A 55,162-nucleotide genomic window follows, 5' to 3' on the forward strand; every position below is an offset into this window, starting at 1 on the left:
GGAGATCTTTATCGAGGAGGCTGAGGACTTGCTCACCAATATGGAGTTGGCGCTCCATCGTTGGGAGGAAGTCGAAGGCTCGAATGAGGCCGTTGATGATCTGCTGCGCTGCCTGCATACCTTGAAAGGTGGTGCTCGTCTAGCAGGCCAGTTCGCACTGGGTGACCAAGCCCACTTGCTTGAACAGGAGCTGGGGGACGCCAGCCCATTAAACGGGCCCGTTGCCTCGGACCGTATTGTTGAGTTGAAAGGTAAGGCCCATGACGGCTTGGCTGATCTAGGGGCACGAATTGCGGACCTGCGTGAACATTTCACCGCAGCGCCCATGCCTGCATTGGCTGTAGCGATTGAACCTGAACCAGTGAGCGAGCCCGAGCAACCTCTGGAGGTGCTTGCCCCTGTCATGGCCGCCGCACCGCAAGAGTCCAATGATCAAGTTCAGGTGCTGCCTTTCGTACAACGGGCGCAGGAAGCGGCGCGCAAAGACAGTAACCGTCGAGCTCCTCAGGAATTGGTACGCGTTCCGGCTGATCTGCTCGAAAACCTGGTTAATCTGGCCGGTGAGACTTCCATTTTCCGAGGTCGTGTCGAGCAGCAGGTTAGTGATATCGGTGCCACGCTCAGTGAGATGGAAGCAACCATTGAGCGGGTCCGCGATCAGCTACGTCGCCTAGATACCGAAACGCAGGCCCAGATCCTCAGCCGTCACCAGGATGAGCATGAGCGTGCGGGCTATGAAGAGTTCGATCCATTGGAAATGGACCGATATTCGCAACTGCAACAGCTGTCCCGCTCCTTGTTCGAGTCGGCGTCTGACTTGCTCGATCTGAAAAACACACTGGCATCCCGTAACCGTGATGCGGAGACCCTGCTATTACAGCAGGCTCGCGTCAACACGGAACTTCAGGAGGGCCTAATGCGTACGCGCATGGTGCCTTTCGACCGTATGGTTCCACGTCTGCGCCGCGTTGTTCGGCAGGTGGCGGGTGAGCTGGGAAAGCAGGTTGAGTTTGAGGTAAACAACCCCGAAGGCGAAATGGATCGCAATGTGCTGGAGCGTATTGTCGCTCCGCTCGAGCACATGCTGCGTAACGCGGTAGACCATGGTATCGAAAACAGTGAAGCACGTAAGGAAACAGGCAAGCCCGAAACGGGCAATATCCACCTCTCCTTGAGTCGTGAGGGCGGTGATATTCTGCTGACGCTTTCTGACGATGGCCGTGGTATCGATTTGTCTGCGGTACGTCGCAAAGCCATAGAGCGCGGCCTGATGGATGAGGGCAGTGAGCTTTCCGAGCAGGAAGTCATGCAGTTCATCCTGGAGTCGGGCTTCTCCACCGCTGCACAGGTGACTCAGATTTCCGGACGCGGCGTTGGTATGGACGTGGTCCACTCCGAGGTTAAACAATTGGGTGGAACCATGGGTATTCACTCGGTTGCAGGAGAGGGAACGACCTTTTCGATCCGTTTGCCCTTTACGGTGTCGGTCAACCGGGCACTGATGGTGCACTCTGGCGAGGACCTGTATGCAGTTCCGCTGAACACAATCGAAGGTATCGTTCGTGTGTCGGCGACGGAGCTGGAAGCTTACTATCAGGCCGGTGCTCGTTCCTTCGAGTATGCAGGCCAGACGTATGAGCTGAAATACTTGGGTGAGCTGCTGGAAAATGGGCAACGGCCTAAACTGATCAACCAGCCGCTTCCCTTGCCGGTTATTTTGGTGCGCTCGAATGACCATGCCGTGGCTATACAGATCGACAGCCTGGCCGGTTCGCGAGAGATCGTAGTAAAGAGCCTAGGCCCACAGTTTACCGGCGTGCATGGTATCTCTGGCGCTACGATTCTAGGGGATGGTCGAGTAGTCGTGATTCTTGACCTGCTGGCCTTGATTCGCAGCCGCTATGCTCGTGCCGTTGGCGCGCCGGCCGACCTGTCTATTGCGATAGACTATGCCGTGGAGACCGAAGTTGAGCGGCCGACACTGGTTATGGTGGTTGACGACTCGGTTACGGTTCGCAAGGTGACTAGCCGTCTGCTTGAACGGAGCGGGATGGACGTGATTACCGCTAAGGATGGCGTGGATGCGATTGCTCTACTTCAGGAGCGCAAGCCCGATATCCTGTTGCTTGATATCGAGATGCCGCGGATGGATGGCTTCGAGGTGGCTTCACTCGTGCGTCACGATGAGCATCTCAAGGACCTGCCTATCATCATGATTACGTCACGCACAGGCGAGAAGCACCGTGATCGTGCTTTCACTATTGGCGTAAATCATTACCTAGGCAAGCCGTACCAGGAAAATGAGCTTCTCAATCACATCCAACAGTTGGTCAAGGTAAATGACTGAGAAAGCAATAGTTCGAGTTGCCATTCTGGCTGATACCTCGTTGCAACGGTATGTGTTGCAACAGGTATTGGCTGGCAACGGCTATCAGGTGGTATTCAACAGCGATCCGACGCGCCTTGATGTGGAAGCCTTGCGAGCCTGTGAGACGGATCTTTGGCTGGTGGATCTGGCTGAGTCGGAAGACTCCAACGTGCTGGAGGATCTGCTTGAACATACCTCTACGCCCGTTCTCTTTGGAGAAGGCCAGGCACCTGAGTTCAGCTCGGATCTTTTCCCGCGCTGGGAGCGCCGCCTTATTACTAAGCTGAAGCATTTGGTGGGTGATACGACCGAGGCAGTTGGTCCGAGCCTTCAGGCGCTTCTGGCTGATACCGAGCGTCCGGAGCGACTGAGTTTGCCAGCGTCTCTGGCTTCAACACCCTTGCAGATGGGGGAGTCTGCCAAAGAGGTATGGCTGTTGGCCGCATCGCTGGGCGGACCGGATGCAGTAAAGGCTTTTCTTGACGCTTTGCCAGGCGGACTGCCGATTGGCTTTCTTTATGCGCAGCATATCGATGCCAATTTCGAGGCGACACTTCCAATGGCGGTAGGTCGCCACAGTCAATGGCATGTACAAATTGCGCAGCCGGGACTTGAGGTCAGGTGTGGTGAGGTCATAGTCGTTCCAACACAGAACGAGCTGAGCTTTCGTAATGATTCCAAGCTGGATGTCCTGAGCCGCAAATGGCCGGAGCCCTATACGCCTTCGGTCGACCAGATGATGCTCAATCTGGCTCAACATTTCGGTTCGCGTTGCGGCATGATCATTTTTAGTGGCATGGGTAATGATGGTAGCAGCTCGGCAGCCTATATGCGCCGAAGAGGTGCGGAGATATGGACTCAAAGCGCCGACAGTTGTAGTTGCGCCAGTATGCCAGAGACACTTCGAGAGGCAGGATTCTCTTCGTTCACGAGTGATCCGCGGGGGCTGGCCGAAGCGCTGGTCAACCGCCTAGCCAAGCAGCATGCTCATTGAAAGGAGTTCCTATGAGCCAAACACCAGCACTCACAAGCACACCTGAAAACCTGACAGGACTGCTGCTTTCTCTTACGGACCGCACGCTTTTGCTGCCTAACGTTGCTGTGGCTGAGTTGATACCGTATCGACCGGTTGCCAAGCTGGCCGATCAGCCTGACTGGTGTTTGGGGCAGGTAGCGTGGCGAGACCTTCGGCTCCCGCTGCTCAGCTTCGAAGCCGCCTCGGGAGCGCCGTTGCAGTTTGACCGTAACAGTACGTCAGCCCGGGTCGCGATCATCAATGCCTTGGGAGGGCGTGCTCATGTGCGTTTCCTGGCCATCCTCGTGCAAGGTATTCCACGTTCCATGAGAGTTACACCTGACCTTGAGTCGGCTGATGTTCCTCTGGATCCTCTGGAGCTGGCAGCTGTGAAGCATCAGGGTAGTGTAGTGAAGATTCCCGATCTGATTGCGCTGGAAGAAAAGCTGGCTGAAATCGGAGTGATCTAATCAGAAAGCCCGGTTGAGACCAGGCTTTCTAACCTTCTAGAAGTCTCCCCAGAGCTGCTGTGCTACAGCCAGCGCCACAACCGGCGCTGTTTCAGTCCTGAGTACACGCGGTCCCAGACGTGCAGAAACAAAACCGGCCTTTTGGGACTCTGCCACCTCGTTATCAGTAAGACCACCTTCTGGGCCTATCAGAAAGGCGAGACTAGAGGGTGGCGTGTGGCTGGTAAGCGGCTCCGCAACGGGATGAAGTACAAGCTTCAAATCGGCCTCGACCTTTCCAAGCCACTCGGCTAGCGTGACGGGGGCATGGATGATAGGGAGGGTTGAACGTCCGCACTGCTCACAGGCGCTAATGGCGACCTGCTTCCAATGTAGAAGACGCTTGTCGGCTCGCTCATCTTTCAGGCGCACCTCGCAGCGCTCCGTCATGACAGGAGTGATTTCGGCAGCGCCCAGTTCTGTCGCTTTTTGTATAGCCCAATCCATTCTTTCCCCTCGGGAAAGACCTTGCCCTAAATGGACACGAAGCGTTGATTCCTCCATTCCGGAAAAGCGCTCCTGTATGTCCACGTGCGCCGATTTTTTCCCGATCTCGGTTAGCACTCCCTTGTATTCATAGCCAGACCCATCGAATAGCTGTACGGCTGTACCCGAGGTAAGACGTAATACACGTCCCATATAATGAGCCTGTGCTTCAGGGAGGATCTGTTGCCCGAGTGAAAGGGGAAGGTCGACGTAAAAGCGAGATAGGCGCATTGGCATTCACAGGTTTAGAAAGCAGTCGCTGCCTATTATTACTAACCCATGAGCTGAAGGCACGGCTTGATTCAATTAGGTAAGTAGGACCTAGCCACTGAACGCGAACAAGTTATGAGCAACACTGTTGCGCCTTGATCGTTTCGGATCAAGGCGCAAGCGACAGATCAAACCGACTGTTTTGCTGCCAATGGCAGCTGGGCGAAGCGGACGCCTGCCAGACCATGAGTGATCAGCGAGCGGATGTTAGCGTGATCAGCACCTTCAGGAGTCGCAATAACGCTACGGTAATGCTCCCCAAAGGCCAACAGGGCTTCCTGTGTCTCGAAGCTCTCTAGCAGCGCAAGGCCTAGAGTTTTGCAGGAGCCTTCATTTTGGCCAGCTGCGTTTTCTACCGAACCATTTACAAAGGCTTGAGGCGTGTAATCATAGTGCTCTGCAATGAAAGCCAAAGTATCGGCGAACAGATGCTCATCACTACGAAGCCGAGCGCGAAAGGTCTCGAGGGGAGTCATGGCTTGGCACTCTCCTTGAAAGCAGCAGCCTGTTCAGGTGTGGCTTCCTTCTGGTAACGCGATTTCCACTCGGCATATGGCATTCCATAGACGGCTTCACGTGCATCGTCCATGCTCAGTTCCACGCCCTTTTCATCTGCCGCCGCCTTATACCATTTCGATAGGCAGTTCCGGCAAAAGCCTGACAGGTTCATCAGGTCGATGTTTTGTACATCGGTACGCTTGCGCAAATGTTCTACTAGTGTACGAAAGGCCGCAGCCTCCAGCTCAATGCGCTCTTGTTCGGTCATGGATCGATTCCTCCAAAAATGAATGCCTGGGACAATTAGGCATTCTTTGAATGACGCAGGTGGCGGCCACCATTGGCCGTAACCGTACTGCCTGTTGTATAGGTGGACTGCAATAGATAGGTCACAGCCTCGATGATCGGCGCTGCTCCAGGCTCATACGGAAGTAGAGCCTTTTTCAGCGTAGCCTCCTGATAATCAGCACTGCTGCCTTCTTTGAAAATGAGGAGGCCGGGAGCAATGGTATTCACTCTGACAGTAGGTGCGAGCTTTTCAGCGAACGACAGGGTCATGTTACTCAACCCCGCCTTGGTCGCTGCATAGGCGATGTGATTCTTGCTGCCCCGGGAGGCACTGTCGTCACAAATGTGAATGATATCGGCGCGCGTACCGGCAAGCAGGAGCGGCTCCAGAGCCAGGTTCAGGTGATACGGCGCTTCGAGATGCACCTGATACATGGTCTGGAAATGATGAAGCGAGTCGTCCAGCCAAAGCGATGCATTATGAATGATGCCGCGCAGGCTTTTGGCATAAGTGAGTACATAGTCGATAAACCGTTGCCTGTCTTCAACGGAGGTCAGGTCTACCTGAACAGGGTAAACATTTTCCAGCGTCACCAGCTCGCCAGGATCGTTGCGGTACGTGGCTACGATCTCATACCCCTGACTGCTCAATGTCTTGGTCAAGGCAAGGCCGACTCGTTTATTGGCGCCCGTGATAATTAGCGGGGCAGCAAACGTGTGATGCATGGCATGGGGCTCCGACAGACGAAAGGGCTGTCTGCTAGAGATTCGATACTCTGCAGACAGCTTTCGATTATCGCAAACCCTTCACCATCGTGACATCATGAATGACGGGTCGTAGCAGGCCGGAGTGTTCTCCGGCGAGCCTGCGAGGCATCACTGTTGAGCCAGCCGGAAAGCAGGCGAGTTACCCAGGGGATAAAGAAGCACACCATGATAGGGGTCAGGATCAGGGTGCTGAGCAATATTCTGGGTACCAGTGGCAAGCCAGCCAACCTGTCGCCTAACAAGGCATTGAATAGCAGCGATACGGGAAAGAACGCAAGCCAGACAGCTATGCTTTGCTTCCAGCGAGGGGGTGTGCGGCGGGCATCGCCAAACCAGGTATCAAGACCCTGTGCACGCAGCTCCTGCGGTTGCTCGAAGAGATCCTTGCCCCGCTCAAGCCAGTGCTGACGCGTCGAGGAGTACTCCCACGCACTTAATGTCTGCTCATTGGAAAAACGAAACACGATCTGGACTTCATTATCGCCTGGCGGTGGGGAGAGGACGCCCGATCCAAGATAGCCTTCATAGCAGGTCGCCAAGCGCTCACCTTCGCGGAGCCATTCGAGAAAATTATCGTAACAGCCATCGGCGACACGGCGAGCCACCATCAGGGTGACGGGATGCATCATAGAACTCTCCACATGCAACTATCCGGATAGGACGGTCTGATCACACAGCGCCGGGTAGGCACTGCGGTCGAGAACAGGAAGCGACTCGTTTTGGAGTGCTTCGATCGCCTGAGTATCAGGCTGTGCAAGCATATACAAGGTTCATTCCATTTGCGTTAAATGCCGATGAGCGCTGGCTAGACCTAAGTAGTAGGCGTCATGTCAGTGCAAGAAGCGCTGTGTGTGAACCAAAGGGCAGCATGGTAAGGTTAGGCATACCAGTGATTAAGGAGGTGTCATGAAGGTCGCCATTTTATGTGGCTCTGTTTACGGCACGGCTGAGGAGGTCGCCAGGCACGCCAAGCAGATTCTGGAGGCAGGTGGGCATGAGGTCTGGCTCAATTTGCGTGGAGGACTGGACGATTTGCTGGCTTTCGATGCCGATGCGTTTCTTGCCGTGACATCGACAACCGGAATGGGAGAGCTGCCGGACAACGTACAGCCGCTTTACTATGCGCTGCGCGATACGCTTCCGGATTGGCGGGGCAGGCCCGCAGCCGTGATCGGTTTGGGGGACGCCAGCTACGGCGATACTTACTGTGGTGGTGGCATGCAAATGCAGGAGCTATTTGCCGAGCTTGGACTGCAGGAAGTGCTGCCTATATTAAAGCTCGATGCCAGTGAAACCGTTACTCCCGAAACAGACGCGGAGCCGTGGCTGGACCGTTTGATAACGGCCTTGATCCCCTGAGGGGAACGGCAGTCTGCTAGGTCATCAGGCGCTTATGGCTTAATGACTATGTTGTCATGGCAGACTCTAACTCAAGATATTCAGACTCAAGTATCCAGTTTGCCGAATTGCTCCAGGCTGACTTCCTGCATGAGATCGAGCCAGGCTCTTGCCGCCCGGGAAAGGTATGCACCACGCCGCCAGATAAAGGAGACGTCCCACCGAAGGTCAGGTTGGGTCAGAGGAATGCGTACGACATCGGGACGTATCAGCTTTTGAGCCACGATTCGGGGTAGGAGGACAACACCTTGTCCTGCGGCTGCTAGTGCTATCAGAAAGTCTGCCTGTCCACTTCTGCCGCCTTCTTGGGGCGTAAAGCCCGCTTCGCGGCACGCCTGTAACAGTCGATCGTTCAAGGTATAGCTCTGCTGATATAGCAAGAAGGGCGTAGCGGCCAGCTCCGCTAATGCCAATCGGGGCCTATTGGCCAATGGATGAACACATGACAGCACGGCATCCAAAGACTCATTGCAAAAAGGTTGATAATCAAAAGAAGGATCATTAGGGGTAAGACAGCCACCAATCTCTATATCACCCTTGATGACCAGCTCTTCCATGAGCTTGCTGCCACCTTCCACCAAGTGAACCGTAATTTGCGGATAGCGCTTACGGTAGTGGGAAAAGGGTGCTGCAAACAATGTTTCTGCACCCAGAATGGGCAGCCCAACGCGCAGTTGTCCTTGACCCAGGCGGGCTAGATCATCCAGCTCCGTCAGCATTTCGCGGTGTTGGCGCAATATGTGCTCAGCATGTTTGAGCACAACATGTCCTGCATCGGTCAATTGTAGGGCGGGGCCCGTCCGATCCAGCAGACGCAACCCCAGACTTTGCTCCAGATGGGCAATCTGCTTGCTGACGGTCGATTGAGTCGCGTGAAGCACGCGTGTACTGGCGGTAAAACCGCCCTGGCGTACAACTTCGATAAACACGCGGAGTTGTTTGAATTCCATTTTGGAATGGCTCTGATTCTAATAATTCGCTTCTGGGATAGTAAGGCCGGGCGTATCCTTGGAGCCAGTTAAACGTAATGGATGTCTTATGGTTCCCCGTTACATGCGGACGCTGGTTGAGTTGGCTGTGTTGTTAGGTATCTGGTGGCTAGGCGGATGGCTTGGGCAGTATTTCGGTTTGCCTATCCCGGCAGGTGTTCTAGGTCTGGCGATCCTTCTGCTGTCTCTTGCGCTGCGAGTGATAAAGCCAGAGTGGCTTGAAAGCGGTGCCCGTGTGCTGGTCGGTGAGATGCTGCTGTTTTTCATCCCAGCGCTGATGAGTCTGCTTGATTATGGGCCTCTAGTCCGGGAAGAGGGCATCCGTATTCTTATGGCGGTGTGCTTCAGCACGCTTCTGGTCATGATCAGTACCGCTTTGACGGTGGAATGGATGTTTCGTCGCAGGAGCCGCCAGGATGCTTGATTGGACTGGCGTGTTCTGGCTGCTTCTGACGTTGGGTGGGTATATCCTGAGCCGGATGATTTACAAGCGCATCAAGTGGTATGTGCTGGCCCCTATTGTCTTTGTGCCGACTATTCTTTACCTGATTGCCATTCCGACAGGCACGAGCTATGCGCAGTATTCCCACTACACCGGTTGGCTGATCGGCCTGCTTGGGCCGGCTACCGTCGCGTTTGCCGTACCGATCTGGCAGCAGCGTCGACTTCTGGTCCGTTATTGGCGAGCACTTATGGCCGGCATTGTAGTAGGCAGCTTTGTGTCAATCTTTAGCTCTTGGGCATTGGCCCATTTGCTGGCTCTGGAAGCGCCTGTCACGTTATCCCTGCTGCCACGCTCGATTACGACACCGTTTGCTATGCCTATGTCCAAGGATCTGGGGGGCGTACCTGAACTGACCGCTGCTTTCGTATTGGTCACAGGTGTTTTTGGCGCTGTGGTAGGCAGTCTTCTTTTGCGCTTTCTTCCGTTGCGCTCTGCTCTGGCGCGAGGTGCGATGTTTGGCGTAGGTGCCCATGGTGCCGGTACAAGCCGCGCTTACGAAGTAGGCATTGAGGAGGGGACAGTGGCCGGACTGACGATGGTACTGACCGGCTTGTTCAATCTGCTGGGCGCCCAGCTGCTGATCTGGGTGCTTTGATGGAGGGGGTGCATCCTTGCACCGCGTTCATCCTTAAACCTTGAAATGAGATACCAAGGTATTCAGCTCAACAGCCAGGCGCGACAGCTCCTGGCTGGCTGCCGTGGTATCACGAGCACCTTCCGAACTCTGGACTGACAAATCCCGAATATTGACCAGATTGTGGTCCACTTCGCGGGCTACCTGTGCCTGCTCTTCGGCTGCGCTGGCAATGACCAGGTTGCGCTCGTTAATCTCGCTGATGGCGCGGGTGATTTCTTCCAGAGCTTCGCCGGCACGACGAGCCACTTCCAGCGTAGAACCTGCTCGGGTCGTGCTGGACTCCATTGAGTTCACGGCCTGCTCAGTGCCATTCTGGATACTCATAATCATTTGCTCAATTTCACGAGTCGACTCTTGGGTACGATGCGCCAGAGCTCGTACCTCGTCGGCGACGACAGCGAAGCCGCGACCTGCCTCTCCCGCACGGGCCGCTTCAATAGCGGCGTTGAGTGCTAGCAGGTTGGTCTGGTCAGCCAGGCCACGAATCACATCAAGCACCTTGCCAATATCGCGTGATTGACTGGCAAGTTCACCGACCAGACATGCGGTCGTCTGAACCTCCGAGGTCATGTGCTCAATGGACGAAACGGTCTCCAGTACGCGACCCTGACCTTCCTGAGCCGCACTGGCAGAGTGCTTGGAGGCTTCGGACGTTGTCATGGCATTGCGAGCCACTTCTTCTACCGCCGAGCTCATTTCTGTTACGGCCGTTGCAGCCATCTGGATTTCGTCATTTTGGCGATTCAGACCACGAGCACTCTCGTCAGTGATGCTGCTAAGCTCTTCGGAGGCGGCAGCCAGCTGGCTTGATGAGCTTGAGATACGCTCGAGCGTATGACGCAGCCTTTCCTGCATGGTGCGCATAGCCATTAAAAGGCGAGCAGGCTCATCGTTTCCAGTAACCTGAATATGCTTGGTCAGGTCACCGCTGGCAATCTCTTCAGCGGCACGCAGAGCCTGATCAACCGGTTGCACGATGCTGCGGGTCAGCAGCCAGGCCAGGAGTACGGTCAGTAATGCAACGATGACCAACAAAGTAATAGCGGTAGCGACAGAGGTGGAATAGCTCTGGGCGGCATTCTGATTCATTTCCTTTGTTGCGTCAGTATTGTACTGAATGAGCTTGGCCAGAATAGCGTTAATGGCATCAGAGTTTTTAAGTAATTCTTCGTTCAGAACGATCTTGAGTTCATCAAGCTGGTTAGCCGAAGAAAGCTCCAACATACGATTTTTCAACTGAAGGTAATCACTCCAGAGCTTTCGAAATTCGCTGTATAAAGCACGTGTAGTATCTGATGAGATTAACCTTTCATAGTTAGCGCTAGCTGTTTCGACTTGACTAGTGCGCTGGTCAAACAGTGCCAACGTCTTTTGTAGATTCTCTGGCTCACGGTTGATAAGCAAACGGTATGAAAGGACGCGTAGGCGCAGGGTTAATGATGTAATGTCATCAAGGCTCGTTACGCTAGGAAGTACGTTCTGCTCAAAAGTAACACTGTTCTGGCGTATATCACGCATCTGATAGAGCGAGAAAATGCCTAGAAAAAGAGTGAGTACAGCTATGAACGCAAACCCCAGGAAAGCACGAGGTGCGATATTTAAGTTACGAAGGGTCATTGCTTAGGTCCTGCTAAGTACAGCGTAAAGGAGGTTGCTTGACTATCGGCTGTGCTTGGCAGGACTTGATACCCGCCTGGCTGGAGATAGAAGGTTCTGACTGTTAAGGCATGTTTCCACACCTATTAATGAAGACGGCGGCGACTATCACTTAGCGCGGCCAGGCGACGGCTCAGGTGCAATTGCTCGGCTGGGTCATCGCTTAACAATAGGGCATGCTCAAGGTCATAACGCTGGGCCTGAGGGCAGTCCAGTCGGCTATACAGTTCTGCACGGGCTAGATGATCCGAGACGCTGGGCGGCCCTACTTCCAGTACCCGCTGCGCATCTTTCAGGGCTGCCAATAGTTGGTTATCAAATTCATGCAACTGACGAAGGTTTCGAGACAGTCTCTGGAGTAGTTCGCGAGGCTGAGCAGTGCGTAGGTGCTGCGCTTGCAGCTGGGCATGTGGACCAAACTGATAGGCGAGCAGTCCGCGACAGTCTTTGGAGTAAAGCCGTCTTCCACTGGTAGGATCAAGCAGGTGATCCGCCTCAGGGACACGTAGCAGGAAATGGCCTGGAAAGTTGACGCCAACCAGAGGAATGTCCAGTCTGCGGGCCAGCTCCATCGCAATCAGTGATAAGGAAAGTGGCTGTCCCCTTCGGCGAGCCAGCACCTTATGCAGCAGCGCTGCCTGAGGCTTCAGCGGCCAGTCATCGGCATGAAAACCCAGCTCGATCATCCGGCGTACGAGCTGCTGCGCGCGCTCGGCGGACGAGCCTTGATGATCAATAGCTGCCTCGACAGAAGGGATGAGATCCGTCAGAAGATGCTGAGCCATTTCAGGCTGAAAGGTCAGGTCATGTTCGGCGGCTATCCAGAGTGCTGCCTCAAATACAGCAGGTGGCTCACGGTTGAGCGCATCCAGGCAGGCTTGGCGCGGTAACTCCATCGCAATCTCCCAAACCCCATGCCACAGCAGGGTAAGCGCAGACAAACACCATCCAGATCATAAGAGATATGGACTTTATTATGTTTGACAAGTTTAGACCGCTTCTCGAGTGATGCACCGCTCTGCTCAGGCAAGCAGAACGGCCAAGGAGGAAAGTCTATTTACCCAACGGGGTGAAAAGCGCTTCGATATCCGCTTCCGACATTCGCCAGTCGGCTGTGTTCTCCTCAAGAATCCCTGCGGCAATGCGAGATTTCTCATGCTGCAATTGCTGGATTTTCTCTTCCAGGGTGCCTCTTGCAATGAGCTTGTACACAAAAACCGGCTTATCTTGCCCTATGCGATAGGCACGGTCTGTGGCCTGGCTCTCCGCCGCCGGGTTCCACCAGGCGTCGAAGTGAATCACCGTGTCGGCCGCAGTCAGGTTGAGTCCCGTACCGCCTGCTTTAAGGCTCAACAGGAAAACCGGGGCCTCACCGGACTGAAACTGTTCGACAGGCGTACGGCGATCCTGGGTTTCACCGGTAAGGGTGACATAGTCGATCCTTTTTTCATCCAGTGCCTGCTGGATCAGCGCCAGCATGGAAGTGAACTGCGAAAACAGCAGGACACGACTGCCATTGGCCAATAGGCCTTCGAGCAGTTCCAGCAAGCCGAGTAGCTTTCCAGATGACTTGGCGGATGTTTCGTTGCCGTTGACCAGTCGGATATCGCAGCAGACTTGGCGGAGTTTCAGCAGTGCATCAAGAACAATAACCTGGCTTCTGGCCAAGCCTTTCTTGGAGATTTCGTTACGGACCTTCTCATCAAGTGCAACACGTACCGTTTCATAAAGATCGCGCTGTGGCTGAGTTAGCTCGACCAACTGGACAATTTCCGTCTTGGGTGGCAGCTCGCTGGCTACTCGCTGTTTGGTACGACGCAGAATGAAAGGCTTTACTCGTCCCTTTAATTGGGCCAGGCGTTGGGTATCGCCATTTTTTTCGATCGGCGTTCGGTAGTCGCGCTTGAAGTCTTTTATATCGCCTAACCAGCCTGGCATTAGGAAGTGGAACTGAGACCAAAGCTCACCCAGATGATTTTCCAGCGGGGTGCCCGTCAGGCATAGACGGTGTCGCGTATTGAGTCCCCGCGCCGCTTGCGCCGCTTTGGTTGCCGCATTCTTAATGGATTGTGCTTCATCCAATACCAGAAGATGAAAGGAGAAGCTGGCCAACTGCTCGGCATCGCGCGGTAGCAGGGCGTAGGTAGTCAGGATGATATCGTGCTCAGGTATCCGCTCGAACAGGTTACGCCGTTGAGTACCGTGGAGGGCCAGTACTTTCAGCTCAGGTGTGAACTTGGCTGCTTCGTCCTGCCAGTTGGGTATCAGGCTGGTAGGCATGACGATCATGGCAGGGCTGGTCAACCGGCCAGCCGTTTTCTCGACCAGGATATGAGCCAGGGTTTGCAAGGTCTTACCAAGACCCATGTCATCGGCCAGGATCCCGCCCACATCCAGCTCGCGAAGTGCCTGCAACCAAGCCAGGCCATCGCGCTGATACGGTCTTAACTCGGCACGCAGGCTTTCCGGGACGTGCGGTGGCGAAGCTGAGTAATGGCGTAGTCGATGGGCGAAGTTTCTGAGCTGCTCACCGCCCTGCCATCTCAGTGGGATATTTTCTTCAAGTTCAGCCAGCCGTGCGGCGTCCAGATGAGACAGGCGTATCTGCTTGGTATTAGCAGGTAACGAATGCCCATGCAGTTCCATGAGTGCGGCAAGCAAGGGCTTTAGTCTACCTAGAGACAGGGCGATACGTGCGGGGCGTCCTTGCTTGCGTGCAGCAGGGCTTTCCACGCGGAGCAGCAGGCGCTCATCGTCAGAGCGTCTGGCCAGTGCTCCTGGTTCAAATAATTGGGGGTCCCGCCGGATAAGATCGATCAGGATAGGCAGCAGACTGACGCGCCGCCCTTGTACGACGATGCCGAGCTCCAGATCAAACCATTCATGATCAGGCGCCTCCTCGATTTCGCCGTACCAATTCTCCACTTCGGTCAGCTCAAAGGCGAATTCTGGACGCATATCTATCTGCCAGCCCGCTTCACGCAGCTGCGGAAGTGTGACTTCGATAAAGCGCAGCCAACTGGAGTCATCAGGCATTTCAAACATCTCGCCCGCATCTTCGGGCAAGGCTGCGCTTCGCCGTGTCGCTACTCGGAGGCCTGCGTCCTGTAAGACTTGTCGTAGGCGCTGCTCGGCTTCACTGTGGCGTGTTGGCAGCGTTGCCGCGCTACTACGACCCGGTACAGGCTTGCCGAACACTTTTTTGCCGTCGTAAAGAAACGCCAGGGCAGCCCTGTGGCGGGTGACGGGGCGCATGCGTGCGGTTTGCCGATCATAGTCAACCTGTGTGTGGCTACCCAATACCAACAATGGCTTGGGCGGCTTGACCAGATTGATGGCTGTCTCGGCCGCTTCGCGGCGTGGAGGAGGGCTGCCGGCCCGCTGAAGGCGCTCCAGCTCGAACAGCACGGCAGCAGTATGCTTGCAGTTTCTGCCAGCACCACATGTGCATCGGCCATCAACAAACCAACCTCTTGGACCAGGCTTGAGCGTGATGGATTGGCGGTAATCCAATCCTGAAGGACTGCTGCATATGGCATAGACTAGCCCATCGGCGGCTGACCGGACCGTGGCGTAACCTTCTTGAGCATAGCGCCGGCCACGCTCATAGTTGCGCTCGGTAAAGGAGCCTTTCCAGTCTTGCCAGTGCAGATGGTCGAAACGTAGACGCATATGAAGCCTGTAACACGAAGCACAAACGGGTAATTGTGCCACAGACCGAAAGCGTCCCGTACTGAAGTCGCTCAGGTTGCTCAAATAGATATCACTTAATTACCACAGCATGGCTTATCTAAAGAGTCTGCTGTTAAGCGCTGGTTTCAGATTGGCTTGATTAAACCCTTCCATACTTCAGGATTAACCAAATCCTGTGGCCGATTGCCGCTTAAGGCGGCTGTCAGATTGGAGACGGCGCGCTCTGCCATGGCATACCGTGTTTCGTGAGTCGCTGAACCGATATGCGGTAAGGTGACGACATTCTTCAGCGAGAACAGGGGCGATGACGAAAGCGGTTCCTGCTCAAAAACATCCAGGCCTGCGCCGCGAATTTGCTGGTTGGAAAGCGCCTCGATTAGAGCCGCTTCATCAACCACTGGCCCGCGTGCAATATTGATCAAAATACCGCTGGGCTTCATGAGCCTTAGTTCACGTGCGCTGATCATCTGGCGGGTGGAATCTGTCAGAGGGACTACCAGGCAAACAAAATCGGATTCCTGAAGCAGAGCTTCAAGGTCTTGATACTCTGCCTTGAATTCTTTCTCCAGCTCGGGCTTGCGGCTGCCTGCATGATAAAGAATCCGCATGTCGAAGCCGAAGTGGCCGCGCTTTGCAATGGCTGCACCTATGCGGCCCATACCTACGATTCCCAGCGTCTTTCCATAAACGTCCGTACCGAAATGCTCTTCCGTTATGCCTTTTGTCCATTGCCCTGCCTTGGTGTAGGCATCCAGCTCAGGCAGGCGGCGAGCGGTGCTCATCAGCAGAGCAAATCCAAGGTCTGCTGTGGTCTGGGTCAGTACATCGGGGGTGTTGGTCAGTAGAATGCCCTGCTCGGACAGGTAGGGCACGTCATAGCTGTCATATCCAACCGAAACGCTGGAAATTACTTCCAGGTTTTCTGCATGTTGCAACTCATGGCGGCCTAGTGTCTTGCTGGCACCAATCAGGCCGTGTGCGTGAAGGAGGGCATGCTGGAACTGCTCATCGACATTGCCCTGAGTATCAATGACGGTAACGTTAAAGGCTTCGCTCAACTGTTGAACCAGTGGGGCGGGAAGACGATTATAGATAACGACATTCTTTCTCACGGGCAACGGATCTCCATTAGGGTCTGGTTTCTTTAGACTAGACCAGCAGCGACATATTGAGGGCGTATCGAATAATCCATCAGGAAGCGCTCAAGTTGCTCTTGCTCCGGTTGCTCATTGAACTCCGCACCCAATGCCTCGCGGTGGATTCCAGTTGACGCCAGCCATAAGCAATCAATGTTGGCCGAAACTGCACCCGGTACGTCGGTGACTAATGAGTCACCCACAAACAGCAGCTTGGTGGCGCCCAAGGTTGCCAGTTCTCGTTGAGCACAAAGAAACGCATAGGGATCAGGCTTTCCGTACCAGCGCACACTTCCGCCCAGCGAAGCGAAGTAGTCGGCCAGCTTACCGGCGGCGTAGTAGGGTAGGCCGCCAGAGACTACTGTGCGATCAGGGTTGGCGCAGAGAAACGGTAAATGCGTGAAGTCCTTGAGCGGGGCCTGACGAAGCGCCAGCTCATCCTGAGGGAAGCTCCCTACACCCAGGATGAGGAATGCCTGTTGGATGTCGGTTACGAATCGGCTGCGTATGTGCTCGGGCCAGCCAGTCTGACCTTCGCCAGGTCCGGTCAGATAGATACCGCCCTGTGCCAGCGCTGGTTCCTGGCTAATGGCGTCGATGGCCAGCTGCCCTGAGGTCGTTATACCGGCAAATTGCTCTCGAGCGATACCCAGTTCAACCAGGTGATCCGTCATGGAGGCGGCATCACGGGATGCGTTGCTCAGGAACCAGACAGGTTTGCCTTCGGTTGCACGCCGTGCCAGCCAGTTCTGCGCACCAGGAAAGGCGTCGTAGCCGTCGATCAGTACCCCCCATAGGTCGAGAATAAATCCATCGTACTGATCGCATACAGCATCCAGATCAGAGTGGGAGACAAGGAGAGGAAGGGGCGTGGATGGCGTCATGGAAAATCACGTCCTGATAAGGTTGCAAGAGCTGAAAGGATCCAGGGTACCTGCTTTAGCGATTGAGATCACTTCGGCCTAGAAAGCACAACACCGGCGCTTGGCCGGTGTTGTTGAATCTGGAGACAAGAGGACTCTTGCTTTTATTTTTTCTCTTGGCTCAGCTCAGAGCGATTAACGCGCTACAACGTTAGTGCTCTTGGTCTGTGGTGCGTCGACGCGACCGTAAACGTCTTCGTAGCGAACGATATCGTCTTCGCCCAGGTAGCCACCTGATTGTACTTCGATGATTTCCAGCGGTACCTTGCCAGGATTGGCCAAGCGATGTACAGACGTCATCGGCAAGTAAGTGGACTGGTTTTCGGTCAGCAGGAAGGTCTTGTCATCGCATGTGACCTGCGCTGTGCCAGAGACCACGATCCAGTGCTCGGCACGGTGGTGGTGCATCTGCAAAGACAGCTGAGCGCCTGGTTTGACAGTGATGCGCTTGACCTGGAAGCGCTGACCCATGTCGACGGAATCGTAAGAGCCCCAAGGACGGAACACTTCCAGATGGCTCTTGACCTCTTGGCGGCCTTGCGCTTCGAGCTTATTGACCACCTTCTTGACGTCTTGGACCTTGTTCTTGTGTGCGATCATGACCGCATCTTTAGTCTCTACAACCACGACATCTTCGATACCGATCAAGGAGACCAGCTTGTTGGTGCTGTGAACGAGGCAGTTACGTGCTTCGTGCAGAACCACGTCACCTTTGGTAACGTTGCCATCGCTATCCTTGTCATGCACATCCCAGATGGCTGACCAGGAGCCTACATCGTTCCAACCGGCAGACATTGGCACCACACAAGCGCGAGTAGTCTTTTCCATGACAGCATAGTCAATGGAGTTATCCGGGCAGACGGCAAACGAGTTGCGGTCGATAATGATGTGATCGCCATCGACCTGGCTGCGCTCAAGCGCAAGCAGACAGGTATCGTAAATATCAGGATCGTGCAGTTTCAGCTCTTCCAAGAAGCGGCTGGCGCGGAAGATGAACATGCCGCTGTTCCAGTAGTAATCCCCAGATTCTACGTATTGGGTCGCGCGAATGGCGTCTGGCTTCTCTACGAAGCGCTCGACGCGATTGACCCCTTCAGGCAGGTTGGCTGAGTGGGTTGCCTTGATATAGCCGTAGCCGGTTTCCGGGCGCAGTGCAGGAATGCCGAACAGCACCATTTCGCCTTTTTCAGCGGCTTCGGTGGCCGAATTCAAGGATGCTTTAAACGCATCGATATCTTCGATAACATGGTCTGCTGGCAGAACCAGCATCAGTTCATCTTTGCCATCGGCCAGCAGCTTCATGGCAGCAATCGCTACGGCAGGAGCCGTATTGCGACCAAACGGTTCCATGATCAAGGACTGAGGCTGGCACTTAACAGCCTTGAGCTGCTCCTCAACAATATAACGGTGTTCGATATTGCAAACAATCAAGGGCTGCTGCATGCGTTCTTCGCAGGCCAGTCTTGATATGGTTTCTTGGAACAAGGTCTTTTCGCTAGCCAAAGCCAGGAACTGCTTTGGATACATTTTTCGAGATAGCGGCCAGAGTCGTGAACCGCTTCCCCCGGAAAGAATCACTGGAATCATGGCATTCTCCTTCAGCGCTCGCTGAGTTGTAGGTCGCAGTCCCTTCGGGCGGGACGAAGCGTCCGTGCTTCTAGTTCCTGCTTGAGCAGGGTTATGAAATAAAAAATAAAAGCCAGGCTAATTAGTTAGCTTTTTTAGTTACAAATTAATTACAGCTTATAGGCAGTACATCATCCCCAGGCTAATAAGCATTGAATTGCTCCACCCAAAGGATGATCGGTACCGCTGATTAGAATGATAATTTAGGAAGATGGCTCGAATGATTCCTTTGTGCCATCAAGGTCTTCATTGACATAGTGCTCTTAAAAAAGTTCATTAAAGCCTAAGCACTCCAAAATGCCAGGGCAGGAATCAACTGTAGTAACGCTAGTTCCTCTGAGACTTCTTTTCTGTGAATCGTTCACCGGAAAAAGTGGCTTCTTTTCTTTTTGTGATCTGGGTCAAGCCACGAAGGAGAAAAGCAGCCCTTGTTTAGAGCTGCAAGAGAGGAGGTACGGCTAGGCGTGAGAGGCAGCGAAGATCTTTACAGGGGTACCTGTATAAGCCGCAGGAATTTTTGTTCCAGGCTCAATGGTCGCAATGACTACGTAGGTGGCGCCAGCTGCCTCAAGCGTTAAGGAGGTAATGATCCCTGACCTTGGCTGTTGCTCATCGAACAGATAAAAGTCGACTGACGAGCCTGGCAGAACAAGGCGATACTCATCGAATTCAAACCGCCCTTCGATAAGTGGTACTGTTCCGCTTTCTTTTATAAGCCCGGCGGCTCCTCTGCTTAGCCGTTTCTGGGCAAATGCCGAGTCGATCATATGACTGACGGTAACGTCATCATTAAAGCGATAAGCCTCAATCAGATATTGAAGCGCAGAAAGTTCTCTGGGGGCGAGATTATAAAAGGCACAACCTACCCGACCTGTATCCCGGTCAACTGATTTGATTTCAAATGCTACGTCAATAGCAAGACTGAGGGAGTTGATTGAAAAAAGCAGTTTGCCCTTGAGGTTATCGCCAGTACGGGCGGTAATCGATTTTGAGATAAAGCTAAATCCGCCTATGGAAAGCTCAAGCAATTGATGCTCCATGCCTTCACGGTGGGCGCCTTGATACCGGATCCTGGCTGGTAGCTGAACGCGTAGGTGTTGCCTTTGTGTAGAACTGGTGTCGGGTGCGCTCATTGGATCCATCTCCATTGTAAAATTTTCATCTGCTTTAACAAAAGCAGGCAGGCGAAACTAAGCATGATTAATAGGAAAGGCTTATATGAAGAAATTATCTGTTCATTTAAACAATATTGTCTCGCAGGAAGATCAATTTTTCCTGAGTAGAAGATTGCTCACTAAAAACATACCCTTCAACATCAAATGACTTTAAATCAGCAAGGTCTCGCAACCGATTTTTTATAATGTAACGCGTCATGAGTCCGCGGGCTTTCTTTGCATAGAAACTGATGATCTTGTATTGACCGCCTTTAAGATCCCGAAACTCGATATCGATAACGCGGCCCTTGAGCTGTGCACGTTTGACGGAGCCGAAATATTCGTTCGAGGCCAGGTTGATGAGAATGTCGTCGCCCTGATTTTCCAACGCATCATTTAATCGCTGTGTGATGTGCGTGTCCCAGAAGGCGTAAAGGTCCTTGCCGCGTGGGTTGACCAACTTGGTTCCCATCTCCAGCCGGTAGGGCTGCATAAGGTCCAGAGGACGCAAGATGCCATAAAGGCCGGACAGCATGCGCACATGTGTCTGGGCAAAGTCAAAGTCAGCGTCGTCGAAATCCTCAGCCGCTAAGCCGGTATAGACGTCACCCTTGAAGGCCAGTAGAGCCTGTTTGGCGTTTTCAGGCGTAAAGTCTGGAGACCAGCTGGCAAAGCGTGCAGCGTTAAGGCCGGCGATCTTGTCTGAAACTCCCATGAGTTTTGCAATATCGGCAGGCGAAAGCGTAACGAGCTGATTGATCAACGCTTGAGCGTCGTCGAGGCATTCAGGCTGTGTATAGCGCCGAGTGGCTGGCGGTGTTTCGTAGTCAAGGGTTTTGGCGGGTGAAATCACCATCAGCATGGTATGGAGCTCCTTTCGATTAACGGCTCATTGTAGGCCGTGCACAAAACGTAGCTCCAGTTGGAAAAAGCTATATGGCATATGAAGGTAGGAAGCTCTGTAAACAGCGGGCAAAAACTTTAGTACCAGATCGGCAGCGTTGCCAGCGGTATTAGCCAATAAGAAAAAAATGGTGTCCAGTTAGAAAAAAGGGGTTTTGCCTGCTCAAAGATTAAGGTATTACCAAGAGGTCCGCTGCACGAACGGGGTTGCCCTTGAGTTGCAGGCTTGGTCCTGAAGCCCCGAGGTGTGGTGGCACCTTTCGCTGCGGAGCGCCGTATCGGCCTCCGTCGACTGGCCACAAGAGTCCCGTTGGGATTCTCGATGAGGTGAACGAGTATGGATGATCATGGACGCTCCCGCCCCACCCAGCCCACCCTCTATGTGCTCGACACCAACGTACTGATTCACGATCCTAATGCACTACTGAACTTCGAAGAACATCACGTTGCTATTCCGATGACGGTGTTGGAGGAGCTCGATAAGTTAAAAACCGGGAAACATAGCGTGGCTGCCGAATGCCGTCAGGCGATTCGGCTGATTGATACCGTTCTTGCCGAGGCCTCTCCTCAGGATGTCGAAAAAGGTGTGCCCATACCGCGCGGCAAAGGGGAGACGAAAGGGTATCTCTCCATTCTAATGAACAAGCGGGCGGCCCCTGTTACCTGGCTGCCTGATAATCACAACGATAACCGCATCATCAATCAGCTGGTTGAACTGTGTACTCACCATCCCGGTGAGCGCGTAGTACTGGTAACCAAAGACATCAACATGCGTTTAAAGGCGCGGGGATGCGGGATTGATGCTGAGGATTACCATACCGATCAGCTGGTAGATGATATTGCACTGTTGTCGCGTGGCTATCACACCCTTGAAGGTTCTTTCTGGGATCGCGTCAGCAAGGTCGATTCACGGCAGGATGTAGGGCGCGTCTGGCATCGGGTACAGCTGTCCGATAGTTTGCCGCCAATGCACTTGAATGACTTCATTATCGACGAGCAGGGGTTCGTTGGTTGGGTCAAGGCTGTTCGAGATGATGAACTCATTATTCTCGATATGCATCAGGAGCCTCTGCTGCATCAAGAGGCCTGGGGCCTTCGGCCTCGAGACATCTACCAAGGCCTAGCGTTGTTCGCTCTGTTGGATCCTGACATCCACCTGGTAAACCTGACCGGGGCAGCCGGGTCGGGGAAAACCATTCTTGCCCTGGCCGCAGCCATTGAACAAACCATGGTTACAAAGCGTTATCGTCGCATCATCGCGACGCGTAGCGTTCAGGGACTGGATGAGGATATTGGCTTCCTGCCCGGCACCGAAGCGGAAAAGATGGAGCCATGGCTGGGCGCCATTACCGACAACCTGGAAGCGCTGCATATGGATGATGAAAGTCCTCATAGCAGCGTCGACTACATCCTGAGTAAGGTGCCGCTTCAGTTCAAATCCTTGAACTACATTCGTGGGCGTAGTTTTCAGCAGAGTCTGATCCTCATTGATGAGTGCCAGAACCTTACTCCGCATCAAATGAAAACCATTATTACCCGCGCCGGTGCCGGCTCAAAAGTCATCTGTCTGGGTAACCTGGCGCAGATCGATACGCCGTATCTGTCAGCAACCAGTTCAGGATTGACGTATCTGAGCGAGCGTTTCAAGGGCTTTCCCCACGGGGTGCATATCACGTTGCAAGGCGTGCCTCGCTCGGTGCTGGCCGAGTACGCCGAAGCGCATATGTAATGACCTCCTGGCAGGAAACCGGCAAAGGATATTGCCAGTTTCCTGCTTATCCCCTTCGTCCATAGTAGAATCAAGGGCCTCTGTATAACGGAAGGCCAAACATGCTGACCCATCTTGATTCCCAGGGCCGCGCCAACATGGTGGACGTTACTGACAAGCAGGTAACGTTTCGTGAGGCTGTTGCTGAAGCGCAAGTGCGCATGCTCCCTGAAACGCTGCAAATGATTCAGCAGGGCGGCCACCCGAAAGGTGACGTCTTTGCGGTGGCGCGTATAGCCGGTATTCAGGCGGCCAAGAAAACCCATGAATTGATCCCCTTGTGTCATCCGCTTCTGCTGACAGGCGTGAAAGTTGAGCTCACTGCCTGCGAGCCCGATAGCGTTCATATTCAGGCAACGTGCAAATTGTCAGGCCAGACGGGCGTGGAAATGGAAGCCTTGACTGCTGCCAGCGTGGCGGCCTTGACGATCTATGACATGTGTAAGGCTGTGGATCGGGGTATGAGTATCGAAGCGGTTCGTCTGCTGGAAAAAAAGGGTGGTAAGAGCGGCCATTTCAAAGTGGAGCACGACGCATGATCGAAGTGCATTATTTCGCGCGTTACCGTGAAGCATTGCAATGCGAGCACGAGCGCATCCAATGGCAGGATGAATTTACTCAACTAAACGATCTTCGTGCTCACTTGGTCTCCAGAGGTGGTGTGTGGGCGGATGTGTTAAGCGAGCGAAACCTGATGTGCGCACGTAACGAAGAGCTATGCACGTTGGATGAGCCGTTGGTTGACGGTGATCAAGTGGCTTTCTTCCCGACTGTAACGGGAGGTTAGACATGACCATACGAGTGCAGGCCGAGGCGTTCGATCCTGGCGTCGAAACCAGCGCAATGCATGCGGCCAATGTAGGCGTAGGTGCCGTCGTAACCTTCATAGGCTATGTACGCGACTTCAATGACGGACTGGATGTATCCGGTCTTTATCTGGAGCATTTTCCTGGCATGACTGAAAAGTCGCTGGCGAAGATCGCTCATGAGGCAAACTCTCGTTGGCCGCTACTCAAGGTGGATATCATCCATCGGGTAGGGCGTCTGGAGCCTGGTGAGCCCATCGTTTTCGTAGGTACGGCAAGCGCACATCGTCAGGCGGCGTTCGAAGCCTGTGCATTTATCATGGACTATTTGAAAACAAGGGCGCCTTTCTGGAAGAAGGAAGATACTCCCCAAGGCCCACGCTGGGTTGAAGGCAAGAGCAGCGATGTCAGCGCTGCCCAGCGCTGGAAGTAGGCCCATGCTCTGACAGCGCAAAACCGGAGGGCAGGTATGGTTTGGCTGTGTGCGATGGGAGCCATTCTTGGGCTGGTACTTGTCATAAGCCTCTGTCAGCTGTGGCAATGGCTGAAGCTGACAGACAGCGCATTGACAGACGGGTATATCGTTTCTCTGGAAAAGGCCCCACTCTATCGGCTGACATTCAGCTATCAGGTCCAAGAGCAGCGCTACAGCCTGAACTTCCTGGATACGCTGATGGGGTATTCGCCTTCCAGTCTAAAAGCCTTGGCGGAGCAGGTAGCAGTAGGCTATAGGATCAAGGTTTACTATTGCACCAGCGACCCTTCGTTCTGTTGTGTGGGCTTTAAACCGACACGCAGGAGTATCGTTAAGGTCTGGTTGTTGAACCTGTTGGCACCGCTGGCACCTTTTGGCTTTTGAGGCGCGCAAAGGGGAGCAGAGTGTTCGACTCCGCTCCCGAGTCGTCAGGAATGCTTGCGTGGGACTGGCTTAAGTAGCTCTGCCGGAGGCATATCACATGCGATTTTGCGGCCTAGCAATGTCTCGATTGGCGGTAGGGCAAATGCGTCGTCCTCGCCTGCAAAACTGATTGATATTCCGCTGGTACCTGCACGACCTGTACGTCCTATCCGGTGTACATAGTCATCTGGATCTTCCGGTAGCGTGAAATTGATAACGTGGCTAATGCCGTCGATATGAATGCCACGACCCGCGACATCTGTAGCGACCAGGACACGGATCTTGCCCTCGCGGAAACCTTCCAGCGTTCGGATCCGTTTATGCTGCGGAACATCGCCCGACATCTGCGCTGCACTGATGCCGTCCTTGGTTAGGCGCTCCTCAATGCGACGTACCTCATCCTTGCGGTTGGCAAAAACCATCACGCGTTCCCAGTTGTTCTGGCTGATGAGGTTGTATAGCAAACGATACTTGTCATCTGAAGACACTGCGTATACACGTTGGTCAACGGTCTCGCTGGCTACGTTTTCAGGCTCGATTTCCACAATGGCTGGATCGACTGTCCACTGTTTGGCAAGGTTCATTACGTCCTCGGTAAAGGTGGCCGAGAATAGCAAGGTCTGACGTTCGTTCTTGTGGGGAGTCTGGCGAATGATCTGGCGGACCTGGGGGATAAAGCCCATGTCGAGCATGCGATCCGCCTCGTCCAGAACCAAGACCTCCACCATATCCAGATGAACCTCGCCACGCTGGTTGAAGTCCAGCAAACGCCCTGGTGTTGCGACAAGGATATCGCAGAAGCGCGACTCCAGTTGCTTGAGCTGTTTGTCGAAATCCATTCCGCCTACAAAGGTCATCACATTGAGGCCCGTGTACTTGGTCAGATTTTCTGCATCCTTGGCAATCTGTACGACCAGCTCTCGAGTCGGCGCAATAATAAGTGCACGTGGCTCACCCATGTAGCGCTCTTCAGGCGGCGGGGTGGTAAGCAGCTGGGTAATGGTCGAAATCAAAAACGCGGCTGTCTTGCCTGTCCCGGTTTGAGCTCGACCTATGGCATCTTGGCCTTTCAGTGTAAATCCCAGCACTTGTGCCTGGATGGGCGTGCAATAAGGAAAACCCAGGTCATGGATGGCATGCATCAGGCTGGGTGCAAGGTTGAAGTCGTGGAAGCGGACCTTGCCTTCCTGAGGCTCTACTGCAAAGTCATTAAGCGTCCAGTTGCTGACAGGCGCCTTGCGCTCGCGTCGTGGCTTTGGTGATCTGGTCGCTGCAGGTTTCCCGCTTTCTTTCTTCGGTGGCCTGGGCTGACGCTCGGCTTTCGCCTGAGTCGTGGGTTGTGCCTGTTCAGGCTGTGACGGGGTTTCGTCGCGCTGAAGGGGCGCAACCTTTTCAGGGGTGGGCTGAGGTGCTTGCGCATCTCCTTTGCCAAATAGTTTTTTTAGTGCCTTGAGCACGGTTTATCTCGTAATTTGAATAGGAATTAAGCCAGGAGTGTAAAGCAAGTTACGGGCCTGGCAAATGAGGCTTGATCGAGAGGAGGGAGGGGAGTGTTGCCTGTTTTAGCCAAACAGGCAATTTCTTCCGTTGCGCTTGGCTTCATAAAGCGCTTTATCTGCACGCTCTATGTGAGTCTCGAGCGTATCCTGTTTATGCATTTCAGCCAAGCCGATTGAAATGGTAACGCCTGGTAATTTGCCGGCAGGAGAGTAAAAGTCGGCGATACTGGCAAGGCTTTCCCGCAAACGCTCGCCAATCATCCGAGCTTCAGGCTTATCCAGCTCGGGAAGCAGAATGACAAATTCTTCTCCACCGTAGCGCGACATGCTGTCCTTAGGCCTTAACTGGGAGCGCAGGGTATTGGCTACCATGCAAAGTGCGTAGTCGCCTGCCAGATGCCCATACGTATCGTTATAGCGTTTGAAATGATCTACATCGAGCATCAACAAGCAAAGCGGCTGCTGGTTGAATGCGCAGCGGGTACTTTCGCGCTCATAGAGTTGTTCAAGGCGTCTGCGATTGAACAGGCCGGTAAGCGTGTCGACATTCGCGTTGCGCTCGGTATCCAGAATGATTCGATTGTTCTGGCGGACACGCTCACACAGGATTTCAAGCAGGTTCTGAGTGGTTTTAGGAGAATGCTCCATCAGTTGGAACAGGTCCTTGCGGTGCAGGCCTATGACTTCGCAGACTTCATCGGCGATCACGTACGCCGTTGGCTTGTGATTGTCGAGAAAGCTGACCTCACCTGCACAGTCGCCCTCACTCAGAACGGATACAGGTTGATTATCCAGCGACTCCAGATGAACCCTGAAGCGGCCCTGGACAATCATATAAAGGTGGTGATTATGTTCGCTGGGCGACAGAAGCATCTCGCCTGGATTCAGAACACGCTTGGTCAGCGTGCGGGCCAGTTTTTCAAGGTGCGACAGATCGACATCCCGGAACAAGCGTAGATGGCGTATATGCTGAAGGTTTTCCTGCCACTGAGGAATAGCCATCATCAGCATGGCATTACAAGAGTGAAAACGGCGCCAGAAGGCATGGTCGCTCCAAAACTACAGAAAGCGGACGTATAGAGATCACTTCTTGACTGAGATAAGTAAAGAAAGTTCTTCATCCATTGTTCAGTACTGTGAGCGTTATCTTGTTTTGTATATGAACTGGTACAAAGGCTCAACGACAACAGCCGTTGAGCCGTCACTCTCAAGCCAAACGGTCCTGTAACCACTGAGCGATCAGGGCGATTTCTTCCTGTGTTACTTCATGGCCCATGGGGTAGTCCTGCCATTGAACGGGCACCTGCTCCTTGGCGAGAAAATCATAGGCTTCACGTCCCAACCCCAGCGGTACAACATCATCGAGCGTGCCATGAATGCATAGCACCGGAATGTCTCGCTGAGCCTCACTGGCAAGCGTTTCCTGGAAACCGGGTGCATAGGTCGAAAGAGCCAGTACGCCACCCAGAGGTTTGTGGGCAATGGCGAAAGCAGTATGAAACACGACTGCTCCGCCTTGTGAAAAGCCTGCTAGCACAATGCGTCGGGCATCAATGCCCATGTCCATCTGCTGCGTGATCAACTCATCGACATAGTGGGCCGACTCATCCAGTTGTGAGTGATCAATGGCGCGTGCAGGTGACATGGCCAGGATGTCGTACCAGGACGGCATGGCCCAGCCGCCATTGATACTGACGGGGCGTGAAGGGGCCTGAGGCAGTACAAAACGGGTCGTCGTAAGCACGCGCTGCACTATTTCGGCCACCGGCTGAAAATCGTAACGGTCTGCGCCCAGGCCGTGTAGCCAGATCACGCATGAGTCTGCGGGTTGGGGGGATTCGATGATCAGCGGAGTTATTTCAGGCATGTGTGCTCCATAAAAGTGCGTTCTGATCGGCAGCGGTAACAAATGGTGCGTTAAGAGGATGTCGCATTTATATAAATTCTTTTACAGTCTCAGTGAAGTTTACTAAGCCGCTTCGATTCTGCCATGTCGCTATAAGTGGTCCGCCTTTTGCTGTATCTGCAATGTGTGCTTTTTGATGCACCGACAGGTAACACAACGTTGTCATGTTGTCTGGTGTATTAAAGGCCACTCGGTCAAGCAAATAAAAACAAATATTTCCAGCAGCGAGCCGAGAGCGAAGGGGTTGAACCTCTCAATTCCTCGATGGTTCTTGCGATGTATACGTTGCTCTCATGGCTGCGTACAAGCCCTAAAGGGCAAGCGGGACCGGATGCTGACTTTTATAACAACTGGAGGTTATCGATGAAAATGGTGAAATCCACCCTGGCGATTCTGACCACTGCGGCTGTATTGGGTGTCAGTGGCTTCGCCCATGCAGGTGCGACCTTGGATGCCGTGAAGAAGAAGGGCTTCGTGCAGTGCGGTATCAGTGATGGTCTGCCTGGCTTCTCCTATGCAGAGGCGGGTGGCAAGTATGCAGGTCTTGATGTTGATGTATGCCGGGCAGTGGCTGCTGCCGTATTCGGTGACGCCGAGAAAGTCCGCTATTCACCATTGACTGCCAAGGAGCGCTTCACGGCGTTGCAGTCTGGCGAAATCGATATTCTCTCCCGTAATACTACCTGGACCAGTTCACGGGACGCTGGCATGGGTATGAATTTCACGGGCGTAACGTACTACGACGGCGTTGGTTTTTTGGTCAATAAGAAGCTAGGTGTTTCCAGCGCTAAAGAACTCGATGGTGCAACGATCTGCATTCAGGCAGGTACCACGACCGAACTGAACGTGTCTGACTACTTCCGTGCCAATGGTATGAAGTACACCCCGATCACTTATGATCGTTCTGACGAAAGCGCCAAGTCCCTTGAAGCCGGACGTTGTGACGTACTGACGTCGGATCAGTCTCAACTCTATGCCCAGCGCATCAAGCTAGCCAACCCGGACGATTACGTGGTTCTGCCGGAAGTGATCTCCAAGGAGCCTCTCGGTCCTGCTGTACGCCGAGGTGATGATGAATGGTTTGCCATTGCAAAATGGTCGCTATTCGCCATGATCGGCGCTGAGGAACTAGGTATTACCTCTGCCAACGTGGAAGACATGGCCAAGAACGCCAAGAATCCTGATGTGGCTCGTATGCTGGGTGCCGAAGGCAACTTTGGTAACGACCTGAAGCTGCCCAAAGATTGGGCGGTTCAGATCGTCAAGCAGGTTGGTAACTATGGCGAGGTCTTCGAGCGTAACGTCGGCATGGGTAGCGCGCTCAAGATCAAGCGCGGCCTGAATGCTCAATGGAACAAAGGCGGCATCCTGTACGCACCTCCCGTGCGCTGATTTGCCTATCGCCGCGGCCTGGTTAATAGCCAGGTCGCGGCGTTTTGTTTCATCGCATCTCGGAAAACATCATGTCTAAATCAATAGGCACGTCTGGGTCGTTGATCAACGATCCGCGCGCTCGCGCCTGGGCGTTTCAGATACTGGCTATTGTGGCGGTCGCTGCACTTGGCTGGTACTTGTTCAACAACACACAAACCAACTTGGAACATCGGGGGATCACCTCCGGTTTTGCTTTTCTTGAGCATAGCGCAGGCTTTGGCGTTAGCCAGAGTCTGATCGACTACAAGGAATCGGATTCCTATGGACGACTCTTTCTGGTCGGCCTGGCGAATACGCTTCTGGTATCCATCCTGGGTATCATCCTGGCCACTGTACTGGGCTTTATCATCGGTATTGCTCGTCTTTCGCCGAACTGGCTGGTACGTAAACTCGCCGCGATCTATATCGAGACCTTTCGCAATATTCCGCCACTGCTCCAGATATTCTTCTGGTATTTCGCTGTGTTGCGTCTGGTGCCTGGACCCCGACAGAGTCTCAGCTTCTTCGACACGTTGTTTCTGAACAACCGAGGACTGTACGTTCCAGCACCCGTGTCGGCAGAAGGTGTCGTACCGTTCCTGGTGGCGATTGCGCTAGCTGTTGTGGCCAGTATTGCCCTGGCGCGCTGGGTAAAGGTTCGGCGTGACAGGACCGGAAGAGGCTTTCCTCTGCTGATCTCAATTATCGCTTTGCTGATCGTTCTGCTAGGTTTGGCAGCCCTGGTATTTGGTGCACCGTTCCATTGGACTGTTCCGCAGCTCAAAGGCTTCAACTTTCAGGGCGGCTGGGTAGTGATTCCTGAGCTGTTCGCCTTGCTGGTGGCACTCTCCGTTTATACCGCAGCATTCATTGCTGAAACGGTACGTTCGGGTATCCAGTCGGTGAGCCATGGTCAGACCGAGGCAGCCAATTCCCTGGGGTTGAAGCCTAGCCGGACGCTACGCCTGGTCATCATTCCCCAGTCCATGCGGGTCATCATCCCCCCACTGACCAGTCAGTACCTTAACCTGACCAAGAACTCATCACTGGCTGCAGGTATTGGCTATCCGGACATGGTGTCGCTGTTTGCCGGTACGGTACTGAACCAGACCGGGCAGGCGATCGAGACCATTGCCATCACGATGTCAGTCTATCTGGTTATCAGCCTGAGCATTTCGCTGTTGATGAACGTGTACAACAAGCGAATGGCTTTGCGTGAGCGATAAGAGGCGATCATGACTACACATACGTTCAAACCTGATCTGCCGCCGCCGAATCGCTCGATCGGTGCGTGGGCCTGGATGCGGGCCAATCTGTTTTCCAGCGTTTACAACACGCTGCTTACGTTACTTGCTCTGTATCTGGTCTGGCTATTGGTTCCGCCCATGATCAAATGGGCTTTCCTGGATGCAACGTTCAGCGGGACCGAACGTTCCGACTGTACGCCGGGAGGCGCATGCTGGGTATTCATCAAGATGCGCTTTGGTCAGTTCATGTACGGGTTTTACCCGCCGGAGCTGCGCTGGCGTGTGGATGTGGCGCTGGTGCTCGCGGTTCTGGGTGCTGCACCGCTGTTCATCAAAGCGATGCCCCGAAAGGTAGTTTATGGCATCGTTTTCCTGATCGTTTATCCCGTTGCTGCCTGGGTATTGCTGCATGGCGGAGTGCTGGGTCTCGACGCGGTGCCCACCAGCCGTTGGGGTGGCCTGACGCTGACACTGGTCATTGCCTCTGTAGGTATTGCCGGTGCGCTGCCGCTGGGTATATTCCTGGCATTGGGACGTCGTTCGGAGATGCCGGCCGTACGCGTGTTGTGCGTGACCTTTATCGAGTTCTGGCGGGGTATTCCGTTGATCACGGTGTTGTTCATGTCATCCGTCATGCTGCCGTTGTTCCTGCCTGAAGGTATGAGCTTCGACAAACTCTTGCGGGCACTGATTGGCGTCATCCTGTTCCAGTCAGCTTACATTGCCGAAGTCGTGCGTGGTGGTTTGCAGGCGATCCCGAAAGGGCAGTACGAAGCGGCGTCAGCCATGGGGCTGGGCTACTGGCGCGCCATGGGGCTGGTCATACTGCCTCAGGCATTGAAGCTGGTGATCCCGGGAATCGTGAACACGTTTATCGCGCTGTTCAAGGATACCAGTCTGGTGATCATCATTGGTCTGTTCGATCTCTTGAACAGCCTGCACCAGGCTACCGTTGATCCAGCCTGGCTGGGTATGTCGACCGAGGGCTATGTCTTTGGCGCATTGATTTATTGGGCTTTCTGTTTCGGTATGTCGCAGTACAGTCAGCGTCTGGAACGCCGTCTCGACACCGGCCATCGCCGCTAAGGAGCGAATCAGCATGAGTGAAAATGCCAAGACTCTGGGCATCGGTGACAAGATCATGATCCAGATGCAAGACGTGAACAAATGGTACGGTCAGTTCCACGTGCTTAAGGACATCAACCTGACAGTCCGACAGGGCGAGCGTATCGTTCTCTGCGGCCCGTCAGGGTCAGGCAAGTCGACCACGATCCGCTGCATCAATCGCCTGGAAGAGCATCAGAAGGGCAATATTGTCGTTGATGATGTAGAGCTCAATGGGGACCTGAAAAACATCGAGGCCATTCGCCGTGAAGTCGGGATGGTCTTCCAGCATTTCAATCTGTTCCCTCATCTGACGGTACTGGAAAACTGTACGCTGGCCCCTATCTGGGTACGTAAGCTACCCAAGAAGGAAGCCGAAGAAGTCGCGATGCATTATCTGAAGCGCGTACGCATTCCAGATCAGGCTCACAAGTATCCGGGACAGCTCTCCGGTGGTCAGCAACAGCGTGTGGCCATTGCCCGTGCGTTGTGTATGAAGCCCAAGATCATGCTGTTTGACGAGCCTACCTCAGCGCTTGACCCGGAAATGGTAAAGGAGGTGCTCGATACCATGATCGGCCTTGCTCAGGATGGCATGACCATGCTGTGCGTGACTCACGAAATGGGTTTTGCCCGAACGGTAGCAAACCGTGTGATTTTCATGGACAAGGGTGAAATCGTGGAGCAGGCCCCGCCAGATCAGTTCTTCGATAATCCTCAAAACGAGCGTACCAAGCTCTTCCTGGGTCAGATCCTTCACTGATCCATCAAGAAAGGCGCCTCAGGGCGCCTTTCTTATAGGCTGTTCTTTTACCGGGCCAGGCGGGAGAATACAGCTACGCTCTCTGGTTGAATGGCTTGCTGTACGTGGACGCTTTACCCTTATCCTTGACCATGACTCATCCGCTGCGGCCGTGGTTCGTCTATCTGGTCAGAGCTGAAAATGGCTCACTCTACTGCGGCATCAGCGATAACCCTCAGCACCGTTTCAAGGCTCACCAACAAGGTAAGGGGGCTCGCTTTTTTCATTCAAGTCCTGCCAAGGCACTGGTCTATACGGAGCCGTGTGTAGACAAATCTGCAGCGCTTCGCCGTGAACGCGCCATTAAAAAACTCAAAAAGAACATCAAGGAAGCCATGATAGTGGCTCAGGGAGGATAGTCTTCAAGGGGGAGGGCGGTTACTCTGCGCTTCTCCAATAAGAGGGCGTGCGCATGACCGATCTCATCCTGCATCACTACTGGACCTCTCCTTTTGCCGAGAAAGTGCATCTGCTGATGGGATTCAAGCAGCTGTCCTGGCGCTCCGTCATTATTCCCCGTGTCATGCCAAAGCCGGATCTCACCACATTGACCGGCGGCTATCGCAAGACTCCTGTGCTTCAGGTCGGGGCGGATATCTATTGTGATACGACGCTGATCGCGCAGCGCCTGGAACAGGCCAAGGTCACTCCCACACTCTTTCCGGAAGGGCAGGAGTTTGCTTGCCGCGCCTTTGCCGCCTGGGCAGATAGCGTAGTGTTCCAGCATGCCGTGGCATTGATTTTTCAGCCCGACGTCATCGCCGAGCGCATGGCCAATGTTCCGCCTGAGCAGGCTCAAGCGTTCATGGCGGACCGTAAGGCGCTTTTTGAAAAGGGAAATGCTCCTCGGGTTACAGCAAGGCAGGCGGCGCAACATTGGCCTACCCTAATGGCACGACTTGAGGAACAATTGGCGCGCAGCAGTGGCGAATACCTCTTTAATGCTCCCTCTATCGCAGATTTCTCGCTGGCGCATTGCCTCTGGTTTTTGCAGTCAGCTCGCCAGACTGCGCCTCTGGTAGATACATATTCTGAAGTATCCGCCTGGCTAGGCCGCGTGCAGGGGTTCGGTCATGGCACTTATTCCGACCTGAGCGCAGAGGAGGCCATACGCATTGCGTATGATTCCGATCCTGCCCCTATTCCAGAAGGGGAATTGTTCTTGCCGGCGGGCCTTGCTCAAGGCGATCGTGTAGCGATTTCAGCTCAGGATTATGGTCTGGAGACTGTAGAGGGTGAGTTGCTGTACGCAGGGGTGGAAGAAGTCATTTTAAGGCGCAGGGACGAGCGTGCCGGCACTGTGCACGTTCACGTTCCCAGAATAGGATTCAATATCGAAACGCGATGAGGCTGACAGGCAGAGCGATCAAGGGTGTCGCTCTGCCTGGCGGTCAGTCCTTGCGGCGCTTGATCTGATCTTTTAGCTGGGTAGGGATCTGTCGGATGATCAATACGTCCTGAGACTCGTCGTACTCTACCTTGGAGCCAAGTAGGTGAGCCTCGAAGCTGATGGATAGTCCCTCGGCGCGCCCTGTAAAGCGGCGGAATTGGTTGAGGGTGCGCTTGTCTGCAGGGATTTCAGGCGCAAGCCCGTAGTCCTTGTTGCGGATGTAATCATAGAAGGCCTTGGGCTGCTCTTCACTCATCAGCTCCGACAGTTCATCCAGGGCAATGGGCTCGCCAATACGGGCCTGGGTGCTGGCATAGTCGACCAGGGTGTCGGTTTTTTCCTTGGCTTTCTCCTCAGGCAGGTCTTCGCTTTCTACATAGTCGCTAAAGGCCTTGAGCAGGGTACGCGTCTCGCTGGGCGCATCGACACCTTCCTGGCAGCCAATGAAGTCACGAAAATAATCCGAGACCTTCTTGCCGCCCTTGCCCTTGATAAAGGAGATGTATTGCTTGGACTGCTTGTTATTACGCCACTCGGAAATATTGATGCGTGCCGCCAAATGAAGCTGCCCGAGGTCCAGGTGTTTGGCGGGAGCTACGTCCAGGGTGTCGGTTACGGTTACGCCTTCACTATGATGCAGCAGGGCAATGGCAAGGTAGTCCGTCATGCCTTGCTGATAGTGGGCAAAGAGGACATGGCCGCCCGTTGAAAGGTTTGAGCCTTCCATAAGCTGCTTGAGGTGCTCGACGGCCTGCTGGCTGAATGCAACAAAGTTCTTGCCGCCGTCCAGATACTCATTGAGCCAGCCACTGAAGGGATAAGCACCAGATTCCTCGTGGAACAGTCCCCAGGCCTTGTTGGGTTTGGCGTTATAGCTTTCGTTGAGATCGGCCATCAGGTTTTCGATGGCCTGAGATGCCTCGAGCTCGGCTTCACGGGCATGCAGCGTAGCGGGCTGACCGTCGGGTTTCTTGTCGATCAGGTGAACGATAGCGTGGCGAATGGGCATGGGACTCTCTATCAATGAAGCGCAGGCGACATTGCCGCGAAAATCAGATGTGGCCTGATAGTGTACCGCACCCGTGCGACGGGCTTAATCGGCATTCTTGATCCAGCGTGTGCGGCGCCATTGGTCTTGAGCATCCGGTGAAAGAAAAGTCCAGGCCACCAGCCGGCTACGTTTTTGACCTTGGGACATGTCGATCGTACGGATATCTACCGCATGGACCTGCTTTAGAGCAGCCACCAGACTGTCGACATTGGAGGCCTTGGATACCAGAGTACTAAACCAGAACACCTGCGGACCATAGCAGGCACTGTCTTCTGCCAATGTGCGTACAAAGCGGGCTTCACCGCCCTTGCACCATAGCTCAGCGCCCTGACCGCCGAAGTTAAGTACGGGCAATTTGCGCTTCGGGTCCAGTTTGCCAAGGTTTTTCCACTTGCGCTGACTGCCGCTGCGAGCTTCTTCCAGAGAGGTATGAAAGGGAGGATTGCAGAGAGTTATATCGAAACGATCATCTGGGGCGATGATGTTTCGAAACGTGCGGTTCGGCTCGGTCTGCTGCCGTAACGATATGGCCTTGGTCAGCTGATTGCCTTGCAGGATGGTCTTGGCGGAGGCCAGCGCCGTTGCGTCGATATCGGCCCCAACGAAATGCCAGCCGTACTCGTGATGGCCAATCAGCGGATAGATGCAGTTGGCGCCAACCCCTATATCCAGCGCCCTGATCATAGCGCCACGAGGAATAATACCGTCATTACGCTCAGCCAGCAGGTCTGCCAGGGAATGAACATAGTCGGCGCGGCCTGGAATGGGGGGGCATAAATAGCCTTCCGGGATATCCCAGTGGGCAATTCCATAATATTGCCGGAGCAGGGCGCGATTGAAGACTTTGACAGCGGCAGGATCGGCAAAGTCGATACTTTGCTTGCCGTAGGGGTTGATGATGACGAAGGGCGCCAGTTCAGGGCAGGCCTTGATCATCTTGGCAAAATCATAGCGCCCCTGGTGACGGTTGCGGGGATGCAGAACCCCTTTATTCAAGTTGGGGGCAGCGGGGCGCTTGGGTGGCTGAGTCATGAAAAGGCTCGAACGATTAGGGGTAGCCCAGCAGGGCTTTTATGGTGGGGAGGTTGGAGCGGATCCAGCGCTTATCGATAGCGCCCCAATCACGGATGACATAATGTCCTGCATGGTTGCGAGCGCCTTCGGTCTGCTCAAATGCACAGTCGATATCCAGATCGCTCAACGCCGAAAGGGTGTCCTGTGCAGTACGTCTGGGCATGCCTGTCGCTTCCATCAGGGCCGGTACACTCGTTGCGACTCCAGAATCGACCAGCCAGGCGACGTACAGGCGGCGGTAGAAGCTTGTCTTGGTTTTGCTTACGTCCATTGTCCAATCCTTGAGCATCCATCGATAACAAACCAAAAGGCCCGCCTAAGCGGGCCTATGGTGACATTCAACCATTACAGGCTGGCGATTCGTCCACGCTGTTCGGCCAGCTTGGCGAGCGCCTGTTCGGCCTCGGCCAGCTTGGCGCGTTCCTTGGCAATCACCTCGGCTGGCGCCTTGTCCACGAAGCCGGCGTTGTTCAGTTTGCCTCCGACGCGCTTTACCTCGCCTTCCAGACGCTGGATTTCCTTATCAAGACGACCCAGTTCGGCAGCCTTGTCAATCAAGCCTGCCATTGGCACCAGCACCTCCATCTCGCCAACAAGCGCTGTAGCGGAAAGCGGTGCCTCTTCGTTGGCAGCCAGAATACGAATCGACTCAAGCTTGGCCAGCTTTTTGAGCATGGGCTCGTTTTCACTCATGCGTCTCTGATCTTCAGCGCTGGCATGCTTGAGCAGAATGTCGATGCGCTTGGCCATGGAGATATTCATTTCGCCACGGATTTGCCGTACTCCCAGCATTAGTGCCTTGACCCACTCGATATCGCCTTCTGCCGCATTATCAATGCGGGCTTCATTGGCTACCGGCCAGGTTTGCAGCATGAGTGTTTCGCCCTGTTGGCCGGCAAGCGGTGCGATGCGATGCCAGATTTCTTCCGTGATGAAAGGCATGAACGGATGCGCCAGACGCAGTGCAACCTCCAGCACACGTACTAAGGTACGGCGTGTGCCGCGCTGACGTTCGATAGAAGCGTTTTCATCCCACAATACCGGCTTCACTAGCTCCAGATACCAGGCGCAGTATTCATCCCAGATGAATTCATAGAGTGCCTGGGTAGCCAGGTCGAAGCGGAACTGTTCCAGCTGGCGAGTCACTTCAGCTTCTGTACGCTGCAGTTGAGAGATGATCCAGCGATCCACAGAAGACAATTCGACCGGTTCGTCATTGACACCACAGTCCTTGCCTTCGGTGTTTTCCAGCACGAAGTTGGCCGCATTCCAGATCTTGTTGCAGAAATTGCGGAAGCCTTCGACACGGCCCATATCGAATTTGATATCGCGGCCGGTGGAGGCCAGGGAGCAGAATGTGAAACGCAAGGCATCAGTACCGTAGCTGGCAATGCCTTCCGGGAATTCAGCACGGGTCTGCTTGGCAATCTTTTCCGCCAGCTTTGGCTGCATCATGCCGCTGGTGCGCTTCTGCAGCAGGCTCTCCAGATCAATGCCATCGACGATATCCAGCGGGTCAAGCACGTTGCCCTTGGATTTGGACATCTTCTGGCCCTGACCGTCGCGTACAAGACCGTGAACGTAGACGGTTTTGAACGGAATCTGCCCAGTCAGGTGAGTAGACAGCATGATCATCCGGGCGACCCAGAAGAAGATGATGTCAAAGCCGGTTACCAGAACGTCGGTGGGGTGGAACGTCTTTAAAAATTCGGTCTGTTCCGGCCAACCAAGGGTAGAGAATGTCCACAGACCCGAACTGAACCAGGTGTCGAGTACGTCGTCGTCCTGGCGCAGCGCGATCTCGCCCAGATTGTGCTTGCTGCGGACTTCCGCTTCATCGCGACCAACGTAGACGTTGCCAGCCTCGTCATACCACGCCGGAATACGGTGGCCCCACCAGAGCTGACGGCTGATGCACCAATCCTGAATATCACGCATCCAGGAAAAGTACATGTTCTCGTACTGTTTGGGTACGAACTGAATAGAGCCGTTTTCCACGACCTCAATGGCTTTTTCAGCCAGAGGCTTGGTGGAGACGTACCATTGATCGGTCAGCCAAGGCTCAATAACAGTGCCGGAGCGATCGCCCTTGGGTACTTTCAGCGCATGGTCTTCAATTTTCTCTAGAAGACCGGCAGAGTCGAAGGCCGCTACGATCTGCTTGCGGGCTTCGAAACGATCCAGGCCCGCGTATGCGGACGGAATCCCTGCGTCGACTTCAGTGTTTACGCTGCCATCCAGGTTGAATACTTGTGCTGTAGCAAGTACCGCTGCGTTTTTATCGAAAATATTGATCAGGGGCAGGTTATGGCGCTTGCCGACCTCATAGTCATTGAAGTCGTGAGCAGGGGTGATCTTGACGCAACCTGTGCCAAATTCTGGATCACAATAGTCGTCGCCCACGATCGGGATGCGACGGCCTACCAGTGGCAGCTCGATGAATTTGCCGATCAGTGCCTTGTAGCGCTCATCCTCGGGATGTACCGCTACGGCGGAGTCGCCCAACATGGTTTCCGGGCGGGTCGTAGCAACGATCAGGTAATCCTTGCCCTCTGCCGTCTTGGCACCATCAGCCAGGGGATAGCGCAGGTTCCACAATGAGCCTTTCTCATCATGGTTCTCGACTTCCAGATCGGAGATAGCCGTATGCAGCTTGGTATCCCAGTTGACCAGGCGCTTGCCGCGATAAATCAGGCCGTCCTCGTGCAGACGGACAAAGGCCTCCTTTACTGCTTCAGACAGACCGTCATCCATGGTGAAGCGTTCGCGTGACCAGTCTACGGAAGAGCCCAGGCGACGAATCTGGCGAGTGATGTTGCCGCCAGACTCGTTTTTCCATTCCCAGACTTTCTCTAGAAACTTCTCGCGACCCAGATCATGACGGCTGACGCCCTGCGCACTCAATTGACGCTCCACCACCATCTGGGTGGCAATACCTGCGTGGTCCGTGCCGGGCTGCCACAGGGTATTGCGGCCCTGCATGCGGCGGAAGCGGATCAGGGCGTCCATAATGGCATTGTTAAAGCCATGGCCCATGTGCAGGCTGCCGGTGACGTTGGGTGGCGGAATCATAATGGTATAGGGCTCGCCGGAGCCCTGAGGCGCGAAGTATCCCTTGGATTCCCAGGTCTGGTACCAAGAGGTTTCGATGTCGTGTGGCTGGTAAGTCTTGTCCATGTACGTTGGCAAAGGCGTCTGAAGAGGGAAAGCCTTTGAGTATAACGGGGATAACGGTCAGGTGCGATTGATCGCAGCACTGACCGTCTTGTAATCAGACCTGCTCGCGCTGCCTGATCAGTTCATCGAGGCGGGCATCCAGGCGTTTTTGCAGTTCGGCTTCAACTTTAGGTGCGAATTCGGCAATGACTTCCTGAAGTATGAGGCGCGCTTCCTGGCGAAGTAGCTCCTCCAAGGATTCCTCCTCCTGTCGAGAAACTCGCTCCGGCTCGATCTGATCAAGCAGCGGAGGAATGGCGCTTAGCCGTTCAATAGAGGGTACGACCACATCGGACAGTACAGGAATACCATCCTGGTCCAGCCGGTCGGTAAGCATGGGGAGGTCGTGTTTATCCAGTAGCTGGCGGATCGATTCCAAATCATTCATGAGATGTGCCGGGCGAGGCGGGAGGTCTTTGTCCATGATTGTCAGACTCGCGGCAGACGATGGTCTTGTAAAGCATAGCCGCGCTCTCGGTAAAAGCGGAAATTCTCACGAGCCGCTTTGCGTATTGAAGCCTCTTCGATGACCAGTTCGGCAATTCTGCTGAAGCCGACAAAAAAAGCAGGAATACGAGTATCCAGGTTGATCAACAGTTCGCCGGTTCGCTCCTGTTGGGTGTCAATACCCAGCAGGACTGGGCTATCCGGCTTGTCCTCGGCAAAGTCGTGAGGCAGGAAGCTGTCGGGACGGAAGTCCCAAAGTCGTTCGTCCAGTTGACTGCGTTGGGCTTCGTCAGCGCAATGGATATACGTCTGCATCTGTTGTCTCCACGCTTTTTCGGCGAGGCGGCACGCAAAGGTCAGTCGAGCGTCAGGATCGTCGCTGGGAAGAACATAGAAGTCGACACGGGTCATGTCTGGCTCCGGAGTATGGCTGGCAGCAGCGGCGCAATAGGGAAGCGAACCCTATCGCGCTGCATCGATTCAGCCTTGGCTGCGGTCTAGCAGATACTGCATAAGCAATGGGACGGGGCGGCCGGTAGAGGCCTTGTCCTTGCCACCACTGATCCAGGCTGTGCCAGCGATATCCAGGTGAGCCCATTTGTAGTTCTTGGCAAAGCGCGACAGGAAGCACGCTGCTGTAATAGTGCCGGCCTTGGGACCGCCAATGTTTGCGATATCAGCGAAGGGGCTGTCGAGTTGCTCTTGATACTCATCATGCAGAGGCAACTGCCATACGCGGTCATCAGCCGCATCGCCGGCGGCTTTGATCTGCTGGATCAGGTTGTCATCGTTACCTAGCAGGCCGGATACAACCGACCCCAGGGCTGTGACGCAGGCGCCGGTTAGTGTGGCGATATCGATCACGGACTGGGGCTTGAAGCGTTCGGCATAGGTTAGTGTATCACACAGCACCAGACGGCCTTCAGCGTCTGTATTGAGGATTTCCACCGTCTGACCGCTCATGGTTGTGACGATGTCGCCAGGGCGGGTCGCCGTTCCGCTGGGCATATTTTCGGCGCAAGCCAACAGGCCTACCAGGTTAATGGGGAGCTTGAGTTCGAGCGCGGCACGGAATGTACCCAGTACGCTGGCAGCACCACACATGTCGTATTTCATCTCATCCATGCCCTGGCTGGGCTTGATGCTGATGCCGCCGGTATCGAACGTAATGCCTTTGCCGACCAGAACATGGGGGGCTGTGTCTTTTGCGGCACCCTTGTATTGAAGCACTACCAGGCGGGGCGGTTGCTCGCTGCCTTGTGCCACCGCGAGAAACGAGCCCATGCCCAGTTCGCGCATTTTCTTTTCGTCTAGCACATCGACTTTAAGGCCGGTTTCCTTGTACTGCTTGCCAAGTGCTTTGGCTTCGTCCGCGATGTAGGCGGGGTTACAGATGTTTGGCGGCAGGTTGCCAAAATCCTTGGCATAGGCAACGCCTGCAGCAATGGCCTGGGCATGGGCAAGGCCTCGCTCCATATCAGCTTGAGCGGCCTTGCTGCCTGCCAGAATGATTTTCTTCAGAGCACGAGGCTCGGCTTTCTTGCTCTTGAAACGATCAAAAACATACAGGCCATCCGCCAGCGTTTCAGCCAGCAGGCGAGCCTTCGCATAGCTGTCACGCTGCTTGACGTTGACATCGCCGAGGAAGAAGGCGGCATCAGTACCGCCCAAACCTTTAAGTACGCCTAATGCTGCGCTGACCACTTTGCGATACGCGCGATCGCCCAGGCCTTCTTCGGTATTTCCAGTGCCCACCAGCAAAACGCGCTCGGCTTTCAGACCGGTAAGGCCGGTCAGCAGCAGCGTCTGCCCCGGTTTGCCTGCCAGATCACCGCGCTTGACTGCAGCGCTCAGGGCGCCACCGGTAGCGGTATCGACCGTGGCCGCCGAAGCGTCCATGTAACCATGTTCACCAACAGCAAGAACCAGTGTGGCTGTTTTCAGTGTTTCCGGACTTGCACTTTTAACGAGAAATTCCATTACGAGAAGCTCCCCAAGACAAACGAGTAGGTTTGCAGGATAATGCCAGCTATTTTCGCCGGGGCCGCCCTGCGGGCTGCCTTGCGCGGGTCGGTTTAGCAACGGCGGCTAGTTTGAGCGTACGCGCCTGAGCCTGACAACCCTGGAGAGCCTTGTTTGATCGTCTTTCGTTATCTAGCACGTGAAGTTCTCACCACCATGGGCGCGGTAAGCGCCGTTTTGCTGGTGATCATCATGAGTGGTCGCTTCATTAAATATCTGGCTCAAGCTGCGCAGGGTATCCTGGATCCTGGCGCCTTGATGATGATCATGGGATACCGGATTCCCGGTTTCTTAGAGCTGATTCTGCCGCTTGGTCTATTTTTGGGGATTCTGCTCTCCTATGGCCGTCTGTACCTGGAAAGTGAGATGACGGTCCTTTCCGCTACCGGAATGAGTCAGCAACGCCTCCTGGCCTATACGATGGCACCGGCAACACTCATTGCGCTTGTTGTTGCCTGGTTGAGTCTGTCGCTGACCCCTATGGGCGTTCAGCGTGTGGGTGAGATCTTGAATCAGCAGGATGCGCTGACCGAGTTCGATACCCTGGCGCCCGGTCGCTTCCAGTCGCTGCGTGATGGCTCGCGGGTGACCTATACCGAAGCGCTCAGCAATGATCGTACCCAGCTCTCGGGCGTCTTTATTTCTGAAAAGAATGAAGCCAAGGCCGGGTCTGATCGGGGCATTGGTGTGCTGATCGCCGATAAGGGCCACCAGGAAATCCATTCCGATGGCAGTCGTTACCTGATTCTGGAAAATGGTTTCCGGTATGACGGTACCCCAGGTCAGGCGGACTATCGTGCGGTTCAATACGATACCTACGGAGTGTTGCTTCCTAAGCCTGAAGTCAGTACGGATGTAGGTGCGCGCGAAGCGATTCCGACACGTGCCCTGATGTCCAGCGATGACATCCGTCAGAAGGCCGAGCTGCAGTGGCGTCTTTCCATTCCGGTGCTGGTTTTCATCGTGACGCTGATTGCCGTGCCGTTATCGCGTGTCAATCCACGTCAGGGACGTTTTCTCAAACTACTGCCCGCCATCCTGCTTTATATGGCCTACCTTTCCCTGCTGATTGCCGCCCGTGGCTCGCTTGACAAGGGCAAGCTTCCGCCTGCCATCGGTCTTTGGCCGGTTCATCTGTTGTTTCTTGCGTTAGGTTTGCTGCTGGCCTTCTGGGAGCCGTTGCGCCTGTCTATGCGCCGCCGTGCTACGGAGAAAGGTCATGAGTAAACTCGATCGTTATATAGGTCGCTCGGTTCTAGTCAGTATTCTGGCTGTTCTTGGCGTTATTCTTGGATTGGCCTTGCTGTTTGCCTATATCGATCAGCTGGGGGATTTCGATGATAACTACGGCGCCCTGCAGGCGCTTACGTATGTACTGTTGACTGGCCCGCGGCGGGCTTATGAGCTCCTGCCCATGGCAGCGCTGATCGGCTGCCTGATTGGCCTGGGCTCGCTGGCCAGTAGCAGTGAGCTGATCATCATGCGAGCCGCTGGTGTCTCGCTGGCTCGAATTGTCTGGGCTGTCATGAAGCCTATGCTGCTGATCCTGCTTGCAGGCGTGCTTATTGGTGAATATGTCGCTCCCTGGTCGGAAAACATTGCTCAGAGCAACCGTGCAATGGCGCAGGGCGGTGGTGATGCCCAGAGTTCCAAGCATGGCCTGTGGCATCGTCAGGGACGTGAGTACGTTCATATCAATGCGGTGCAGCCCAACGGTGTTCTGTTTGGTATTACACGTTATCAGTTTGATGAGCAGCGCCATTTGCTGTCGGCAAGTTTTGCCAAGCGTGCCGAGTACCGAGGCGACCATTGGGAGCTGCAAACGATCTCCACGACCCACTTCCGTGATCGTCACACCGAGGTCATAACAGCTCCAACAGAAAATTGGGACATCGAACTGACACCACAAATACTCGACACCGTTGTGATGGAGCCCGATGCTTTGTCCATTTCTGGTTTGTGGTGGTACATCCATTACTTGGCGGATCAGGGGCTTAATAATGCCTCTTACTGGCTGGCGTTCTGGGGTAAGGTATTCCAGCCGCTGGTGACAGCAGCACTTGTATTAATGGCCATTTCATTCATCTTCGGCCCGCTGCGCTCGGTAACATTGGGTCAGCGTATTTTTACCGGTGTGGTAGTAGGATTCGTATTCCGTATTGCTCAGGACCTGTTGGGACCTTCCAGTCTGGTATTTGGATTCTCACCCATATTAGCGGTCCTGGTGCCTGCAGGAGTCTGTGCATTGGCAGGCATATGGTTATTGCGTAAAGCGGGCTGATGTCCTCACAAAAAAGGCTGAACATTTATCTGTTTGGCCTTTTTGGTGTCCTACTCCAAGATATGTATGGTTTGACTCCTGGAAGCCAGATCAGACCAGCTTCGCCTGCGTGTATCGACGAGTATCCATAAAAGGCCTACCCCCAGGCAGAGATACGAGAAAAGAGCGGCGGCGAAGCGCAGGGCGGCTTGAGGCAGACTAATCCTTGTGCCGTCGGTATTTTGTATTCGGATCTTCCAGGCCTGCATGCCGAGCGTTTGGCCGTTATGTATCCAGTAGCCCGCAAAGTAAGCAAAGCTGACCAATACAATCAGGATGCTCAATATAGGGTCGCCTATCAGCTCCCCTTGTTCGGCCATTGCCTTGAAGCGGGAACCTCCCATCCAGGCAGCCAATCCGCCGAAATAACCTAATGTAGCCACCATTACCAAGGCAACAAGCAGGATGCTGTCATAGAAGCTTGCAGCTAGTCGCCTGGCAAGACCGGCGGGTGGGTATTTTCTGGTAGGCAGAGATAAGGTTCGTGGCATGAGGCGTTGCTGCTCGTAATAAGCGTTCTACTGCAACACCTGGTAGTTAGCATGGCAAGCCTGTCTTTCCTCGAAAGGCTTACAGCAATAAACCGTCCTGAGGATGTAGAGGGGGCGGGAGGTCTCGTTCATCCAGCAGTTCAAGCAGGGAGATTTCTAGACCTCTGCACATGGCATTGAGTGGCAGGTCGTTTGGCATCTTATCGAAAGGGTCCGCTATCTGATCTCCCAGGGCATCCAGTCCAAAAAAGGTATACGCCAGTACGCAAACAGCAAGTGGGGTAAACCAGCCAATGCTATCCACCAGGCAGAACGGCAGTAGAAAACAGTAAATGTGTACGGTGCGATGCAGCATCAGAATATAGGGATAGGGGATAGGTGTATTTCTGATGCGTTCACAGCCTCCCAGCACATAGGAGAGGCGACTGATCTGTTGATCTACAGAGCTAAGAAGAATTTCGCTGGAGTTATGTTGCCGCATCAACTGACTGATGTTCTGTCCAATAAGACCCAGTATCACATTAGGCCGATTGGCGGCTGCCAGCGCCCGGGCGCAGTCGTTCTGTGTCAGAAGGCGCTTCAGGTCGGGCGTTGGGTCATCGTTTCTCAAGTGGTCGCGAAGCGCATGGCTGAATGCGGTCAGTTGAAGGGCTATGGAGCGTCGCTCTTCAACAGTCATTCCAGGAAAAAAACTCAACGTTTGTCGCACTAGGTTGCGAGAGACGATGAGCAGTTCTCCCCACAGGGTCCGCGCTTCCCAAAAGCGCTGGTAGGCCACGCTATTACGAAAGCCCAAGAATATCGCCAGCGTCAGTCCCCAAAGTGTAAAAGGCGTAGCTGTCAAAATAACCTTGTAGTGGTAGAGGGTGCCATGCGTGGCTACGACAAAGGAGCTTAGCAGCACCGTGTAGAGCACTCGCTTCCAGATGGCGGGAATAATGGAGCCTTTCAGAGAAAACAGCAGCACCCATAGCGATGGGGTCTGAGGGCGTACGATCATGCTAACCCTTATGCTCAAATACCAAACGGTGGGAAGTGGGAGTCAGCGAGTGCCGCTAGCATTCGGAAATATCACCATAAAGACGCAGGGTTCGTTCCTGAATTTCTTCTTTTATCTCATCGGCGACAGCCTTGAGCAGAACGGCATGATGAAGCTGGGTGGCGTGTAGATCCCTCTCGACAATGATGCCGTGGGGTGTCGTGACAATGACTCTGGCGAAATTCTCATCTCTTTCCAGGCATTCCACCTTGCCTTCGCAAGCGAGTTGACTGACTAATGCGGCCAGCAGGTTCTTCATATCCATATCCCCTCAGATGTATCAGAATGACATGACTTCCGGTCCCTGAGTTCTCGCCGTTTGGCGGAAGAGGCTTGGAGGAGTGTGCCTGGCGTTCATGCACTATTAAAAAGCCTCGTGCAAGACGAGGCTTTAAAGACAAAGCGTCAACTGGCTTTTAATCACTATTAGGAAGCGGGCCTGTAATACGTCGGCGAGGGCCTGCGATAATGGGCACGATGACGTGGCGGCGGAGTGTGATAGTGCCTTGCGTGGAACCTATGGTAGTGCAGCCTTTGAAGCTGACGGTAAGTAATAGGGGCTTTGTAATTCTCATGGTGAGGCAGCGGCCCGTAAACCTGCTCACGCTCAAAAGCCGCGGCTTCACCTGCACTGATAAGGCAGCCGATGAGTAAGGTTACCTTTAATATTCGACCTGGCATACGTACCTCCTTCAGCAAGAGCTTTTGCCTCGCTGCTATAAAGCACCGTACGGCTGTCGCGTGATGTCAAGGCAGGTAAAGGTTGGGTAAAGCGGTGAGGCAGGAAGACCGCTCAAGCCTGCGTTAAACGGTGCAGAATGATGCATAGAGAGATGGGGAGGATGAATCTTTCGTGTTGGCTTGTAATGGTCTACTCCAAGGCACGCCTGAGGCGCTTTATACCAAGGAAGTAGTTATTACTTGAGAGAACCGGAGGGAGACAGGATAGTGAAGCGCAAAAAAACCGGCTCAAGGGCCGGCTCTTCTGGTATTTCGGGACTTTGCGGGAAGTCCTGAAACTTTATATGGTGTTCGGGAGAGACTCGAACATGCTGCTGTAATGCTTGTTATATATGGTTTTATTGAGTTTGTATTTATTTTCTACTCACAAATCTACTCACTTTTTATTTCGCTAGACGATAAAACAGGCCTTACAGGTTCCTTATACGAAACTCGCCAGCAGCCCAGCGCTTCTCAAACTCGCCTTTTGCTCTAATCACCTTATTTTGGCATTCGACCATATGTCGATCATCGCGCCAGATATCACAGTCCTTAGATTGGTGAAAAAAGCTATTCCAGGCTTCATCTTTCATTCTGCTTTCTTCAGCTATGCGATGCATATTTTCAGCATCTCTCTCCATAGCTTCACGCTTGGCCTGCTTAGCTTGTTGCTGCTCGGCTTGCATTTGCCTTTGCTGTTCTAATTGCTGCGTTTGAAGGCGAGCCATTACTTCTTGAGTATGGGTAATTTGCTTTTCGGCAAAATTCTCCAAGATAGCGAGACGAGCGTGATAGCCGATTATGGCTATAGCTAGAGCACCCACGATGCTGATGATAAAAGTCTGAATGGTTTGAGGCTGGCGGCGTCTTGCCATGTTTACATTGCTCCTACAAAAAGAGCGCTACGCTAGCGAGTGCCTAAACGGAGGGTATAAAAAAGCCTCGAAAAGTCGAGGCGTATGTAATGCCTAGCAGCAAAAGGAGGGTGGAGCATTACTGCTAGGTATATTTGATATCGACCGGAAAGGGAAAAGCTTTAGCCACAACTATTCATATTCAATGAGGCAATACAATCGCCTTTAAAGTAAGCTTTACGGATAGATCGTAAAAGCCTTTGGCAGCCGCTCGGTTTGATTGTTAACTCTAAAAATTAACCTCAGCTTTAAGTTTGAAGTGCTTATATGGGCTGTAAGGCTTGCTCTAGAGTCTTTCCCATAAACATACCGATGAGGTGGATTGTTAACTTCTTCCAAAATTAGGAAAAAATCTCTGTATGAGACTGGAAGCGGTCTCCGCTTAGGACACTTCTAGACTTTTGATATGCCCCCATCCTAAATGACCACCTACCCTCGAAAGATATTGTTGCTAAAGGTTGCGCAAAATATGCCGATACGTAGGCAGCTTGATAGTCCGCCTACGCCAGTATGACCTGCTGACATAGCTCGTCGATTATCGAGCACCATTAGCCAGCAAAGGGATTTAGTAGTGACTTCTTCGATTTTTAAGATGGCTGCGGCCGGAATATGCCTTAGCTTTCTTTCTGGATGCGCAAGCATTCTGGGCGATAGCCAATATCCTGTTCACGTCAGCAGCGCACCAGCCGGAGCTACGTTCGAAATCACGGACAAAGCCGGTAGGGTTGTGCATAGCGGCAATACACCAAGTACCGTTACGCTTAAGTCTGGACGCGGTTACTTCAAAGGCGAGACCTATACTTTGAAGTTTCATAACCCTGGCTATGCAGACAAAACAGTTACCTTGGATAGCTCAGTGAGTGGCTGGTACTGGGGAAATATTCTGCTAGGTGGCGTAATCGGTATGCTTATAGTCGATCCGGCTACAGGTGCTATGTTTAAGCTCCCAGAAGGCGTATCAGCCGATATGGGTAAGCCGGTCGCACAAGTCTCTAAAGACAATGGCGTTACTGTAATGACTTTGGATAAGGTTCCTGCTGAATTGCGAAGCAGCTTGGTTCAAATTCAGTAAGCAGGTCTGGTTAGCCGTTTGTGGTGTCTATAAGCAGACGGCTAACTTCATGGCTATCACTTTTCAGGTTAGCTATAGCGCATTTACTCCAGCAATTCACGTCTAGCCTTAGTTGTTTTGGTAGCCCGTATCATGAGTCTGAAGCGTCCTTTCTAAGCGTTGCGTGATACCGTCTTCGCTTCTCGGGTCGGTGCTTTTGTCCTACGGTCTCCAGTTCCGAATCATCTCGACCTGGGATGCTTGTCGCTCGGGTGTCCAGCCATTCGCCATGTTCTGCCTCCAGTAGTTCGTTTTGCGCTTTCTTCTTTTGTCGCGGGCGCGTGGGTTCGGTCGTACCGTTATTCACTTGGACGTTCTGCCCGATGTTTGCTTGCCTAACAAATGCCACGTTTTTAGGGGATTTAAGCTCGCCAAGCGTCTGTAGCGTGGCGCGGCTCTGACCTTGGGCTTTAAGCGCCAGCCGCATATAGGTTTCTAGCTGCTCCATATGCTTTGCGTTGAGTGCACGGTTAGTCAATGTGGCAAACAGGCCGTCCAATGTATGAGCTTGTGCCAAGAGCATGCTCTCAGCGCGGGTCATGTCTCCCTTATGGAGCGCGGCGGTCTGGCGCTTTAGTTCCTGTGCTACATCAGTGATGGGCGCTTCGCCAAATACCTTTGTACCCATCAGCACGGCAGCGCTTAGGTTCTCAGGCGTCAGTGCTGTACGGGCGATGGCTTGCTGAGGCGTTTCATCGTCGTGCTTAACGACTTCCAGGTTATTACTCATAAGGCTACCCAATCAGGTTTTCGAGAATAGCGTCACCTTCGGCCATATCGCTCCGGTCACTGGCGATGAGGTAACGAAAGACTAAAAGCGCCTCGGCTTTACTGCGCGGCCTGATCTCTGCCAATAGGCCAAACACAAGCCAATCCCTGGCGCTTGCCTCGCGCGGCCCGTCGCTGGCGTAGATGTCTACCGCGTTTCGTAAGAGGTAGAGCTGGTGCCAGTAATCAAGCTCATACAGGCAGTCGGATAACGTATGAGGCAAGAGAGTGGGGTGGGCCTTGAATCGCTCGGCGGCTTCCTCCTTGGCGTAGTCTCCCAGCATCCCACCAGCCTCCAGACCATGTAGCGCCTCGATGCAGAAAGCTTCCGCCTCGGTATCAGCGAAGAGGGCATCACCAAAGCGGGCCGTACCTTCTGCCTGCAGCTGCTGGCGCTCGATAGCCTTTTTAGCCAGTGACTCCAGATCACCAAAGCCAAACGACGATAAGGTAGCAAACAGGTTCTTAGGGTTAGTAGCGGTCAGGTAATCCCTGTATCGCCTCTCCAGCGTGTCCAGCGGCGTTTTAATCCGCTTTGCCGCTTCCATGGCTCGCTCAATTAGTGCGGCCTGTCCTGTATTGATGATTGAACGCAACCATAGAACCGCGTCTACCTCCCTATCACCTGTTACCCGTTCCTGTTTGGGTAGCTCCGGCATGCTGGGTAGCGTCTCGGTGCTCTCTCTCATGGGTGGAAGGGTGAACAGAGCGCTGTGCCTCTCGTTATCCCTAAAGGCTCCAGAACGTGAAACCAGGGTTTTCACTGTGCCCAACGGCAGGCCGGTTGCCTTGGCTACTTCCTTGAGCGAATGACGGCGGCGTAGCTCGATCACTTGCTGGCGCAGGGCATCATCCAGGCGCGGTTTGTTACTAGATAACGGGCTCATCAGCGCACCTCCGCATCAGGCCAGCGATAGCGAGCGGCTTCCAGCGCCTCGGTATGGGTCATGGGTTCACTAATCATCGTGCAAAGGGTTTTACCGCTTAGGGTGATCTCCCAGTGCATCTTTCGGGCTATACCGTCATTGGCAGATAGCTCGGCCAGTAACTCCAGGCGATGCGATTTCACATAGCGGCGAACGTCATCGGTGATCCTAGCTCTAGGGGATACAAAAACGCGGCTTCCCTTGCGCTGAGCGCGTAGACCTAACTGCTTCAAGTAGTCGATAGCGGCCATTAGATTTCCTCCCCGTCTTCTTCATCCGGTAGGAGGGGGTCTAAATCTTCTACACCTCTACAAGTCGCGTCGTTATTGGGCTGTAGCGTTTTTTTATCCTCTACACTGCGACCCTGTGTAGAGGTTTGAAAATCGCTGGAGGCCGCGCCATTACTGGGTGTAGAGGTGTAGAGGAATTTGAGGGGGTAGCTGAGGTAAGGTAACGGTCCCAAACCTCTACAAAGTCATTTCGTTCATATCCCATCTTCCCTGATTCGTAGCCAATACGAACCTGTTTGGACTTGATCCCAAACTCTCCAAGCTTTGTTTTTAGCTGGCGTATCGACATAGGCTTGCCTCTGTTCCAGGTAGCCCAGGGTGCTTCATCATCTACCAACAAAGCTTCCAGTAGATGAGCGCTGAATAACTTGCTGGCCTGTTTCTCGTCGAAGATGGTCTTGATGTCCGCCAGTAGTTCTACACCCACGCTTGGCGATTCACCCTCAAGGCCATGCAAGGTGATAGCAGCCTGTCTGGCAAGGCGGGGCCACTCTCTACCAGCAGCCTCAGCAATCGCCAGCAGAGGCTCCCAGCAATCGTTGGCGCGGTCGTTCAAGCCCTCAATAGGCTTGGGGCGTGCTGCACCAATGGTTAGGGCATGGTCATCAGCAAAGCGAGCGATACGGCAGCGTAGGCGCTCCCATAGGGCCGGGTCAGAATGACGTAGGCGCTCGGCCTGTTCTCCAGGCTTCTTGCGGCGTAGACGTAGCGGAATGCTACGGTCGGCTAGGGTGTCGGCAATCTTGCCAATACCGCATAAGGCTTTGGCTCCCCATAGCTTGAATTTGGTGGGCATGTGATCGTCACCTACGCAGCGGATCACGAAAGCGCTGTCTCGGGTAAACCCCGCATTCAGGATGCCGCGGGCTTCTTCGTTGTCGCGCAGGAAAGCGTCTACCTCATCAATCAGTAGGGTAGGGTTCCATAGCTCAATAGAGCGAAAGAGGGCCGCTGTAGCGATGTCTGAGACCTGCATAGGCCGGTAGGCCAGCTTGCCAAGAGCGGAAAGCATGACGGTCTTGCCACAGCGCTTCTCCGGTGCGGTGATATTGGCGATTGGGGCAACCTGTACCGAGTCAATCAGCCATGTAAACACTACCCACAGCGCAGCCGCTCGAAGCGTCTCCTTATCAGCAATGACGTGACGGCCAAGTGCCTCGACTATCTCGTCTAATAGGTCAACTCCATTAACCGGATCGGGCCATGCCTCTACCTCATCAAAGATGCCGCCTTGGGAGGTTTCCTTTTGCTCTGGAGCGGTCAACCGGTCGAACTCCGCCATGCTCAGTGCCTTGCTGGCCTTGGCCTGCTGGCGCACCCGGGCAAAGTCGGCTTCGTTGGTCTTTCGCATCTGGCGCAGGGCTTCCAGAATGGCAGGCTCATAGATTGCGCCGGGGTCATCTGGTAGCCGCTGGAGTGCGTTCTGGATAGGGCTTTTGGGTTCCAGGCGAATTACCTTATTCATGGCGAACGCTCCAGCAGGAGAGGTCATTAAAGTCACTCAGCGCCAGCGGTGCGTCTTCTGGCCAGTCGGGGAAAACCACCTCAGCGCTAACAGCCAGTGCCGCGGCATTAGCAGCGGTGCGTCCAGGGTTGCCGGGTGTCTGGCGGTCATCGTCGCCAGCAATGACAAGACGGGCAGAGGGATAGCGGCTCTTTAGCTGGAGCGCCACCTCCAGGAGGTTGCCTGCATTCATGGCGCAGGCCACGGCGCTATCTGTAGCCTGTCGGAGGGTTGCGCCAGTGGCCCAGCCCTCACAGATATAAAGGGTCTGGTTCTCACCAATACTGCCAAGGGGTGAGTAGCTACCCTTGACCCGTCCGCCTGCTAAAAAACGCTTCGAGCCAGCAGGGGCGATGCGCTGGAGGTTTACCAGCTGCAGCGAGTGATAGAGCGGCACTAACAGTTCATTGCCGCGCTGGCGCAGGCCGTGGGGCCTCATCTGCTTACGCATCAGGTAGGGGTGCTCAGGATCGGCAGGCCGTGATTCATGCCACCAGCGGTTAGCCCAGTCCTCAGCATCCAGCCAACGTTTCTGTAGTTCGGCTTCGCGCTGGCGCTTGGCTTGCTCGATACGTTGGGCAATTAGTTGGCTTTCCAGCGGATCGGCAGGCTTGCGAATGCTCCAGCGGTGCACTTCACCCACTTTCCACGAACCAAACGCGCCAGACGCAATACCGTCCAGATACAGGACATACCAGCCGTTCAAAGCGCCGGGCTTGTCGCTGGGCACACGGAAGCGGTGGATAGCTCCGTCTGCAATGGGTAGCCAATCAAGCGCGCCATAGACGTTTTGTAAGGCATCCCGAAAGGCTATTTCTACTTTCTCCAGGCAAAGTGGGGCCGCTCCCGCCAGTTGGCAGGTTTTTAAAACATTCATGGTTTAGCCCTCTTGCGTCAGCTGGCGCAGTTCGTGACCCAGCGCCAGATAGTGCTCAGGCCGGATAAGGTTCTGATCCATTAGGCAGGACAGATAGCCACTCCCAAGCAATACGGCGATGTACCGCTCGCTATAAGGCCGCTCACTGTTCTGCGCTGTCTCGAAGTAGCCAAACAAGGTGCCTTGCTGGAGAGTGTTTAAAAGCAGGGAAGCTTTCATGCTTGGCCCCTCCGCTTGCTGGTGGAGTTGGCCGCTGGCCGGGCGGCTAGTTGCTTCACTTGAGCCTGAATGTTGTGTTCAGTATCACTGAGGTTAGTGATTAAATGCCCAAGACTTTCCAGCATCCAACCAACATCAGTAACGGCATCGGCTGAAAGTCCGGTCTCGTTGTTCGAGGCAGTACAGGCCAGCAAGTTACCGATACCCGATATACCTAGCGCCAGCGTAGCTACTTGGCTGCATGCCATTCGCTCTGCTTTAGCAAGGCGCTCGGTATCCATACGCTGCAGGTCTTCATAGTTAGGAAGCAGATCGTTCCACTTTGGGAGGTCAGCGACGTTCATTGCACACCTCCCACTTCCAGGCTGCGGGCCTTAGTCATATGGGTGTTGTAGCGAGCAAGGCGAACGGAAAGGCTAGAGTTAGCGTACAGGGCAGAAAAGGCCATAGCTTTGTGCGCGGCGGCGCGTGCTTTGGACGGATTTAGGGTAAGGGTGTGACGCATAGGTATAGCTCCAAGTTTGGAGCCGTCACCGCTTGCGGCCAAGCAAGGAATGGCGACGGCTGTACGCGGGTTGGCCGACCGGGAAACTTGGAACCCGGCATACCCGAAGGTATCCCACGCACAGCCGCCATAACACAGCATTGCAGGCACAAAAAAAGCGCCAGCAATAGTATGGGGGCGCTTGTGCGCCAAGTTTCTTACCGACCGGCCAAGGTCGGCTGGTGGATTTGCACCAGCGAGCGCAGGGTAATCCCGGCCCATACAGCTTGCAACCCCCTGTTTCATGTTTAGGAAGCGTCCCGTCATCATGCGGCCTCCATTGCACCAGCAAATTCAGCGCTCAGGTAGTACAAGGCAATACCGTGATGCGTGCGGCCTTGGTCATCGGTAAGCGTAATGCGCTGGGTTCGGATCAGGTGCCCCGCTTCACGCAACTCCTTTATTCGGGCGGCTGGCATCATGATGTTGAGGTCACGTCTGGCGCTGATCGTATCTACAGGGCCAGCTTGCAAGCGCAACAATAAGCGGGTGCGTTGAGCGTTGGCGCTGGTATCATGGATGCGTGATTTCTTAGGGCTGGCCTGTTGGTCGGCCTTTTCTTCGCCTGTCATTTACGCGGCCTCCCCTTGGCTCTCGGCAATGCGAGCATCTATCCAGGCGATGATCTCAGCCTCGACCCATGCAACAGACTTTGGACCTAGATTGATCTGCTTAGGGAAGCGCCCATTAGCAATGCGGCGGTATATCTCAGTGGTGGAAAGGCCGGTGTAGTCTTTCACCTTGGGAAGCTTGATAAAACGGCGGGGGAGTAGATCGGTAGTGGTTTTAATAGCCATCGTCAGCACCTTAGTGGGTGGTTTGGGTAAGTGACGATGCAAGGTTGGCAGGATTGGTTTTGGTTATGTCCTATCAGGGTCTAGTACAACCCTAATAGGGTTGTGGGGCTTGACAGGTTTACTGATCTTTCCTCTCCTTCTTGTCTTTAATGCAGCGGTCAATAGCATTTTTTAGCTTGGCGGCTATAACACCCTTTCCGGTAGGAACTGTTGCGCCAATAAGATCAGCATATTTTATAAGTGCAGCTTCATCGGGATAGCACTCGCCCTCTAAGGGGTACTTAGCCTCACGGGCTAGTACGTATAACAACCGTTCAAAAGTTGCACGCTCTCGAGGATCTATTTCTTTAACTGGGCTGGCCCAATTTGAGACTTTATCTAACAGACTTTTTAGGTCTTTTAAGTCTTGTAGTTTGCTTTCTGCCACTAGCCTTGCGGTTTGCTCTCCACTCGCCTTATCTAACGCCTCGGTTAGTTTTTCTTCCGTCTCGACTCTGCCGCGCCGCTCCTCGTTTAACTCTCTTCTTAATAATTCATTATCTTCTTGGATTAGTTCTAGCTGCTTAACTCTTACTCTTAACTCGGAGACCTCTGATTCAGCTTCAAAGCGAGCGATTCGCTCCGCTTCAAAATTTTCAGCCAAATCGTGCTGGCCCTGCTGGCGCAGTTGCTCTTGTCTTAAAACTAGAAGTTCTGGATCGCTTCCAGATCTTTGCTCAGGTTTATTGTGGGCGGGGGCTGCATTGCCATAAAAGTGCTCAGACGGTGCACTAGTCATGGTTAAGTAACCAGCAGCGGCGGCAGCTCGATCTTCTGCTTCTTCAACCAGTGTATCAATCCAACTTCTTGCCAAAAGAACAGCCCCAATACGAGTGCTGCCATTAGCAGTAGATATTTCAGTTGGTGTTAATCCGGCATTTACTGCGTAAAAAAAATCGGCTAAATCCCACATGCGTAAGCTGTCTACGCCAGATGTGGGTTCAACCAGCCCCATGATTACGACACGATCGCGTGGAATTATCGTCTCAGGCTGGCTCATAGAGCGGATAGTATCCGCTACTTCTGCGGCTAGATGGCGGGGGTTTAAAGGGCAGTTATCAGACCACTCGCTAACAAGTTTATCCAATGCAACACGGCCTGGTCGTGACCCCATCCTTCGCCCTCCCAGGCGCTCCCG

General features: G+C 54.0%; 58 protein-coding genes (1 of these 58 cut by a window edge). 20 read left to right on the plus strand and 38 right to left on the minus strand.

Features of this window, described 5'->3' with window-relative positions:
• The 3 genes in view from QWJ10_RS04560 to QWJ10_RS04570 are tightly spaced (at most 11 nt apart) and all read left to right on the plus strand, a layout consistent with a single transcriptional unit that may run on beyond the window.
• Nucleotides 1-2,347, plus strand: the final stretch of a protein-coding gene (locus QWJ10_RS04560) for an Hpt domain-containing protein (protein ID WP_289924585.1). 4,712 nt of this gene lie to the left of the window's left edge; the window shows 2,347 of its 7,059 coding nt (coding positions 4,713-7,059); its start codon lies beyond the left edge, outside the window; it ends in the stop codon at nucleotides 2,345-2,347.
• On the plus strand, nucleotides 2,340-3,362 hold the full coding sequence (locus QWJ10_RS04565; RefSeq protein WP_019364357.1) for a chemotaxis protein CheB: 1,023 nt from the start codon (nucleotides 2,340-2,342) through the stop codon (nucleotides 3,360-3,362). Before QWJ10_RS04560 ends, QWJ10_RS04565 begins: the two co-directional genes overlap by 8 nt.
• Nucleotides 3,363-3,373: 11 nt before the next feature.
• The gene (locus QWJ10_RS04570) at nucleotides 3,374-3,853 is read left to right on the plus strand and encodes a chemotaxis protein CheW (RefSeq protein WP_010795382.1); all 480 of its coding nucleotides are present in this window, start codon (nucleotides 3,374-3,376) and stop codon (nucleotides 3,851-3,853) included.
• A 36-nt stretch (nucleotides 3,854-3,889) separates the two neighbouring features.
• Here QWJ10_RS04570 and QWJ10_RS04575 read toward each other — a convergent pair whose 3' ends face one another.
• From QWJ10_RS04575 to QWJ10_RS04595, 5 genes are all read right to left on the minus strand, one after another.
• A complete protein-coding gene (locus QWJ10_RS04575; RefSeq protein WP_010795381.1) occupies nucleotides 3,890-4,609 on the minus strand; it encodes a 16S rRNA (uracil(1498)-N(3))-methyltransferase in 720 nt (239 codons plus the stop codon).
• A 167-nt stretch (nucleotides 4,610-4,776) separates the two neighbouring features.
• Entirely contained in the window at nucleotides 4,777-5,124 is a 348-nt protein-coding gene (locus tag QWJ10_RS04580; RefSeq protein ID WP_122041892.1) for a HopJ type III effector protein, read from the minus strand.
• Nucleotides 5,121-5,414, minus strand: a complete 294-nt coding sequence (locus QWJ10_RS04585; RefSeq protein ID WP_010795379.1) for a DUF1244 domain-containing protein — start codon at nucleotides 5,412-5,414, stop codon at nucleotides 5,121-5,123. The genes QWJ10_RS04580 and QWJ10_RS04585 overlap by 4 nt, the downstream gene beginning before the upstream one ends.
• A gap of 35 nt (nucleotides 5,415-5,449) precedes the next feature.
• Nucleotides 5,450-6,160 (minus strand): dihydromonapterin reductase, encoded by a 711-nt coding sequence (gene folM / locus QWJ10_RS04590; RefSeq protein WP_197870887.1) that lies wholly within the window; start codon nucleotides 6,158-6,160, stop codon nucleotides 5,450-5,452.
• A 95-nt stretch (nucleotides 6,161-6,255) separates the two neighbouring features.
• Nucleotides 6,256-6,828 (minus strand): antibiotic biosynthesis monooxygenase, encoded by a 573-nt coding sequence (locus tag QWJ10_RS04595; RefSeq protein WP_197871142.1) that lies wholly within the window; start codon nucleotides 6,826-6,828, stop codon nucleotides 6,256-6,258.
• Nucleotides 6,829-7,108: 280 nt separating this feature from the next.
• On the opposite strand from QWJ10_RS04595, the gene QWJ10_RS04600 reads away from it, so the two are divergent.
• Complete coding sequence (locus QWJ10_RS04600; protein ID WP_019364363.1) at nucleotides 7,109-7,561, plus strand: flavodoxin; 453 nt, start codon at nucleotides 7,109-7,111, stop codon at nucleotides 7,559-7,561.
• A gap of 86 nt (nucleotides 7,562-7,647) precedes the next feature.
• On the opposite strand, the gene QWJ10_RS04605 is transcribed toward QWJ10_RS04600, so the two are convergent.
• Nucleotides 7,648-8,550: a LysR family transcriptional regulator gene (locus QWJ10_RS04605; protein ID WP_019364364.1), complete on the minus strand. Its 903-nt coding sequence runs from the start codon at nucleotides 8,548-8,550 to the stop codon at nucleotides 7,648-7,650.
• Between the two features lie 88 nt (nucleotides 8,551-8,638).
• On the opposite strand from QWJ10_RS04605, the gene QWJ10_RS04610 reads away from it, so the two are divergent.
• Nucleotides 8,639-9,013 carry a CidA/LrgA family protein gene (locus QWJ10_RS04610; protein ID WP_010795374.1) on the plus strand — a complete coding sequence of 125 codons (375 nt, stop codon included), beginning with the start codon at nucleotides 8,639-8,641 and terminating at the stop codon, nucleotides 9,011-9,013.
• Entirely contained in the window at nucleotides 9,006-9,689 is a 684-nt protein-coding gene (locus QWJ10_RS04615; protein WP_125887754.1) for an LrgB family protein, read from the plus strand. The genes QWJ10_RS04610 and QWJ10_RS04615 overlap by 8 nt, the downstream gene beginning before the upstream one ends.
• A 33-nt stretch (nucleotides 9,690-9,722) precedes the next feature.
• Here the strand turns inward: QWJ10_RS04615 and QWJ10_RS04620 are convergent, their stop codons facing one another.
• The 8 genes from QWJ10_RS04620 to yaaA form a co-directional block, all read right to left on the minus strand.
• Nucleotides 9,723-11,348, minus strand: coding sequence for a methyl-accepting chemotaxis protein (locus QWJ10_RS04620; RefSeq protein WP_125887753.1), 1,626 nt, complete (start codon nucleotides 11,346-11,348; stop codon nucleotides 9,723-9,725).
• Between the two features lie 125 nt (nucleotides 11,349-11,473).
• On the minus strand, nucleotides 11,474-12,283 hold the full coding sequence (locus QWJ10_RS04625; RefSeq protein WP_026003757.1) for a transglutaminase family protein: 810 nt from the start codon (nucleotides 12,281-12,283) through the stop codon (nucleotides 11,474-11,476).
• 157 nt (nucleotides 12,284-12,440) lie between these two features.
• Entirely contained in the window at nucleotides 12,441-15,059 is a 2,619-nt protein-coding gene (locus QWJ10_RS04630; protein WP_289924586.1) for a DEAD/DEAH box helicase, read from the minus strand.
• Nucleotides 15,060-15,205: 146 nt separating this feature from the next.
• Nucleotides 15,206-16,192: a D-glycerate dehydrogenase gene (locus QWJ10_RS04635; protein WP_289924587.1), complete on the minus strand. Its 987-nt coding sequence runs from the start codon at nucleotides 16,190-16,192 to the stop codon at nucleotides 15,206-15,208.
• 32 nt (nucleotides 16,193-16,224) lie between these two features.
• Nucleotides 16,225-17,100 carry a TIGR01459 family HAD-type hydrolase gene (locus QWJ10_RS04640; RefSeq protein WP_289924588.1) on the minus strand — a complete coding sequence of 292 codons (876 nt, stop codon included), beginning with the start codon at nucleotides 17,098-17,100 and terminating at the stop codon, nucleotides 16,225-16,227.
• Between the two features lie 174 nt (nucleotides 17,101-17,274).
• The gene (locus QWJ10_RS04645; RefSeq protein ID WP_289924589.1) at nucleotides 17,275-18,726 is read right to left on the minus strand and encodes a mannose-1-phosphate guanylyltransferase/mannose-6-phosphate isomerase; all 1,452 of its coding nucleotides are present in this window, start codon (nucleotides 18,724-18,726) and stop codon (nucleotides 17,275-17,277) included.
• Between the two features lie 497 nt (nucleotides 18,727-19,223).
• A complete protein-coding gene (locus QWJ10_RS04650) occupies nucleotides 19,224-19,898 on the minus strand; it encodes a PilZ domain-containing protein (RefSeq protein ID WP_185749654.1) in 675 nt (224 codons plus the stop codon).
• 106 nt (nucleotides 19,899-20,004) lie between these two features.
• Nucleotides 20,005-20,781 carry a peroxide stress protein YaaA gene (gene yaaA, locus QWJ10_RS04655; protein WP_289924590.1) on the minus strand — a complete coding sequence of 259 codons (777 nt, stop codon included), beginning with the start codon at nucleotides 20,779-20,781 and terminating at the stop codon, nucleotides 20,005-20,007.
• Nucleotides 20,782-21,159: 378 nt separating this feature from the next.
• On the opposite strand from yaaA, the gene QWJ10_RS04660 reads away from it, so the two are divergent.
• The 5 genes from QWJ10_RS04660 to QWJ10_RS04680 all read left to right on the plus strand — a co-directional run bounded on the left by QWJ10_RS04660 (nucleotide 21,160) and on the right by QWJ10_RS04680 (nucleotide 24,255).
• Entirely contained in the window at nucleotides 21,160-22,551 is a 1,392-nt protein-coding gene (locus QWJ10_RS04660; RefSeq protein WP_122041906.1) for a PhoH family protein, read from the plus strand.
• A gap of 101 nt (nucleotides 22,552-22,652) precedes the next feature.
• On the plus strand, nucleotides 22,653-23,129 hold the full coding sequence (moaC, locus tag QWJ10_RS04665) for a cyclic pyranopterin monophosphate synthase MoaC (RefSeq protein WP_010795362.1): 477 nt from the start codon (nucleotides 22,653-22,655) through the stop codon (nucleotides 23,127-23,129).
• Nucleotides 23,126-23,377: a MoaD/ThiS family protein gene (locus QWJ10_RS04670; RefSeq protein ID WP_019364206.1), complete on the plus strand. Its 252-nt coding sequence runs from the start codon at nucleotides 23,126-23,128 to the stop codon at nucleotides 23,375-23,377. Before moaC ends, QWJ10_RS04670 begins: the two co-directional genes overlap by 4 nt.
• Nucleotides 23,378-23,379: 2 nt before the next feature.
• Nucleotides 23,380-23,829, plus strand: coding sequence for a molybdopterin synthase catalytic subunit MoaE (moaE, locus tag QWJ10_RS04675; RefSeq protein ID WP_019364205.1), 450 nt, complete (start codon nucleotides 23,380-23,382; stop codon nucleotides 23,827-23,829).
• 36 nt (nucleotides 23,830-23,865) lie between these two features.
• Nucleotides 23,866-24,255, plus strand: a complete 390-nt coding sequence (locus tag QWJ10_RS04680) for a hypothetical protein (RefSeq protein WP_125887747.1) — start codon at nucleotides 23,866-23,868, stop codon at nucleotides 24,253-24,255.
• Nucleotides 24,256-24,299: 44 nt separating this feature from the next.
• On the opposite strand, the gene rhlB is transcribed toward QWJ10_RS04680, so the two are convergent.
• From rhlB to QWJ10_RS04695, 3 genes are all read right to left on the minus strand, one after another.
• Nucleotides 24,300-25,751, minus strand: coding sequence for an ATP-dependent RNA helicase RhlB (rhlB, locus tag QWJ10_RS04685; RefSeq protein ID WP_010795358.1), 1,452 nt, complete (start codon nucleotides 25,749-25,751; stop codon nucleotides 24,300-24,302).
• A gap of 105 nt (nucleotides 25,752-25,856) precedes the next feature.
• Nucleotides 25,857-26,795 (minus strand): GGDEF domain-containing protein, encoded by a 939-nt coding sequence (locus tag QWJ10_RS04690; RefSeq protein WP_026003734.1) that lies wholly within the window; start codon nucleotides 26,793-26,795, stop codon nucleotides 25,857-25,859.
• Nucleotides 26,796-27,000: 205 nt separating this feature from the next.
• Entirely contained in the window at nucleotides 27,001-27,660 is a 660-nt protein-coding gene (locus QWJ10_RS04695; protein WP_289924591.1) for an alpha/beta hydrolase, read from the minus strand.
• Between the two features lie 402 nt (nucleotides 27,661-28,062).
• Here QWJ10_RS04695 and QWJ10_RS04700 point away from each other — a divergent pair, with 402 nt between their 5' ends.
• The 6 genes from QWJ10_RS04700 to QWJ10_RS04725 all read left to right on the plus strand — a co-directional run bounded on the left by QWJ10_RS04700 (nucleotide 28,063) and on the right by QWJ10_RS04725 (nucleotide 33,613).
• Nucleotides 28,063-29,091 (plus strand): amino acid ABC transporter substrate-binding protein, encoded by a 1,029-nt coding sequence (locus QWJ10_RS04700; protein ID WP_074824850.1) that lies wholly within the window; start codon nucleotides 28,063-28,065, stop codon nucleotides 29,089-29,091.
• A 71-nt stretch (nucleotides 29,092-29,162) separates the two neighbouring features.
• A complete protein-coding gene (locus tag QWJ10_RS04705) occupies nucleotides 29,163-30,338 on the plus strand; it encodes an amino acid ABC transporter permease (protein ID WP_289924592.1) in 1,176 nt (391 codons plus the stop codon).
• A gap of 9 nt (nucleotides 30,339-30,347) precedes the next feature.
• On the plus strand, nucleotides 30,348-31,445 hold the full coding sequence (locus QWJ10_RS04710; RefSeq protein ID WP_289924593.1) for an amino acid ABC transporter permease: 1,098 nt from the start codon (nucleotides 30,348-30,350) through the stop codon (nucleotides 31,443-31,445).
• Between the two features lie 13 nt (nucleotides 31,446-31,458).
• Nucleotides 31,459-32,226, plus strand: coding sequence for an amino acid ABC transporter ATP-binding protein (locus QWJ10_RS04715; RefSeq protein ID WP_010795352.1), 768 nt, complete (start codon nucleotides 31,459-31,461; stop codon nucleotides 32,224-32,226).
• A 131-nt stretch (nucleotides 32,227-32,357) separates the two neighbouring features.
• The gene (locus QWJ10_RS04720) at nucleotides 32,358-32,624 is read left to right on the plus strand and encodes a GIY-YIG nuclease family protein (RefSeq protein ID WP_289925049.1); all 267 of its coding nucleotides are present in this window, start codon (nucleotides 32,358-32,360) and stop codon (nucleotides 32,622-32,624) included.
• Between the two features lie 53 nt (nucleotides 32,625-32,677).
• A complete protein-coding gene (locus QWJ10_RS04725) occupies nucleotides 32,678-33,613 on the plus strand; it encodes a glutathione S-transferase family protein (RefSeq protein WP_289924594.1) in 936 nt (311 codons plus the stop codon).
• A 43-nt stretch (nucleotides 33,614-33,656) separates the two neighbouring features.
• On the opposite strand, the gene yejK is transcribed toward QWJ10_RS04725, so the two are convergent.
• From yejK to QWJ10_RS04760, 7 genes are all read right to left on the minus strand, one after another.
• Nucleotides 33,657-34,664, minus strand: coding sequence for a nucleoid-associated protein YejK (yejK, locus tag QWJ10_RS04730; RefSeq protein ID WP_289924595.1), 1,008 nt, complete (start codon nucleotides 34,662-34,664; stop codon nucleotides 33,657-33,659).
• Between the two features lie 84 nt (nucleotides 34,665-34,748).
• Nucleotides 34,749-35,738 carry a 23S rRNA (adenine(1618)-N(6))-methyltransferase RlmF gene (gene rlmF / locus QWJ10_RS04735; protein WP_289924596.1) on the minus strand — a complete coding sequence of 330 codons (990 nt, stop codon included), beginning with the start codon at nucleotides 35,736-35,738 and terminating at the stop codon, nucleotides 34,749-34,751.
• Between the two features lie 16 nt (nucleotides 35,739-35,754).
• Nucleotides 35,755-36,051: a winged helix-turn-helix domain-containing protein gene (locus QWJ10_RS04740; RefSeq protein ID WP_010795347.1), complete on the minus strand. Its 297-nt coding sequence runs from the start codon at nucleotides 36,049-36,051 to the stop codon at nucleotides 35,755-35,757.
• Nucleotides 36,052-36,125: 74 nt separating this feature from the next.
• Nucleotides 36,126-38,957 (minus strand): valine--tRNA ligase, encoded by a 2,832-nt coding sequence (locus tag QWJ10_RS04745; RefSeq protein WP_289924597.1) that lies wholly within the window; start codon nucleotides 38,955-38,957, stop codon nucleotides 36,126-36,128.
• Between the two features lie 94 nt (nucleotides 38,958-39,051).
• Nucleotides 39,052-39,384, minus strand: a complete 333-nt coding sequence (locus QWJ10_RS04750) for a DNA polymerase III subunit chi (RefSeq protein ID WP_289924598.1) — start codon at nucleotides 39,382-39,384, stop codon at nucleotides 39,052-39,054.
• Nucleotides 39,385-39,425: 41 nt separating this feature from the next.
• Nucleotides 39,426-39,854: a DNA polymerase III subunit chi gene (locus QWJ10_RS04755; protein ID WP_289924599.1), complete on the minus strand. Its 429-nt coding sequence runs from the start codon at nucleotides 39,852-39,854 to the stop codon at nucleotides 39,426-39,428.
• A 69-nt stretch (nucleotides 39,855-39,923) separates the two neighbouring features.
• Nucleotides 39,924-41,423 carry a leucyl aminopeptidase gene (locus QWJ10_RS04760; RefSeq protein WP_289924600.1) on the minus strand — a complete coding sequence of 500 codons (1,500 nt, stop codon included), beginning with the start codon at nucleotides 41,421-41,423 and terminating at the stop codon, nucleotides 39,924-39,926.
• A 156-nt stretch (nucleotides 41,424-41,579) separates the two neighbouring features.
• On the opposite strand from QWJ10_RS04760, the gene lptF reads away from it, so the two are divergent.
• Nucleotides 41,580-42,692 carry an LPS export ABC transporter permease LptF gene (gene lptF / locus QWJ10_RS04765; RefSeq protein WP_019364189.1) on the plus strand — a complete coding sequence of 371 codons (1,113 nt, stop codon included), beginning with the start codon at nucleotides 41,580-41,582 and terminating at the stop codon, nucleotides 42,690-42,692.
• Entirely contained in the window at nucleotides 42,685-43,746 is a 1,062-nt protein-coding gene (lptG, locus tag QWJ10_RS04770) for an LPS export ABC transporter permease LptG (protein ID WP_125887739.1), read from the plus strand. The genes lptF and lptG overlap by 8 nt, the downstream gene beginning before the upstream one ends.
• Nucleotides 43,747-43,796: 50 nt before the next feature.
• Here the strand turns inward: lptG and QWJ10_RS04775 are convergent, their stop codons facing one another.
• From QWJ10_RS04775 to QWJ10_RS04790, 4 genes are all read right to left on the minus strand, one after another.
• A complete protein-coding gene (locus tag QWJ10_RS04775) occupies nucleotides 43,797-44,276 on the minus strand; it encodes an RDD family protein (protein ID WP_289924601.1) in 480 nt (159 codons plus the stop codon).
• Nucleotides 44,277-44,355: 79 nt separating this feature from the next.
• Nucleotides 44,356-45,276 carry a bestrophin family protein gene (locus tag QWJ10_RS04780; protein WP_019364187.1) on the minus strand — a complete coding sequence of 307 codons (921 nt, stop codon included), beginning with the start codon at nucleotides 45,274-45,276 and terminating at the stop codon, nucleotides 44,356-44,358.
• A 55-nt stretch (nucleotides 45,277-45,331) separates the two neighbouring features.
• Nucleotides 45,332-45,574, minus strand: a complete 243-nt coding sequence (locus QWJ10_RS04785) for a hypothetical protein (protein WP_010795338.1) — start codon at nucleotides 45,572-45,574, stop codon at nucleotides 45,332-45,334.
• Between the two features lie 892 nt (nucleotides 45,575-46,466).
• Nucleotides 46,467-46,910, minus strand: a complete 444-nt coding sequence (locus QWJ10_RS04790; protein ID WP_289924602.1) for a hypothetical protein — start codon at nucleotides 46,908-46,910, stop codon at nucleotides 46,467-46,469.
• Between the two features lie 610 nt (nucleotides 46,911-47,520).
• On the opposite strand from QWJ10_RS04790, the gene QWJ10_RS04795 reads away from it, so the two are divergent.
• The gene (locus QWJ10_RS04795) at nucleotides 47,521-48,021 is read left to right on the plus strand and encodes a hypothetical protein (RefSeq protein ID WP_260466349.1); all 501 of its coding nucleotides are present in this window, start codon (nucleotides 47,521-47,523) and stop codon (nucleotides 48,019-48,021) included.
• A 130-nt stretch (nucleotides 48,022-48,151) separates the two neighbouring features.
• On the opposite strand, the gene QWJ10_RS04800 is transcribed toward QWJ10_RS04795, so the two are convergent.
• The 10 genes from QWJ10_RS04800 to QWJ10_RS04845 all read right to left on the minus strand — a co-directional run bounded on the left by QWJ10_RS04800 (nucleotide 48,152) and on the right by QWJ10_RS04845 (nucleotide 55,024).
• A complete protein-coding gene (locus QWJ10_RS04800; RefSeq protein WP_289924603.1) occupies nucleotides 48,152-48,790 on the minus strand; it encodes a hypothetical protein in 639 nt (212 codons plus the stop codon).
• A 4-nt stretch (nucleotides 48,791-48,794) separates the two neighbouring features.
• Entirely contained in the window at nucleotides 48,795-49,715 is a 921-nt protein-coding gene (locus QWJ10_RS04805; RefSeq protein WP_289924604.1) for a hypothetical protein, read from the minus strand.
• A complete protein-coding gene (locus tag QWJ10_RS04810) occupies nucleotides 49,715-50,005 on the minus strand; it encodes a hypothetical protein (protein ID WP_289924605.1) in 291 nt (96 codons plus the stop codon). The genes QWJ10_RS04805 and QWJ10_RS04810 overlap by 1 nt, the downstream gene beginning before the upstream one ends.
• A 100-nt stretch (nucleotides 50,006-50,105) precedes the next feature.
• On the minus strand, nucleotides 50,106-51,509 hold the full coding sequence (locus QWJ10_RS04815) for a DUF3631 domain-containing protein (RefSeq protein ID WP_289924606.1): 1,404 nt from the start codon (nucleotides 51,507-51,509) through the stop codon (nucleotides 50,106-50,108).
• Nucleotides 51,502-52,425: a toprim domain-containing protein gene (locus QWJ10_RS04820; protein ID WP_289924607.1), complete on the minus strand. Its 924-nt coding sequence runs from the start codon at nucleotides 52,423-52,425 to the stop codon at nucleotides 51,502-51,504. Before QWJ10_RS04820 ends, QWJ10_RS04815 begins: the two co-directional genes overlap by 8 nt.
• Nucleotides 52,426-52,428: 3 nt before the next feature.
• A complete protein-coding gene (locus tag QWJ10_RS04825) occupies nucleotides 52,429-52,644 on the minus strand; it encodes a hypothetical protein (RefSeq protein WP_197870916.1) in 216 nt (71 codons plus the stop codon).
• On the minus strand, nucleotides 52,641-52,988 hold the full coding sequence (locus tag QWJ10_RS04830) for a hypothetical protein (protein ID WP_197870917.1): 348 nt from the start codon (nucleotides 52,986-52,988) through the stop codon (nucleotides 52,641-52,643). The genes QWJ10_RS04825 and QWJ10_RS04830 overlap by 4 nt, the downstream gene beginning before the upstream one ends.
• A 466-nt stretch (nucleotides 52,989-53,454) precedes the next feature.
• Nucleotides 53,455-53,760: a helix-turn-helix domain-containing protein gene (locus QWJ10_RS04835; RefSeq protein WP_289924608.1), complete on the minus strand. Its 306-nt coding sequence runs from the start codon at nucleotides 53,758-53,760 to the stop codon at nucleotides 53,455-53,457.
• Nucleotides 53,761-53,985, minus strand: coding sequence for an AlpA family transcriptional regulator (locus QWJ10_RS04840; protein WP_197870923.1), 225 nt, complete (start codon nucleotides 53,983-53,985; stop codon nucleotides 53,761-53,763).
• Between the two features lie 118 nt (nucleotides 53,986-54,103).
• Nucleotides 54,104-55,024 carry a hypothetical protein gene (locus QWJ10_RS04845; RefSeq protein ID WP_197870925.1) on the minus strand — a complete coding sequence of 307 codons (921 nt, stop codon included), beginning with the start codon at nucleotides 55,022-55,024 and terminating at the stop codon, nucleotides 54,104-54,106.
• Between the last annotated feature and the right edge of the window lie 138 nt (nucleotides 55,025-55,162).

The sequence above is a fragment of the Pseudomonas sp. WAC2 genome, assembly GCF_030403525.1.
In the GTDB taxonomy this organism is placed as follows: Bacteria; Pseudomonadota; Gammaproteobacteria; order Pseudomonadales; family Pseudomonadaceae; genus Chryseomonas; species Chryseomonas luteola.

Excerpts from the sequence above, each read along its gene's own strand:
- QWJ10_RS04565 (WP_019364357.1), top strand. The coding sequence starts at position 2,340 with ATGACTGAGAAAGCAATAGTTCGAGTTGCCATTCTGGCTGATACCTCG.
- QWJ10_RS04570 (WP_010795382.1), top strand. The coding sequence starts at position 3,374 with ATGAGCCAAACACCAGCACTCACAAGCACACCTGAAAACCTGACAGGA.
- QWJ10_RS04575 (WP_010795381.1), bottom strand. The coding sequence starts at position 4,609 with ATGCGCCTATCTCGCTTTTACGTCGACCTTCCCCTTTCACTCGGGCAA.
- QWJ10_RS04580 (WP_122041892.1), bottom strand. The coding sequence starts at position 5,124 with ATGACTCCCCTCGAGACCTTTCGCGCTCGGCTTCGTAGTGATGAGCAT.
- QWJ10_RS04585 (WP_010795379.1), bottom strand. The coding sequence starts at position 5,414 with ATGACCGAACAAGAGCGCATTGAGCTGGAGGCTGCGGCCTTTCGTACA.
- folM (WP_197870887.1), bottom strand. The coding sequence starts at position 6,160 with ATGCATCACACGTTTGCTGCCCCGCTAATTATCACGGGCGCCAATAAA.
- QWJ10_RS04595 (WP_197871142.1), bottom strand. The coding sequence starts at position 6,828 with ATGCATCCCGTCACCCTGATGGTGGCTCGCCGTGTCGCCGATGGCTGT.
- QWJ10_RS04600 (WP_019364363.1), top strand. The coding sequence starts at position 7,109 with ATGAAGGTCGCCATTTTATGTGGCTCTGTTTACGGCACGGCTGAGGAG.
- QWJ10_RS04605 (WP_019364364.1), bottom strand. The coding sequence starts at position 8,550 with ATGGAATTCAAACAACTCCGCGTGTTTATCGAAGTTGTACGCCAGGGC.
- QWJ10_RS04610 (WP_010795374.1), top strand. The coding sequence starts at position 8,639 with ATGGTTCCCCGTTACATGCGGACGCTGGTTGAGTTGGCTGTGTTGTTA.
- QWJ10_RS04615 (WP_125887754.1), top strand. The coding sequence starts at position 9,006 with ATGCTTGATTGGACTGGCGTGTTCTGGCTGCTTCTGACGTTGGGTGGG.
- QWJ10_RS04620 (WP_125887753.1), bottom strand. The coding sequence starts at position 11,348 with ATGACCCTTCGTAACTTAAATATCGCACCTCGTGCTTTCCTGGGGTTT.
- QWJ10_RS04625 (WP_026003757.1), bottom strand. The coding sequence starts at position 12,283 with ATGGAGTTACCGCGCCAAGCCTGCCTGGATGCGCTCAACCGTGAGCCA.
- QWJ10_RS04630 (WP_289924586.1), bottom strand. The coding sequence starts at position 15,059 with ATGCGTCTACGTTTCGACCATCTGCACTGGCAAGACTGGAAAGGCTCC.
- QWJ10_RS04640 (WP_289924588.1), bottom strand. The coding sequence starts at position 17,100 with ATGACGCCATCCACGCCCCTTCCTCTCCTTGTCTCCCACTCTGATCTG.
- QWJ10_RS04645 (WP_289924589.1), bottom strand. The coding sequence starts at position 18,726 with ATGATTCCAGTGATTCTTTCCGGGGGAAGCGGTTCACGACTCTGGCCG.
- QWJ10_RS04650 (WP_185749654.1), bottom strand. The coding sequence starts at position 19,898 with ATGAGCGCACCCGACACCAGTTCTACACAAAGGCAACACCTACGCGTT.
- yaaA (WP_289924590.1), bottom strand. The coding sequence starts at position 20,781 with ATGCTGATGGTGATTTCACCCGCCAAAACCCTTGACTACGAAACACCG.
- QWJ10_RS04660 (WP_122041906.1), top strand. The coding sequence starts at position 21,160 with ATGGATGATCATGGACGCTCCCGCCCCACCCAGCCCACCCTCTATGTG.
- moaC (WP_010795362.1), top strand. The coding sequence starts at position 22,653 with ATGCTGACCCATCTTGATTCCCAGGGCCGCGCCAACATGGTGGACGTT.
- QWJ10_RS04670 (WP_019364206.1), top strand. The coding sequence starts at position 23,126 with ATGATCGAAGTGCATTATTTCGCGCGTTACCGTGAAGCATTGCAATGC.
- moaE (WP_019364205.1), top strand. The coding sequence starts at position 23,380 with ATGACCATACGAGTGCAGGCCGAGGCGTTCGATCCTGGCGTCGAAACC.
- QWJ10_RS04680 (WP_125887747.1), top strand. The coding sequence starts at position 23,866 with ATGGTTTGGCTGTGTGCGATGGGAGCCATTCTTGGGCTGGTACTTGTC.
- QWJ10_RS04690 (WP_026003734.1), bottom strand. The coding sequence starts at position 26,795 with ATGGCTATTCCTCAGTGGCAGGAAAACCTTCAGCATATACGCCATCTA.
- QWJ10_RS04695 (WP_289924591.1), bottom strand. The coding sequence starts at position 27,660 with ATGCCTGAAATAACTCCGCTGATCATCGAATCCCCCCAACCCGCAGAC.
- QWJ10_RS04700 (WP_074824850.1), top strand. The coding sequence starts at position 28,063 with ATGAAAATGGTGAAATCCACCCTGGCGATTCTGACCACTGCGGCTGTA.
- QWJ10_RS04705 (WP_289924592.1), top strand. The coding sequence starts at position 29,163 with ATGTCTAAATCAATAGGCACGTCTGGGTCGTTGATCAACGATCCGCGC.
- QWJ10_RS04710 (WP_289924593.1), top strand. The coding sequence starts at position 30,348 with ATGACTACACATACGTTCAAACCTGATCTGCCGCCGCCGAATCGCTCG.
- QWJ10_RS04715 (WP_010795352.1), top strand. The coding sequence starts at position 31,459 with ATGAGTGAAAATGCCAAGACTCTGGGCATCGGTGACAAGATCATGATC.
- QWJ10_RS04720 (WP_289925049.1), top strand. The coding sequence starts at position 32,358 with ATGACTCATCCGCTGCGGCCGTGGTTCGTCTATCTGGTCAGAGCTGAA.
- QWJ10_RS04725 (WP_289924594.1), top strand. The coding sequence starts at position 32,678 with ATGACCGATCTCATCCTGCATCACTACTGGACCTCTCCTTTTGCCGAG.
- yejK (WP_289924595.1), bottom strand. The coding sequence starts at position 34,664 with ATGCCCATTCGCCACGCTATCGTTCACCTGATCGACAAGAAACCCGAC.
- rlmF (WP_289924596.1), bottom strand. The coding sequence starts at position 35,738 with ATGACTCAGCCACCCAAGCGCCCCGCTGCCCCCAACTTGAATAAAGGG.
- QWJ10_RS04740 (WP_010795347.1), bottom strand. The coding sequence starts at position 36,051 with ATGGACGTAAGCAAAACCAAGACAAGCTTCTACCGCCGCCTGTACGTC.
- QWJ10_RS04745 (WP_289924597.1), bottom strand. The coding sequence starts at position 38,957 with ATGGACAAGACTTACCAGCCACACGACATCGAAACCTCTTGGTACCAG.
- QWJ10_RS04750 (WP_289924598.1), bottom strand. The coding sequence starts at position 39,384 with ATGAATGATTTGGAATCGATCCGCCAGCTACTGGATAAACACGACCTC.
- QWJ10_RS04755 (WP_289924599.1), bottom strand. The coding sequence starts at position 39,854 with ATGACCCGTGTCGACTTCTATGTTCTTCCCAGCGACGATCCTGACGCT.
- QWJ10_RS04760 (WP_289924600.1), bottom strand. The coding sequence starts at position 41,423 with ATGGAATTTCTCGTTAAAAGTGCAAGTCCGGAAACACTGAAAACAGCC.
- lptG (WP_125887739.1), top strand. The coding sequence starts at position 42,685 with ATGAGTAAACTCGATCGTTATATAGGTCGCTCGGTTCTAGTCAGTATT.
- QWJ10_RS04775 (WP_289924601.1), bottom strand. The coding sequence starts at position 44,276 with ATGCCACGAACCTTATCTCTGCCTACCAGAAAATACCCACCCGCCGGT.
- QWJ10_RS04780 (WP_019364187.1), bottom strand. The coding sequence starts at position 45,276 with ATGATCGTACGCCCTCAGACCCCATCGCTATGGGTGCTGCTGTTTTCT.
- QWJ10_RS04785 (WP_010795338.1), bottom strand. The coding sequence starts at position 45,574 with ATGAAGAACCTGCTGGCCGCATTAGTCAGTCAACTCGCTTGCGAAGGC.
- QWJ10_RS04790 (WP_289924602.1), bottom strand. The coding sequence starts at position 46,910 with ATGGCAAGACGCCGCCAGCCTCAAACCATTCAGACTTTTATCATCAGC.
- QWJ10_RS04800 (WP_289924603.1), bottom strand. The coding sequence starts at position 48,790 with ATGAGTAATAACCTGGAAGTCGTTAAGCACGACGATGAAACGCCTCAG.
- QWJ10_RS04805 (WP_289924604.1), bottom strand. The coding sequence starts at position 49,715 with ATGAGCCCGTTATCTAGTAACAAACCGCGCCTGGATGATGCCCTGCGC.
- QWJ10_RS04810 (WP_289924605.1), bottom strand. The coding sequence starts at position 50,005 with ATGGCCGCTATCGACTACTTGAAGCAGTTAGGTCTACGCGCTCAGCGC.
- QWJ10_RS04815 (WP_289924606.1), bottom strand. The coding sequence starts at position 51,509 with ATGAATAAGGTAATTCGCCTGGAACCCAAAAGCCCTATCCAGAACGCA.
- QWJ10_RS04820 (WP_289924607.1), bottom strand. The coding sequence starts at position 52,425 with ATGAATGTTTTAAAAACCTGCCAACTGGCGGGAGCGGCCCCACTTTGC.
- QWJ10_RS04825 (WP_197870916.1), bottom strand. The coding sequence starts at position 52,644 with ATGAAAGCTTCCCTGCTTTTAAACACTCTCCAGCAAGGCACCTTGTTT.
- QWJ10_RS04830 (WP_197870917.1), bottom strand. The coding sequence starts at position 52,988 with ATGAACGTCGCTGACCTCCCAAAGTGGAACGATCTGCTTCCTAACTAT.
- QWJ10_RS04835 (WP_289924608.1), bottom strand. The coding sequence starts at position 53,760 with ATGACAGGCGAAGAAAAGGCCGACCAACAGGCCAGCCCTAAGAAATCA.
- QWJ10_RS04840 (WP_197870923.1), bottom strand. The coding sequence starts at position 53,985 with ATGGCTATTAAAACCACTACCGATCTACTCCCCCGCCGTTTTATCAAG.
- QWJ10_RS04845 (WP_197870925.1), bottom strand. The coding sequence starts at position 55,024 with ATGAGCCAGCCTGAGACGATAATTCCACGCGATCGTGTCGTAATCATG.